This is a genomic window from Shewanella canadensis, from assembly GCF_003966225.1.
Classification (GTDB): Bacteria; Pseudomonadota; Gammaproteobacteria; order Enterobacterales; family Shewanellaceae; genus Shewanella; species Shewanella canadensis.
On record NZ_RXNU01000003.1, the window covers coordinates 115,344 to 173,014 of the forward strand.

The following is a 57,671-nucleotide window of genomic DNA, read 5'->3' on the forward strand; positions in this document are numbered from 1 at the left end:
AATATTTATTACACTTGGAATCGCAGCTTGTTGCAGTTGTGGTGTTAATGAGTGCATCGCCACTTGGCGTGAATGCGTACTTGATTGCGACTCAACTGAAACAGCAGCAATCGACGCTGGGCAGCGCGGTTGTCTTGTCTACAGTGCTTAGCGTGTTTAGTTTTAGCTTTTGGTTATGGGTGCTTTTATGAGGACTGGATCATAGAGGTTGAAACCGCGATAGGCTTTACCTAATGATAGTTAATTCAAATTTCAGACACAAAAAAACCAGCCATACGCTGGTTTTTAATTCTAAATCCTAAATCTTAAGGTCCTAAGTCCTGAACCATTAGTTCGATGACACAGACTAAGACTTAAAGTCTGGTATCAGGTGTCGCCGTGATCGCACTCATCATTAGTGCAAACGCCATAGAGGTATAAGCTATGGTTGGTCAGCTTAATATTGTGTTTCATGGCAATCTCATCTTGACGAGATTCGATGACATCGTCTGAAAACTCGATAACTTTACCACAAGACAGACAAACCAAATGATCATGGTGATGCTGTGATGCCAATTCAAATACGGCCTTACCACTCTCAAAATGGTGACGCGTCACGATACCTGCATCATCAAACTGGTTCAGCACGCGGTATACGGTTGCAAGACCGATCTCTTCACCTATATCGAGTAAGGTCTTATACAGATCTTCTGCGCTGATGTGTTGATTTTCTGGTCCTTGCATCAGTTCTAGGATCTTGACTCGTGGTAAGGTAACTTTCAAACCCGCCTTCTTTAGCGCTAGATTTCCATCTGTCATTACTAATCTCTTGATTGCAGAACCATTAGCCAAGCCAATATCGGTTCATTTGTGAATACTGGAATCTATTATATGTGTACAAATTGAAAACATAAACCTTTGATCTTGCATTCTGATGGCTTAAATAAATAAATTGTATAAAACACCCTCATAATGGCGATTAAAACTGTTTTTTAAGCTTACATTTTGTATTGTTATTCTTAGCTTTATACCCAAACCACTTCAAAATGCAGAATTCAGCATGTCGAGAAGTGACAGAGTTCAAGACATGAAATAGTAGGACTAGTTATTCTCATTCAATATTTCATAACGTAGAAAAATGTTGCTTCTCGCCTTGCCCTGCGGGAGCTCTGAAACGAGCATCTTGAGGTAGCTTGGGTATATACTAATGACCAATATCCCGGAGAGACAATTTTAGGCAAAATTGTTCCTATCTACCTAAGCGATTTCGTCATATCGGGTTAAGAGTTCTCTGGGATAGATCAACAATTGTGCTTAACGGGTCTAATCTGTTTTTGACCTGAGTGTTGGTAGGCTTGATGAGAGTGAGCCATTTGATGTGACAATAATTATAAGGACTGAAGATGTATCGGCAGATAGTGGTATTAACCGGAGCTGGAATTTCAGCTGAATCGGGCTTGAGAACATTCAGGGATCAAGATGGGCTATGGGAAGAGCATAAAATTGAAGATGTCGCTACGCCGGAAGGCTATGCCGCAGATCCCGAGTTGGTCGAAGGTTTTTACAATAATCGCTGGAAGCAACTCCACGGTGGTGATGTTGAACCCAATAAAGCTCACACAGCCCTTGCCCGTCTCGAGCAAGAATTTGATGGCGACCTGTTAGTTGTAACCCAGAATATTGATGATCTCCATGAGCGGGCAGGCTCCCGCCGCTTGCTGCATATGCATGGTGAACTCTCCAAGGGACGTTGTCCGCGCTCCAGACAAACGTTTCTGCTGCGTGACCCTTTTGGCCCTGAGCATACCTGTACCTGTTGTATTCCGGCCCAGAGGCTGCGTCCACATGTCGTGTGGTTTGGAGAGATGCCGATAGGGCTAGATAGAATCCAGCATGCTTTAGATACCTGCGACCTCTTTATTGCTATCGGTACCTCTGGTTCAGTCTATCCGGCGGCTGGTTTTGTAGACACGGCCAACCATCATGGCGCACAAACCGTTGAGGTAAACTTAGTGGAAGCGGATCGTCATAGTCAGTTTCAATATCATCTTCAGGGTAAGGCCAGCGCCATCTTGCCTGAATTAGTCGAAAAAATATTGTCGGGTAATATTATTAGTAACAAGGAAATTAGTAACCAGGAAGATAAGCCTACTCCTGCTTTCTTAAATAATACCAACTAATGGAACCCACTTTCAGTAATGCACAAGCAATAGCGCCGAGTGAGCCTTTAAAGCTTGTCATCATCATGCGAGGGCTCCCCGGAAGCGGTAAGTCCCATTGGGTTGATGAGTTTATCTCCGGCCAAACACTTGAGGTGGCGGACAAGGTTCGGCGCTCGGGGCTTTTTTCAACCGATAGTCAGTTTTACCGGGATGGAAAGTACCGGTTTGATAGCAAGCGACTCTCTGAGTATCACCAGCGAAATCTTACCGGATTTATTCATGCCCTGTCGGTCTCTGTGCCGATAGTTATCTGTGACAATACCAACTTAGCCCGGTGGGAGTCGATGGCTTACGACGCGTCGGCAGAAGCTCTGGGTTATCGGGTTCGCTATGTGTTGATAGGCGATCCTCTCGATGAAGCCCATCAAGTCATCTGCGCCGAGCGTAATGGCCATGGTGTGCCGTTAGCGCAGATAAAGCGAATGGCGAGGCAGTTCGAAGCGTTTTAAGTTATTTAAGTCTTGTCGCTCAGCGTCGCTTTCGTTTTGTCCTGCAGATGTTGGAGGATCTGAGCCTTTAATTCATCGATTAACGTTCTACATTTATCTTGTTGAATATCTAATTCAACCCATCCATCCGTGCTCATCATATCGAGATTGACTATTCTCAACCTGTTTTCATCCTTATCATCGCAGGCCTGAGCCCACTCTCCGGAGATCCTGAAAATGCCTTGAGTCGTATGGATTCTGGTGATGCTAAATCGCTGCATATTTTTCTCTCCTATTTGCTTTTTATCTTAAGCACAAGCACTCGAAACTGTAAATCACAACAAACTTAAAATACTTGATTAAAGTTTGACCAGAATCAAGGGTTGTCCATTTTGCATATTCACATACCACTATATCTTGTGTATGTTTTTGGTTTAGGCACTATATATAGGTGTGAGTATGTTTAACTCTCTGCCCGCTCAAGTTGTCATGCAAGAGGTTCCCGGTGAGATTTCATTGCTGTTTAGCATTACCGGTTGTGATGTTGGCTGTAAAGGGTGCCACTCGACAGAGCTTTGGAATGAAGAGTACGGCGAGCCACTGAGTGAGGAGCGTTACAGGGCCTATCTCAATCAATATCGCGGCTTTGTCAGCTGTATATTGTTCTTTGGTGGAGAGTGGCAGCCCAAGCAGTTAAGCGAGTATCTGGCACTCGCTAAGACGATGGGATTTAAAACCTGTCTGTACACAGGACGAGAGCGGGTCGCACGGGAGATCCACGCTCAACTGGATTACCTCAAAACCGGTGAGTTCGATCATCAAGTTGGCGGGCTCGATAGTCCTGATACAAACCAGAAGTTTTACGATTTAGCTCAAAATAAAATAATAAATTATAAATTCATTAACGATTAAGGATATCAAATAATGGAAAACATACCCTCGGCCCTCATCGAAGAGAAAGTGCAATTTATACAAGATTACATCGATGCCGCTAATGCCGCAGATGGGTCTAAGTATGATGCCAACGCCAATGTCAGCAGTAAAAATTTGGCGACACTCGAGACCGAGCTGAATAAGGATATCAATATTGCGGTAAATCGGCGTTTGATGAAACGCCAGATCGCAACCTTATTCGATTCATCTCTGGCCGAGGAGTATGAGGCTAGCATCAATGAGCACTTGATCTATGCTCACGACGAAAGTTCTTTAAAGCCCTATTGTGTGAGCCTGTCTCTCTATCCCATGTTGCTCGATGGACTGACTAAACTCGGTGGTGAGTCTTTAGCTCCCTTGCACTTAGAATCTTTTTGCGGTTGCTTTGTTAACTTAGTATTTGCCGTCAGCGCACAATTTGCCGGTGCGGTCGCGACGGTTGAGTTTTTAACCTACTTCGACCATTTTGCCCGTAAGGATTATGGTGATGATTACACCGTCATCGCCAAAGACAAGATTGAGGCGCACCTGCAACACGTGGTCTATAGTCTGAATCAACCTGCAGCGGCACGTGGCTATCAGTCTGTTTTCTGGAACATTACTCTGTTCTCGGAAAATTTTCTCAATGCCATGTTTGAGAATTTTGTGTTCCCGGATGGCGATGCGCCCAATTGGAAATCGATCAACAAACTGCAGCACTTCTTTATGGACTGGTTTGGCAGAGAGCGAGAGAAGGCCTTGCTGACTTACCCCGTTGTCACCGCCGCGATGTTAACCAATCAAGGCCGGGTGGCGGATGTGGAATTTGCCGAGTTCTGCAGTGACCAGATGTCGAAAGGTAATAGCTTCTTTGTCTATATGTCTGACAGTGCAGACTCCCTGGCGTCCTGTTGCCGCCTGCGTAACGAAATCGCCGATAACAGCTTCTCCTATACCTTAGGAGCGGGCGGGGTTGCGACGGGCTCTATCAATGTTATTACGCTGAATTTGAGTCGAATTATCCAGCAAGGTAAAGATCTTCGGGTTGAAATTGAAAAGATTCAAAAGTACCAGGTGGCCTACCGCAAACTGATGGAGCACTATCAGGCGTGCGGCATGCTCCCTGTGTATGATGCCGGCTTTATTCATCTCGATAAGCAGTTCTTAACCATAGGCATCAACGGTATGGTCGAGGCCGCAGAGTCTCAAGGCATAGTGGCGGGCAATAACAGCGACTATAAGGCATTCGTAGAGCGCCAGCTTAAGATCATCTACCAGGCCAATAAAGATGCGACTAAACGCTGGGGCTATAAGTTTAATACCGAGTTTGTCCCGGCCGAAAACTTAGGCGTCAAGAATGCTAAATGGGACAGAAAAGCCGGCCTCAAGGTCAACCGGGATTGCTACAACTCCTACTTCTATCCGGTAGAGGATGAATCGATAAATCTGGTGGATAAGTTTGTGCTTCATGGTAAAGAGCTGACACAGTTTCTTGATGGTGGCTCGGCGCTGCACCTGAATCTGGATGAAAACCCCGATCCCGAGCAGTACTTCAAGATTTATCAGATAGCGGCAAGGACGGGGTGTAACTACTGGACGACCAATGTGAAGGTAACCATCTGTAACGCCTGCAATCACATAGATAAACGAACCTTACACGCCTGTAGCGTCTGCAACAGTCAGGATATCGACTGGGCTACGCGGGTGATTGGCTACCTCAAGAAGGTCACAAGTTTCAGTGAGCCAAGACAGAAAGAGCACGCGTTGAGGCACTATCATCGTGAAGAAACCAGATTGCAGAAAGTGAGCTAATAGCACTCGTTACGGGCTATTCGCAACTGCCTACTTATCACTGCTTCTGGTTAGGGGAGGTGCGATAACCGTTTGTTGAGAAATGTTATCGAAGCAAACTCAAAATATAAAGGACAAGGCCGATATCGATAATATCGCGCCTTGTCCTTTTTTATGGCTTTGCCATCGACACTTGTTGCCGGTTAACGACGAAAGGTAACCTCTTCGGTTTCTGTCAGATGTATCTGTGTGGTCGCGATCTGTGTCTGAGCCAAGACTCTGCCGTGACGTATCGAGAAGTGCACCGGCACCTGACGGCGAACGGCATCGAAACCATTGTCTGCGGGGAGAACGAGCAGGCTACCGGGTTTGCCCGGCTCGATACCATATTGATTCTGAATATTGAGCGTGCGCGCCGACTTGCTGCTGATAAGGGCCAGGGAGTCGTTTATCTGCTCGTACCCCATGATCTGACACACATGCAGGCCCATATGTAGTACCTGTAGCATGTTAGCCGTGCCAAGAGGGTACCAGGGATCGAAGATATCATCATGGCCGAAGCAGACATTAATATCTGCGGCTAACATCTCTTTCACCCGGGTGATGCCACGGCGTTTAGGGTAGTCGTCGAAACGTCCCTGAAGATGAATGTTAACCAGAGGATTGGCCACAAAGTTTATCCCTGACATCTTAAGCAGACGGAACAGGCGAGACGCATAGGCACCGTTATAGGAGTGCATGGCCGTGGTGTGGCTCGCCGTGACACGTTCACCCATATCAAATTTATGGGCCAGGGCGGCGACAGTCTCGACGAAACGTGACTGCTCATCATCTATCTCGTCACAGTGGACATCGATAAGCCTGTCATATTTACGGGCCAGTTCGAACACATAGTGCAGGGACTCGACACCATATTCACGGGTGAACTCGAAATGGGGGATAGCGCCAATGACATCGGCCCCTAATCTCACCGCCTCTTCGAGCAGCTCCTTACCATTGGGATAAGATAAGATCCCCTCCTGTGGGAAGGCGACAATCTGAATATCGACCCACGCCTTCATCTCCTCCTTCACCTCTAACATGGCCTTCAGGGCGATAAGGGTTGGATCGGATACATCGACATGGGTTCTAACATGCTGAATACCGTTGGCTATCTGCCATTTAAGCGTCTGCTTCGCACGGGATTTCACATCTTCGATAGAGAGCAGTGATTTACGTTCGCTCCAACGCTCGATACCTTCAAATAGGGTGCCTGAAATGTTCCAACTTGGCTCACCTGCGGTTTGGGTGGTATCTAAGTGAACATGAGGCTCACAGAAAGGGGCGATAGCTAAGCCGCCTTCACCATCCAAAATTTCTGTGGTGGCCGATTCGCTGAGAGTTAAGGTTTCAGTCATCACAGCTATGCGTTGGAATTTTCCCTCTTCAATCAAGATCTGATGCAGACCATCCTTGTCTTGAAGCCTAACGTTTTTGATCAGCATATTTGAAGCTGGCATCGTATTTTCCTTATGCATTTGGCGCAGTGTTATCAGTTGATTTTATTGATCTGTTGTTTGTCTTATGTTTAAGCACAGAGTCTAAAAACAGGTAGCTTACCGCCCCTGCGACGACGGCATTGATAGGGACGATGCCCGGTAACAGGTGGCCGGCCATAACCCCGATTACGACACCCGAAATAGCGGCCCAATTAACCGTTTCGAATTGAGCGTTGGCAAAGTCTTTGTACTTATCGCGGTTTCTCAGGAAATCCGCAATGATAATGCCACCGATTGGCGGTATGGCGGCGGACAGGAAGGTGAGCCAACCGACGAAGTTATTATATAACCAAAGCGCGCAAAGTGTGCCAATTATGCCGTTGGCGACAGAGAGGTATCGGCTTGGTAATCCGGTGATGTTGGAAAATCCTAATCCCGATGCATACAGGGCATTGTCATTGGTGGTCCAGATATTCAATCCCAGTATGATAATGGCGGGGATCAATAACCCCTGGGCTATCATCACCTCAGATATATCGGACTGTCCTGTTGCCGCGGCGCCTGCTGCGCCGAAGATAAACATCAAAGAGTTACCGATGAAAAAGGCGAACATGGTGACAAACACCGCATTCATGGGCTTCTTACCGAAGCGCACAAAATCGGCGGTCAGTGTGCCTGCGGAGATAAAAGAGCCAACCACTAACACCAGCGCCGTGGAAAATGCCATGGGTTTGTCGGGTGTGAATGCCATGAGCCCATCGATTCCTCCCATAGTGTCAACGGCTTGCAGTACCGAGAAACCGCCGAACAGGGTGATAGCGGGGACGGCAATGGCGGAGAGGATCATGATGGCGGCAATGCCGAAGTAAACGGTGGCGGTCATAAGCAGACCTGAGATAAGGATGAGGAGGTTAGTGTCTATGCCTGTCGCCTTATGAACCGGGATGGCAAACATGGCGACCCCAACACCGAACCAACCAACTTGTGTGCCGCCAAGAATAAGAGAGGGAAGCCAGGAGCCTTTTAAACCGAAGGAGTAACGAGCGAGGAGGTGGGTTGAGAGACCAGTTTGAGCGCCGATGTAACCAAGAAATGAAGTATAAATGCCGAGAATTAAATTACCGATGAGAACCGCGAGAATAAAATCATTGAAGGAGAGTCCGGTTCCCAGTGTCCCTCCCGTCCACATACTTGCCGAAAAGAAGGTCAATCCCAGCATCACCATGGTGAGAGAGAGAATACCTTTACGTGCCGATTGCGGAACCGACCCTAAACTATAATTGTTGTCGCCTGCCATCTGTTATCCTCAGTGGTTTGTTGGATAAATATTGTGGCTTACCTGAACGTTTCTCGTTTATAAATAAATCATATGGATCTTGTTTTATAGAGTCTCAGACAAACGGCGCGTATTCTAGTGGTAATAGAATATTTGTCAATCATGTTTTTAATATTAATTCAGGTTTATACTTTGTATTGTATGTGGGGGTTTTTAAGTTTGGTTTTTAATTACGTATCCTGTTAAATACGGTAGGGTGATATTTGTAATTATCGTTACTAATGGGCTGTGGTGGTTGTTTTTGTTGGGGTAGAGTTGTTAGTCCTTGCGTATGGAGTGTCGATTGTTAACTGCTTGGTAGGGGGGTAAATGTTAGGCACTAATATTGAGTGAAATTAGTCGAGCGCTAACCTTGAGTGACTAATCGGCAACGCTAACGATGAGTTATCGGACTATACCAATTGCTAATTTCCCAGCGTTAATTAGCCATCTGCAATCAGCCACTAGCTATCGTTTATCAACAATTGGCCAGCGGCATGATGCCGAATTCAATGCCGTACAGGCATCACTTTTTATTATTGCTTGCTTAAGTGACACTCTACCTTCAACTCACTGCAGATCCTGAATATGCCTTGTTTCATAGGCTCTATGTGGGAGGCAGTGTCAGTACTGGCATCGGATGCAAGGATTAGCTGAGAATGCTCGGCGTCCAGTTTTGATATTTTAATGCTGACAGCATATGAGTCTTTAGTTGTCTCCTTAACTAGCTCAATCACTCTTTCTCGCTCATCTTTCGAGGTGATCTCAAGTTCAGTGTTGTTCTCTATCGTATCTACCGCAACGCGATAAACATTATCGGCTTTCGCCTTTATATTGACCGTGGCGACCTTATGTTGTGAGCTCGTATAATAGATGATTGAGCCAACGGCTAAAGTGCCTAAGCCGGCGCAGCCGGAAAGTTGTGATGCGAACAGGATAATTAAAAGTAGACGTTTCATGATAATAAAATAATATGCTGGTAAGTTTGTGGAAAATACATTGTCATCAAGTGAGTGGCCAGAAAAATATTTTGTAGAGGTTGTTTGTAACGCTGGGTAAGTGCTATTTGTTACATTTGTGGGTGTTGCGTGTATTTTGTTTTGTTAGGTTTTAATATTTATCACGTTGTTCAAAGCCAAGATGTTATCTTGGCTTTGATTATTTAATGGCGTTAATTGATCATTAAAGCTAAAGGGGGAAATCATGCTCGTTGAGCGTTAACTATTGTCAGCCACAGCTGATTTTGAATAATTGAATTGGCTCTCAACTTTCCATACGCGGTATCTCAGCTCGCTCCCTTTGGGCAGATAGAAGACCTTAGCCAGGCGGCTATCGTAGTTAAGCTTTAGCTCGTCTCTGATCTGAACAAACGCCTCTTTGTCTTCACTTTTACGTAGGCAGGCCATACGTGTGCTCGGTCCCTCACTGATGCTATCTACCTGATAGTAGGTGTAGCCCCAACCTTTAACCGAGTGCTGCTTAAGCTCACCCGTTAGCATCTGCTGGTTACAATCGACCATCTTGGTTTGTCCGATCTGTATCTCAACCATGTAGTTCGACTCATCACTCAGTTCCGGCAGGGTCAAGATGTGCTGCTCCATACCTTCATCCGGCGTTGGGAACATCTTTGTCGCTTCCTGGCGTTGATAATCTGTCGATGAGAAGGCTTGGGTGGTGATCATATTCTGATTATGTCCACTTGGATGTGCCGGGCTGGTTGCCAATGCGTTAAATGAAAGAAGTGAAAGTGCCAAGGCGGTTGTTGAGAATGCGTGCTTAGCGGCTTTTAATGTCAATGAGTTCATGAATGCTCCAAAAAATAGATAGATGTGCTTGTTTAGATAACCTTATAAACGGCACAAAAAAGAAAAGGGGTTAATTATTTTAAAAAAAATCTTTATTAGCAAGATTTTAAAATCAGTTGATTCATTATTGGTTTGCACCAGTTTAAGGCGAAGGCACTGGTTTTGAGCAGGTTTTCGGATGTGATTTTTCTTATCTTATTGTTTTTAAAGGAATGAAATTCCATGGCATGAGTGCTGCATTTGGTTCGCTAGAGTAACTTATTGGATCCGGGGCAGAAATTATGTTGTTTGGTCGCAAGAATAGAAAGCCGATTGCTATACCCGCCAAGAAGGTGAAAGAGTGGAAATACACCACCTGTAATTATTGCTCTACGGGTTGCTCAATCGAGATAGGTTTAGATGAACAGCAAAAGATAGTGACGACACGAGGTCATGCCGGCGCTGATGTCAATCGTGGCAAGTTATGTATTAAAGGCATTCTTGAGCATGAGCTGTTTGATAGTCCCGGTAGGGGAACCGAGCCGCTTATTAGGGATAAGCATTTTAACCCCTTCGAGCCCACCTCCTGGGATCATGCGCTGGATACCACGGCCGAACAGATAAAACATATTCAGCAAAAATATGGCAGGGATGCCTTCGCAATTGTTTCATCGGGTCAGCTGCTGACCGAGGAGTTTTATACTTTAGGCAAGTTAGCCCGTGGCGTCATCGGCACCAATAACTATGACGGTAACACCACCTTATGTATGGCATCGGCGGTGAGCGGTTATAAACGTTCATTCGGCGCCGACGGACCGCCGGGTTGCTATGATGATTTTGAGCATACCCACTGTTTAATCGCTTTTGGATCCAACCTTCCCGAGCAGCATCCCATCATCTATTGGCGTCTTAAAGAGGCGTTGGAGAAGCGTCACTTCCCCTTAATTGTGGTTGACCCCCGCGTGACCATGCTGGCGCAATTTGCCGATATTCACCTGCCCATCACACCGGGCACGGATTGCGTGCTGATCAACGCCATGATGCATGTGATCATCAACGAAGGCCTGCAAGACCAGAGCTATATCGATGCCCATACTCAAGGTTTCGATGAGGTTAAGGCGCTGGTTCAGGACTACAACCCTAAGCAGGCGCAGCATGTGTGCGGTATCGATGAAGACACCATACGTAATGTGGCCCGCATCTACGCAAAGGCGCCGGCGGCCATGAGCATCTGGACCATGGGCATTAACCAATCGACCCATGGCTCAGATGGCGTTGTCAACATTAATAACCTGAATATGGTGACCGGTAATATAGGTAAGCCGGGGGGGACCAGCCTGTCGATAACGGGCCAGTGTAATGCCATGGGGACGCGTGAATGGTCATCTTGCTCCGGGCTGCCCGGCTATCGTTACCTTGAAAATGAGGCTGACAGGAATGAGATCGCCGAATTTTGGGGCATAGATCCAGAGTTCTTTCCCAAGCAACGGGGTCTCTCACAAACCGACATTTTTGCTGCCATCGAAACCGGCGAGATAAAGGGATTGTGGATCGTCGCGACCAACCCCATGACCTCTATGCCCAATACCGCGCGCATTAGAAAGGCGCTGGAGAAACTGGATTTTCTGGTGATCCAGGATGTCTATCAAGATGTGGAAACCAACCAATATTCTCACGTCTATCTTCCCGCTTCGGTCTGGGCCGAAAAGGAGGGGGTGCACACCAATACTGAGCGCCGGGTCAATCTTATTAACAATGTGATGCCCCCCTATAAAAACGCCAAGCCGGATTTTTGGATCTTCAATCAGATGGCTAAGCGGTTCGATAATGGTCAGATGGTCCATTTTCCCGAGACGCCGGAAGGGGCGTTCGAAGAGATGAAATACCTCTCAAAGGGCAGATTAGGCAATGGTCAGCCGAGGCTGTTAGATATTTCAGGCATGAGCTACGCCAAATTGGAGGCAGCCAAAGGGATCCAGTGGCCCTATCGAGAGTATGAGGTCGGCCTGAAGGGGAGCGCGAGACTCTACAGCGACGGTATTTTTCCGACTCCCAGCGGTAAAGCCAACCTGCTGCCCATCGCCTTTTATAACAATAACGAGCAGCCCTGTCAGGCATACCCATTCTGGCTCAACAGTGGCCGTGTGGTAGAGCATTTTCATACCCGCACCCGCACCGGAAAAATAGGCAACTGCAATAAGTTCAGTCCAACCGCTTACATGGAGATGAACCCCGATGCAGCGCAGGCCTTGGGCATCGAGCACCAAACCTATGTTCGTCTCACCAGCCGCCGTGGCGACGCCGTTGTACTGGTGCAGCTGACCCAGCGAGTACCGCGCAACATGGTGTTTATCCCGTTTCATTTTCATGACTGCGTGAACCGCTTAACCCTCGGACTGCTCGATCCTCATTCGAGGCAGCCGGCATTTAAGCAGTGCACTACCCGCATCGAGCCTATCTGTCAGGCCGAGGCCGCACGTATCAATGCAGAGCGACGCACGTTTTAACGTGATAAAAACCGGGCGAATTTAAGGAACGACATATGAGCAGAACGACCATTGAAGGCGCAACAGAGCTGGTATCTCCAAAGGATGGAGATGTGGGTGTATATATGCCCGAGAAAACGACCAAAGCTGCATCAAATCAACCCGAAGTCGAACAGGAGCAGAAGGGGCGCTCCAACCATTGGGAAGTGCGCACCCAGGAGCAGGCCTATGCCTATCTGCCAGAGCCCGATCCCGGGAATAAGAGCGAAATCGAAAACCGTTATGGCAAACGAATCGATCTGGTGGAGTTGACCGATAACCCGGCGGGGCGATCCTTGTTTATTAACGGTAATCCTGAGGTCGGTACGAATCGGGATCGTAACAAGCAACATGGCTTCTTCTTTACCGCCGATAACTGCATCGGCTGTCACGCCTGTGAGTCGGCCTGCTCGGAGAAAAATGATAATCCCGCTCATCTGGCATTTCGCTCCGTGGGTTACGTCGAAGGCGGTTCCTACCCCGATTATAAGCGGATGAATATCTCTATGGCCTGTAACCACTGTGACGACCCGGTCTGTCTGAAAGGGTGTCCAACGCGGGCCTACACTAAACACGCCGAGTATGGGGCCGTCTTGCAAGACCCTGAAACCTGTTTCGGTTGCGGATACTGCACTTGGGTGTGTCCTTACAATGCCCCGCAGCTGGATCCGGTTCAGGGACGGGTCTCTAAGTGCAACATGTGTGTCGACCGCCTCGAGGTGGGGTTAAAGCCCGCCTGTGTGTCGGCCTGTGTGGGTAATGCGCTGGATTTCGGTGTGATAGAAAATACACCCGAAAATCGTGAGCAGTGCAAAACCAGTATTCCGGGTTTTCCATCGCCCGAGATCACTCAGCCAAATATTCGTTTTCAGCAAACCAAATCGTTGCCGGAGGAGATGAGCCGCACCGATGATATGCCGGTTAAATACCGCAAAGGGAGCGATGGTCAGTATAAGCCAGTGGTAGACCAAAAAAACGGTAAGAAAATGCATTGGAACCTACCTAAGCTAAACAGCCGCGAGAACCCGCTGGTCCTGTTTACTCTGCTGGTGCAGGCGGCGCTGGGCACCTTTATCATCCCTTTTTCAGGTGCTTTATTGGGCGTAGAAAGCTTTAAGCAGTTTATGGCATCGAACCTCTTTCTGCCCTTGGTGCTCTTGTCGTTAGGGATGACATCGATGGGCCTGTTTATGAGCGTGACACATCTGGGTAGGCCCTTTCGTTTCTATCGCGGCTTCAATAACCTGCGTTACTCGCCCATGAGTCGTGAAGGGCTTGGCTTAGCGCTGTTTTCGGCCTTTCTGGGGCTTACCGCATTGCTTCTCGCACCATCCAATATCGGGGTAAATACAATGCTGGCCAGCTTAGGTTTAGGACTAGAATCAGAGTTATCTTCGCTGGTGGCAACTCTGCCCCTTGAGAGTGTCGTCGTTATCACCGGGCTATTGGCTAGCGCTTCGGGATTAGCGGGCCTGTATTACATGAACCAGTGTTACCAAATTAAGGCGAGGCCATTCTGGAACCATTGGCAGACGGCGACCAGCTTTGTGGGCAACAGTTTATCTCTGGGAGCCATGGTGAGCGGTGTGGTGATGCTTATCTCACTCGGTGTTGAGTCGCTTCCTCTGCAAGGTGCGATGGAGTCATATGGCGCGGTGTTTTTGGTTGGACTGGTTATCGAAGCCGTGGGGCTCTGGGGGCACAACCGGACACTTAACCGCAGTGAAGATGAAGGCGGCGCCGCGCATTACATCCAGTGCACCACTTTCGGTAAAACCTACCAGCTACGCAACGCGTTACTGGCGGTTAATATTCTCGCCGCGAGCGGCCTGCTGATATTCGGGGGCTTCTTTGAAGTGAGTGAGTCTCTGGCGAATCAATCGATAGTAGATGAATCGGTTTATCTCATTGTGTGGGCAAGCTTAAGCCTGATTAATCTGGTTACGGTGGTGATAGGCAGGGCGCTGTTTTATAACTTAGTGATCCCAACGACCATGCCCGGAGCCTTTTTCTGGAAAAACAAAGGTTTTGAGCAACATGCCAGAGACATAGGTTTAGCCGATAATCCCGCTACCGGGGTTGCACCACTGGCCCATTAAGCCTGAGCTTGCCTGAATAAGCGGATATAAAACCGTTGCCTAGTTATTGAGTTGAACTAGATGGCAGGCTTCTTATTCAATGAGCGAATGCATGCAGCTCATAGTGAAATGGATAATAAAGAATCATGTAAAGTTATCTGGACGAAATGAAGTAACCGTTTGAGAACCAAAGGAAAGCCAGTGCACGCTTTTTACTGGTCGGAGATGATAAACGCGCATTATACTTATCTATGTATAGATTTATCAGGCTTAGGAGCGAATATGAAACCTCATGGAGAATATAAAATTGAACTTATGAATAATATTGTTCATGTTTTCCCTTCAGGAGGGTTCAATGAACAAGGAATTATTCAGTTACATAAGAAAATAGCTTCGATTGCTCCGCATGATAAACCGTGGGCTTTACTAGAGCATCCTAAAAATATTGCCGGTTTAACTCCGGAAGCTGTTGAGGAGTTAATTAACTCTTATCAAAACCTAGGTAAGCTTAATTGTGTAGCGGCTGGCTTAGAAGTTTCTTCGACCTGGCGAAGGGTGTTTGAGACATTAATAGTGGGTAAAGTGGACATTCCAGTATACCTAAATAGTGATTCAGAAAAACTCGAACAGTTAATTAAACAGAAACTGGATTGTGCATAAACACATATGAGCCTACCGCAAGTCAACAGGCGAGTCTTACTATTTGTCTATTTTTGCTGCCAAATTTAAATCAATAAGCAAACTCATCTATTTCGTCGGTTATTTCGCAAACACAACTAACAGGGCACTGTTCTATAACCTAGCCATTCCAACGACCATGCCCGGCGCTTTTTTGGAAAAACAAAGGTTTCGAGCAGCACGCCAGAGAGATAGGCTTGGCCGTAAGCAGTAACTAAAACCAAGTAAAAGTAACAAAGAAAGTAACAAAGACACCCAAAATTGTCAGAGACAGATCCCTTGACTAAGCTTTAGTGAGAGTTGTTGAGGAGGGTTTGTTATGCCGACACCAAGGAAAGCATTAGTTAGTTTGGAAGACACTCCATATTATCACTGTATATCTCGTTGTGTTCGAAAGGCTTTTTTGTGTGGAGTCGATCGTTACACGGGTCAATCTTATGAGCATAGGCGCGATTGGGTTGAAAGTCGGCTGTTAGAATTGGCTTCTGTATTCGCTATTGATATCTGTGCTTATGCCGTAATGAGTAATCATCTACATTTAGTGCTAAGGGTCGATGATGAGTTGGTTCGACACTGGTCAGATAGGGATGTGGTGACTCAATGGCAAAAGCTTTTCAAAGGCGATAGCCTTAATTATGACTTTGTTAAAGGCGAAATACTTGAATCATATCAACAGATTATCATCAATAAACGGGTAAAAGAGTACCGTCTAAGGCTAATGGACATCTCGTGGTTTATGCGAGCATTGAACGAGCCTATCGCGCGTAAAGCCAATGCTGAGGACAAGTGTAAAGGCAGATTTTGGGAGGGAAGGTTCAAGTCCCAAGCGCTGCTAGATGAAACTGCTGTATTGGCCTGTATGGCTTACGTTGACCTTAATCCTATTCGAGTAAAAATAGCCAAGACACCAGATACTTCAGACTTTACCAGTATTCAAAAACGCATCAAAGCAGCCATGAAAGGTGAACAGCCCACATCACTGCTGCCCTTTGTTGGGAACGAGCGTAAAGAGTTGCCTAAAGGCCTGATGTTTAATGCCAAAGATTACCTGCAACTTGTTGATGATACAGGACGCATCATCAGAGATGATAAGCGTGGAGCGATTAGCCAAAGCTCACAACAACTACTGAACAGACTCAATATTCCTCAAGAAAACTGGCTGAAAATGACCAGTGAGTTTACCAAACTATTTAAAGGCCCCGTAGGGACCCTTCAAGAACTTGATGCGTATTGCGAACATTTAGAGCGCAAGCGAAGGCAAGGGGCAGCCAACTGTCACCGATGGCTTGATAGCGCATAACAACAGCAACAAAAAACGATAGCGATACCATTAACCAGACAGCAGTTTGGCTTTTTGAGTGTTTGCATTTCAACTAAATAGCCGATATTTTACAGATAGTTGGATATTTAGTTGAGAAAACAGTTTTCCATTGCAACGAATGCTGAAAGTCATCCAATAAGTCCTATCTAATGATGAGAAGCTACGAGATTAACAATGGATGTCTTAGTTGTTGCCTTAGTTGTTGTTAGTGCAGCGTTAGGCTCAATTCAGAACTATTAAGGAATGACCCATGAATCCATCTCCTATCAAGGAACTGATAGCTTTCGAAGATTTTGCAAAATTGGATATACGAGTCGGTACTATTACTTCGGTTTTAGAAGTCACCAAGTCAGATAAATTAATGAAGCTCATGGTCGATTTTGGGGACCATACTCGTTCCATTCTTGCCGGTATTAAACAAGAACGGGAAAACCCTCAAGAAATCGAGGGTAAGCAAGCTTTATTTGTGGTGAACCTTCCGGAAAGAAAAATGGCGGGAGATCTATCTCAAGGTATGTTATTTGATATTGGTTATGAAGATAAGCTCAATCCTTGCTTAGCTATGCCGGAAAGTGTAATGCTAAATGGAAGTCGAGCAGGGTAAGCCTAATTTGTGTGAAAGAGCCTATTGAACTGCTCAAACAGCTAGCAAGGCGTTTAAGGAACATAAAGGTCAATAAATGAAGCTTTTAACATATAGCTCAAGTCATATTGCAGAAATTAAGCAGCTGTTCACTCAGGTATTTTCAGACTCAGAAGGTGAGTCAGAAGGCTTGCTGATAGGAAACTTAGCCTATGAGTTATTGATGGAAACCGATCCTCAAGACCTTTATGGCTTCATTGCTATCGAAGATGAGCAGATCGTTGGTAGTATTGTCTTTACCAGGTTGGTATTTGAAAGTGGGGCCAATGCTTTTCTGCTCTCACCGGTAGCCATACACACCAGCTATCAAGGAAAGGGGGTTGGCCAGAAACTGATTCGATTTGGCATTAACCACCTAAAAGACCGTGGAGTTGGAGTCGTCTTTACCTATGGAGACCCTAATTTCTACTCCAAAGTCGGTTTTAACCCCATCACCGAGAAATTAGCTAAGGCCCCTTTAAAGATGACTTACCCGGAAGGATGGCTGGGTCAATCATTGGTGGGTGAAGCGTTTGAACCCATAATCGGCAACTCCTATTGCGTAGAGGCATTGAATAACCCTGAATATTGGTAAGTGCTCGAAAAACAAAATTGGGTATTCAACGTCTTGCTGTCGAGACGGATGGAGCGACTCGCTGTTTGTTTTGACGGCGTGAGTATGCCTCGTCCCTGAGGCTGTTAGTTTACAGCTTTCTTATCGCGGCTATCTCTTCATCATTAATACCCAGTGATTCCAGGAATTTTTGGTGTTCTTCAGGCTCCATATTTTCAAAGTTTTGATGCCAGGTGCGCATCGCCAGCTCATCAAATCCGGATGCTTTCATTATCTCTACCCAACGCTCTTTAGTTACCATGTATTCCTCCAGTAATTTTGGCTCTTGCAGTAAAGCAACAATGGCTTTCTGCTGATCTCTTAGAAGGGCTATCTCTTTTTCCAACTCATTGAAGTGATCTCTTAAAATCTGAGCCTGAGACAGACCTTGATTACGATCCAGCAAGGTGCCGATATTGGCTACAGGTATCCCATAGGAACGATAAGAGACGATGGTCTTCAATCGCTCAATCTCACTATCGCCATACCATCGATATCCATTATCCGAGCGGAGTGTAGGCGTTAGCAGATTTTCTCTCTCGTAATAGAGGATAGTTGCCCTGGAAATACCACATTTCCGGGCAAGCTGAGTTACTGTAAGCATAAAGTCACCAGTTGCCTGTCGAAGAGCTATCATCAACCCTGAACCTATAGACGGGTCAAATGAAAATCAATATAGTGCTTTAAATTTTATCATCAACTAGCTATACGTACTTATGTAATAACAAGGTATGGCTGTCTCGGTCGGCTCGATAGTTCAAAAAGATAGGTAAGTTGAACCATTTTTTTGAGAGCGCTTTCGTCGGTAGAACATTTATATCAGGTATTGATGAGGACGTAGCGGCATTTTCACCAAACAGGGCATTAGGTTAAGGGAGAGGGGATGATAGCGGAAACAGAGCGATTAGTGCTTAGAGAGTTTTCTTTGGATGATGTTGCCGGTTTTTTTGACCTGAACCTTGACCCGCAAGTACTTAAATATACGGGTGATAAGCCGTTTAAAAGCCACAGTGAAGTATCTAGGTTTATTCGGAACTATGAACAGTATGAAAAGAATGGCTTTGGTCGTTGGTCTGTTTATCTGAAAAATTCGAATGAATATATGGGATTTTGTGGGCTGAGGCGGTCAGCAGAAACCGGTGAGGTGGATATCGGATTTCGATTGATGCAAAGATTCTGGCATCGGGGCTATGCGTTCGAGTCAGCCAAAGCTGCTTTGGAGTTAGCATTTAATCGCTATGGCGTCGACAGGGTCACCGCCAGAGCCATGAAGGATAACCAGGCGTCCCATCTGTTGATTCAAAAGCTAGGCATGCAATTTGATTCGAGTTTCACTGAGTCGGGTGAGGAGTGGCTGAAATATGAACTTCATAAAGATGTTTGGTTGCGAAATAACAGTTTAAAGTGATTCAACAGCTTGATTCAGGACGCTTCTTGGTTCTGGCTTTTTTCGAACAAAGTGCCGCTAACAGGTAAAATGCCGCTGCGCAGAGCATAATGGCGGGGATGCCGGAATGCAGGGCGAGTCCGGCCGCAGCAATGGAGGTGAGGACCGAGGCGCATCCGTTCATCGCCCAGGCATAGGCTCGCTGCAGAGGTGTTGTAAGGAGACTGCGCATCCCCAGGGCGAACGGCACTCCCATCAAAATGCCCGGCACAAGCAGTAAAAGCAGGGCAGAAAGATAGCGAAGGAGTTCGGGTAAGCCCAGAAGGTAATCGAGAATCAGATCCATAAAGATAACAATCCCAAGGAGCACCGGGCAGAGGCTCGTAAGAGAGTAGATAACGGCATCTCTCCCCATTTTCTGAGACCACCACCCGCCGATTCCGGAAGAGAGCAGAATACCGGCCAGGACGAGGGTAAAGCTTATCACCGGGTTGGAGAAGAGCAGGATATAGGCCTTGATAAAATAGATCTCCACGAACATAAAGCCCGCCCCGATGGAGAAAAAATAGATCTTCTGCGCTACAGGAACCTTCTCTTTTCTCCCTCTGGTCAGGAGTCTGGGCAGAAGTAATAACAGGGCTGCGACGGCCAATGCCTCGAAAAAGACCACGGCAACGACAACCTCGCCTGAAAGAAGCATAGAATAGGGTCGGCTTCCCATGCTCCGGTATAGATCCCCCAGCCTGTCCCACTTGATATAGCGGCCGGGAAACGGCCGGTCGTCATCCTGCGGTGCCGTATCCAGCAGATAATCCTCGAAGAATTGTTTTTCTCTTTTTTCACTGTAATGCCGGATCAGCTGATCGATAGCAAGGTAATGATGGGGGAGCTCGGAAATATTGAAGCGATTGGCAAGAGAAGCCTGCATATCCCGGATATAGACGATGTCGAAATTTAGCTTTTCAGCAAACTCCATTGGAATATCCCTGTTTTGAATAGGATTTTTGCTGATGATCAGCGTGAAGATCCCCCAGTTTCTTAATAGAACAAGGTGATGCTGTGGATTTTTTTCACCGCGATCCCGCAGAACCTGCATTGCCGTGGAAAAAAGACGGATCGAATCGGAAGGAGGAAGAAGGAGTTTGCGCGAAATAATGATCAGCCCCTTGTCGGAAAGGTGATCCAGGTATTCGTTGAAGGCCTGTGTGGTGAAAAGATACTCCTGGCTGAGCGCCGCCGAGCCGGGAAGTGATGTTCCCCAGTTTTCCAGATGGATGATGTCGTATCTTCTCTGGGACTGTTTGAGAAATATTCGAGGATTTTCGGCTGTGGCGGGCAGGTTGTAATGTTCCCCTATGGCTCGGGCTATATTTGGACTCTCATGAATAACAGACAGCTGTGGGACTCTTGCTGCAAGGGCTGCGGGTATGCTGGTTCCTCCGCCCTTGAGGATAAGAAGTGCACTTTTGGGGGAAGTTACAAGCTTGTAGCCTACCGCCGGCAGGACGAAATCCGCAAACCCGAACGGCTCTGGTTTGCCCTCTTCTCCATAGAGAACCAGCTGCTCGTCTCCGTCCCGGAAAATAGATTTCTGCACGGGCAGGTCGCCGCTGTATTTGAGGCTGAGTCCCGGTGCGTAACGGATATAGGGGCTGGTTGCGGTTTCTATTCTGCCGGTTATGCTGCTCACCGAATCCGTTACTGTCGAGTGGGGAAACTGCAGGAGCTGGCTCAGTGATTTATAGGGTGAAGGGGTGACAGTCACCAGCGCGCCGCCCCATGGGGTGAGAAGCAGAGCCGCAGCCAGTCCAATAGCACAGACACTGATCAGGGGGGAAATCAGACTCCGGACTCGAGAACGGCGCCCGATAATTTTTTTACTCTTTATAAAAGCGGCAGCAGCTAGATAACACAAAGGGAGTAGCGCAAGGGATATCACGAGTTTTCCCTCTCCGATAAAAGGCAGAAACAGGGAGGGGATAACTGCTCCCAGAGCCGAGCCAGCCATGCTGGCAAAGTAGGTTATACCTGTTTTTTCCGGCTGCTGCAGATAAGCTGCCAGCACAATAAAACCTGCGAAAAAAAATGGAATGGCCAGAAGCGTATAGCTGATAAAAAGGTAAAAGGCCTGAATCGACTCCAGTGAAAGCCTGAAGTAGTCAAGGGGAAGTTTGTTTAGAATAATAAAGGAGATAAGTGTTGAGCAGCTGTAGAGAAGCACTAAAGTCGATGTCGATTCCTCTGAGGCAAAGTGATTTATCCACTCCTTCTTCCTTGAATCGAGAATGCTCAACAATGTGCCGCTGGCGGCAAAGCCGAAAAGCGCTATGCTGATCACCATAAAAGAGAGGTGATTCCACTGGCTGATCGAGAAGATCCTTGCCAGAAGTACCTCGAAGGCGAGAGAGGAGAGGGATACAAGGAAGACGGCCGCGAGAACCATTACTTTTCCCCGATGTCCTTCAATGCATGTCCGGTCATGGGAACAAAAAGAACACCGGAGATCTGCCAAACCCTATAGTCATCCCCCTTTCTGGTGACCAGCACCAGGTTCTGATAGCTGAAGGGATTTCCCAGAGGAAGCACCAGCCGCCCTCCGTCTTTGAGCTGCGCCAGAAGGGGGGGAGGGACGTGATCCACGGCGGCGGTGATCATAATCGCATCGAAGGGCGCCTCCTTTTTCCAGCCGAAGTAGCCGTCACCGCAGCGGGCCTGAATATTGGCATAACCCAGAGAGTTCAGAAGCTTGCCGGCCTTAGTGCAGAGTTTTTCCTTGATCTCAATGGTGAACACCTCTTTTGCGACCTGGGAAAGCACCGCCGCCTGGTATCCGGAGCCGGTTCCAATCTCGAGCACTCTTTCACTGCCAGTGAGTTCGAGTAGCTCTGTCATCAGGGCAACAATATAGGGCTGTGAAATGGTCTGTCCTTCACCGATCGGCAGGGGAGAGTCTGTATAGGCTTTGAAAACCAGTAGGTCCGGTACAAAGAGGTGTCTGGGAATTGCTTTCATTGCCGCCAGCACTCTCTTGTCTGTAATGTCGCGTGTGCTGAGCTGATTTTGCACCATCTTCTCCCTGGCGCGGAGATATTTTTCGGAGTCACCCGCGGGTAATGCCGCAATGCTCTGTTGTCCGAATATGAGAAGGGTAATAAACAGAAACAGTAATTTACCCATGGCGCACTCCCTACAGGGTTATGACATAACCCAATCACTATTGAGTATAGGAAGAATAAACGTTTAATAGAAAGGTTCGCCGCTTGTTACTCTTTTGATGGTTCAAAGCAGGAGTTTTATCCGCCGATATAGGACTCGAGTCTCAGGGGGCTTGAGACATTAGGTTTTGTTACATATAGATAAAGGTGTAATACATAAATAAGTGTTAGCTTAGATAGGTTTTCAAATCATAAGGAAATTGAGTGATGAATAGCCTACAGAAGATAGGGGGCGTTGCAGCACTTTTCGAGGCTGTTATTTATATATCGGCTTTTGTGTTTTTTGGTGCGATATGGGAATTTCCCGCGGATGCGAATGCAGTACAACAGTTTACTTTCCTGGCTGACAACCAACTAATCCTATCTCTGTTTAATTTGGCTATGTACGTCCTATTTGGAATTTTTCTGGCGGTACTGGTCTTGGCTCTTTATCAAAGAGTTAAAGACAAGGCCCCGGCTCTTTCACAGCTAGCTTCGATATTTGGCATCGTTTGGGTGGGTTTAGTCATTGCCAGTGGAATGATCGCAAATATCGGCTTAGGAGTGGCGATTGAGATCTCTGCTGATGATCCAAAGCAAGCTATGACTATCTGGTTGGTCATTAACACACTAGTCGAAGCTCTGGGCGGAGGAAATGAAATTGTTGGCGGGCTCTGGGTACTCCTGTTGAGTCTTGCTGCCTTAAGAGCCAATGAGTTTCATAAACTACTTAACTACCTTGGCGTGTTTATCGGTCTGGCCGGAATTTTTACTATCTATCCAGCCGAGATACTGACAGAGGTTTTTGGCTTAGGCCAGATCCTGTGGTTCGCTTGGCTGGGAGTGGTTATGTTAGTCAAGTCACCGGAGCTCGCAGGGGCCAGTGTCGTTGAGCCGGCCCGGTAAGTGCCAGGCTAAATTGGGTATTAGTCTTTTGCTACATTTTCAGCTACTCACTTTTACTATTTTCAAACCCTACTGACACTATGCTGTCAGTAGGGCGGGCGTATTCTTGTTGGTGAGTTATTCATTCAACAAGGAGAGTATTATGTTACAACAAGCACCTTTGGTTTGGGGCGAGATAGCCGTCGACAATATGGACCGAGCCGTCAATTTCTACGAGACAAATTTTAATGTGAGTTTTACCCGCGAGACCATGGATGGCATGGAGATGGCCATACTGGAAACCGAAGAGAGCGAAGCGGCCAGTATTGGCTTGGTTAAGCATGAGATGATGAAGCCCGGCACCGACGGAAGCCTACTATATCTGCATCTCAGCGATAAGCTAACGTCACTGGTTGAGAAGCTGCATCTGGCTGAGGTTAAGGTGCTGCTGCCCGTAACCCCGATTAAAGGGGGGGAGTGTGGATTCATGAGTATCTTTATCGACAGCGAAGGCAATAAAGTGGGATTGTGGTCTAAGCTTGGCTAACGCTGACTTACATGAAAATGTAAGCGTCTAAGTCACAACAAACAGGGAAACATAATCGATGGAACGTATTCACAAAAGCGCCCTGGGGCTCTCAGGGCTCATCACCCGGACCAATAATGCCGCGGAAAGAGAGGCTGAAACCGCCAGAATTGGCCCGTTATGGCAGCAGTACTTTGCCGAGAATGACGGCCATTTAGCTCAAGGTAAGCCTATGTACGGTGTCTACCATGATTATCAGTCAGATATGAATGGAGATTATTCTGTGCTGGTTGGAACCCAGGCGGAATCGGATGATATATGTGATATCCGCTTAGCCGAAGGGGATTACCTGAAGTTCAGCGGCAGTGGGAAAATGCCGGATTGTGTGGTTGAGCAATGGACAGAGATCTGGCGATACTTCACCTCACCCGAGTGTCGGCATCAACGTAGTTATCTGACCGATTATGAAGTTTACCCGGATACCACTGGAGTGGATATTTACATCGGTATTAAAGGCTAGACATATTTTTCTATAAATAACCAAAGCTATGAGCCGGGTTTAATCTCAGATTGAACTTGGCTCTCTTGTTTGGGAAGATGAGAGCGTTTTAAGTGCCCCTAAAGGATGACAATGCGCCGCGCCGATAGATTATTTCAAATCGTACAGATCTTAAGACATCGAAGGCTCACGACCGCCAAGGAGTTGGCTGAACGATTAGAGGTATCGACACGAACCATTTACCGTGATGTACAAGACTTGTGTCTGAACGGGATCCCCATCGAAGGGGAGGCGGGCGTGGGGTATCTATTGCGCCAAGAGGTGAGTGTTCCTCCTCTGATGTTTAATGAGGTCGAGCTCGAAGCGATACAAGTCGGAATGCGTATGGTGCAGGCGCGGGGCGGAAAAGAGTTAGCCAGCGCAGCCAGACAGGCGATGATTAAAGTGGAGGCCGTGTTGCCGACCCGGCTGCAGGAATACCAATCTTTGATGTTTGCCCCCGACTTCTATATCGACAGTGATGAGTTTAAGTTTCTGGATCTGCTCCGCAAAACCTCCAGAGAGCGGGAGTACCTGCAGATGGATTATAAAGATGCTAAGGAGGCGGTGACCCGGCGTGAATTACGCCCTCTGGCTATCTATTTTTGGAAAGGATTATGGACCCTGCTTGCCTGGTGTGAACTGAGAAACGATTTTCGCAACTTCAGGGTAGACAGGATAGTCAGCTTGACTCCTCTGGGACGCCATTTCAGCCTGACACCCGGTCAGGAGATGCAAGACTACATCGAGCTGATGGAAGCCGAGTATGGCAGTCGAAGCTGAGGTGTATGTTAACTTCGTGGAGTTATCTCATCGATTTATCGGGTAACAGAGCCCTTTGTGCGTTCTTCGTTTCGCTTTTGATAAGTATTGAGTTGGCTAATGTTGAACCAGCTCGATTGAGACATTACGAGAAAGGAGATGGGTTTATGCCATTGATAAAGTTAATACAGCGCCTGTCGCCCTTGCTGGTGTGTGCCTCACTCCTCGGGTGTTCCCTCGCTTCACACGAAACTCGTTCAGATAGCAAGCTTACTGCGACTATGACAATGACAATGGTGCAGGTATTGATTGATAACGAAGCGGGCGTCGATGGCTTAGATAATCCCAGAGCTGTAAAAATCTCCCCCGATGGCACTCATGCTGCCGTTGTCAGTGGTGACGATAATTCAATGGCTATTTTCGATATAGATGATGACTTTACCCTGACATTTAATCGAGTATTTAAAAACAATATCTATGGTGTCACGGGGTTGGAAGGGGCTTCGCAGCTAGCTTTTCTTCCAAGTGGTAATAAGATGTTTACCGTGAGCTTTTATGACAGTGCGCTGGTGGTCTTTGATCGCGGTGAAGAACATCAATATAGGTTCAAGCGCAGGCTGAGTGACGGGCTGAGTATTGAACGCATCTTTAAGGATACTGAGCCGCTTGGGGCTTTAGACACCCTCGGGTTATTAGGGGCCTGGGATCTCGTCGCTTCCGGCGATGGCCAACAGCTATATATTGCCAGCTATAAGAGTAATGCCCTCTCGGTGTTTGACGTATCTGGTGACGATTTGGTTTTTAATCGTTTCGAAGGAGAGGAGCCGGGATTAGGTGGCGCCGTTGGGCTGGACTTATCCGGTGATAACACTTTGCTTGCGGTCACAGGTTTTGATGAGCATATGCTGACACTGTATAACCGCACAATGGATGGTGAGCTGGAGTTAAGTCAGATTTTGAGAGGAGGGGATACGGGGATCCCTTATCTGGTTAACCCACAAGTCGTTAAATTTTCGCCCGATGGTCATTTTATCTATGTCGCCTGTTCGGGAAGTGACGCTATTGTGGTACTTAATCGAATTGAAGCAGTGTCCGGTTCTGGGACCAGGAAAGGGGAAGATGCGGCAAAGTATGCCCTGTTTCAGACCTTGACCAATGATGAACTCGGCGGTGGCTTGAAAGGTGCCGGTAGCTTGGCTATCTCATCGGATGGTTCAAGGCTCTATGCCGCCGGAGAGGCCGATAGCGGTGTACTCGTGTTGAGAAAAGAAAATGACGGCCGGTTGAGCCTTGAATCAAAACTCTTTGATACTGAGTTGGTAAATAAAGGCCTACCCGCCGGTGACAACAAAGACATTAATGTCCTGGTAGGAGTCTCGTCACTTCAGCTCTCAAAAGATGGTCAATACCTGCTGGTGACGTCGGCAAAGCAAGATTCACTGTATGTACTTAAGCTAAAGGCCAGCGTATCAAAATAGCGGATATTTAAAGAAGAGAGGAGGTAATAAAAAAGGAAGAGGCGTAAACCTCTTCCTTTGTCTTTGTTTTAGAATTTATTATCAACGAGCGAACCTCTGATGGCTGTGCAACAGGGGCTTTAGCAACCTTACGACAGTTTAAACTTACTCACGAGCGCGGTGAGTTGCTCGTTAGCCGCAGCTAGGTTATGAGTGCTCTCGGCGGCTTCAACGCCGTTTTGCGTGAGCTCTTGTACCGTTGCCTGAATCGTACACATGTTGCGGTTGATCTCTTCGGTGACCGAACTCTGCTCTTCGGATGCAGTCGCTATCTGCGAACTGAGATCGTTAATCAGAACTACAGAGTCAGACATGATATCTAAGCTTTCGGTGACTCTGGAGGTCTTCTCTGCCGCTTGTTGGCAACTCTTTTTCGTTACATCCATCACTTCGACGGCACTAGCCGCATCTTGAGTTAAACGGGATAATATTGCGTCAATCTCTGCGGTGCTGTCTTGAGTTCGCGCAGCCAAGGTGCGCACTTCATCGGCAACTACGGCGAAGCCGCGTCCCTGCTCCCCGGCTCGGGCAGCCTCGATCGCCGCATTGAGTGCCAGCAAGTTAGTTTGATCGGCAATGCCACCAATCACCCCAAGAACCGACACGATCTGCTGAGTATTGGTATTCATGGTGTGGATGCGAGCCGATGCCTCATCGACCTCATTAACTAACGCCATTACACTGCTGGAAGCATCGGAGACGATCTCTTTCGCAGCCATCGCCTCTTCGTTAGCACTTTGTGTGTTCGATGCCGTTTCAACCGCGCTCTGCGCCACGGTATCGGCGGTTGAACTCATCTCTGTGATGGCGGTAACAGCAAGCTCGGTTTCAGAGGAGTGGGTGGTCAGTGCAACGCTGTTACGCTCAGATTGTGCGTTAAGTTGCATGATATCATCGGTGATCTGAACCGTTGCCTGAGAGATCTCCAACATCATAGATTGCAGGTAGCCGATGAAGTTGTTTACCGATTGGCTGATATCGCCCACCTCATCATGAGAGTGAATATCCAGGCGAGAGGTCAGGTCGGCTTCACCGGTGGAGAGGGTATCTATCCTATCTTTGAGTATCACCAGCTCTTTGATTATATGGCTGACGACCCATACCGACATCACCAGTGCAATGATAAATAGCGCGGCGGCAAAGATTATGCTTTCAATGACCTTCTCGGTAAAAATCTCTTCGGTAGCATTGGTCAGGCTTTCCTGGATCACCGTCACATCACTCAGGTAAGCCCCCGTACCGATAATCCAGCCCCATTCGGGCAGGATGCGGCGCACATAACCTATCTTCTGTTCCGTCTTACCTGTTTGCGGGTTTTCAAACTCCATACGTACAAAGGCATCATCTTTATCCCTGAGGCTGACTACAGACTGCTTGGTGCTCTTTAGCGTTTTGCCGACGACCTCTTGCTTAGGATGCGCTAGAATCTTCCCTCGGTTGTCCTGGATCCAGAAGTAACCATTCTTGCCGTACTTAGAGGCGGTAATATTTTTAAGTACTTCGTCAATCATGTCCTGCTTCAAGGTGCTGACATATTCACCCGTGGCGATGACCAGGTTCATTGGCTTGAAATAGAAGGAGGCTGAGATCTTCTCCTCAACCTTGCCCGATGTCTCGTTGAGGAAGTAGTAGCTGGTAAAACCAACCTCCTGGCGTTTCGCTGCACTGACAATATCACGGCCGTAATAATTGCCCTTCTTGTCGGTCGAATCCTTCTCATTTTTGCCTATGTAGCTTTTATGAGCACCATTGGCCACATTCACTATTGAGTCGGCATCATAGGCGAAGATATAACGTCCATTATCCCAACGGTATCCATTGATGAAGGCAAAAACAGCTATTTCGGCTTCTTCATGTGAGGCGCTAGTGTCGTAGATGCTTTTTATGGTGTCGGTGAACGTTGTCAGTTCATCTTGCAAAGCCGATTTTATGTTCGAGACTTTAGATTGTTCATACAGACCTGATATCGAAAGGGTAATACTGTCTACCTGACCCTTTAACTTGTCGTTGATGAGTTCTTCGACCTTATCTGTGACATTTATTTCCTGCTCTTCGAGTACCGCAACTTCGGTATTTATCATGTTGACGATAAAAAAAGCACTGATGGCTAGTAATGCAACGCAAACCGTTGTAATGAGTTTTACCTTTATGGTCATTTTCATTGTATCTTCCGTTCCACATTTATGACTGGAGAAAATAAAAAAAAGCAGTGGATTCTATCGATCTGTTTCTGGTTGCACAATTGTCAGCTTCTGTATCTGTGATGTGTGAACTTGTTATTTGCATGCTAGCTGGTTGTAATTCGAAACTTAATCATTTAAACCTAATATTATCTGGATGTTAGCCGGTGACTTTTTAGTGATACATTGAGTTTTTAACCATCAAACATGTCATTTGTTTGCTTGTTTCGTGGTACAGAGAGTGAAAAGAGAGAATATTGATTCAAGCGCCTAGATTCGTAATGGCGTAAATATTGTCATTTTGGGAACCGAGGGTTCTACTGCAAAGTTATTGTATTTAAGCATTTGCTGTAACACTCGTTTTTGCTCTATTCGAGATGTTTGTCACTACCATGTCGATTTTAAGGTGATATATTTTTGCTGGTTAAAAAAACAACATGGCAGGAGTGCTTGTTAATATCATAAGCCCTGTTTTCAGCACGGTTACAAAGACTGCCGATCGTGAACATTCATTTGGAGATAAATCATGGAAATAATCAAGGGTTCAATACCTCTTGGTTTGATTGCTGCTTTTGCCGGTGCAGTCATACCTGTCTACGTTCTGGCAACAGGTTTACAGACCGAGTTACAGACAGAGATACACAAAGAGTTACCTGCGCGTGGGCCTATCCCCTTCACCGCTTTTGACCATGACGCTAATGGCTTCATTACCGCCGAGGAGTTCGACGCCACCCGCAATGCACGAATGGCGATGAAAGCCAGTGAGAATCGCCCCATGCACGGAAAGGGGAGCATGTGCTCATTTACGGATATAGATAAAGATGGCGATGGCAAACTTACGAAGGAAGAGCTCTCGAGTGGCCAGCATGCACATATGCAGGCGCGCCGTGAGATGATGAGGCAAGGCAAAGGCATGGGCCATGGGATGGGGATGAGTAAAAATATGCCCGCTTTCGCTGACTTTGACACCGATGGTGATGGAAAAATAGTAGAAGTAGAGTTCTCAGAAGCGCGTCAACAACGGATCAATGAGATGGAGCAACAGGGGAGGAAGATGAAGAATATGAATCACGCTCCCTCTTTCACCGATATAGACCTCAACCACGATGGTGAGATAAGTCGGAATGAGTTTGCGAGCCACCAGTCTGAGCGGCGTCAGAATATGATGTCAAAACAGTAATTTTAATATGTATAGGGCTGAAAGACGTCCTTCATGTCAGCACTAAATTCAGTCGTTTAACCAGTTGTTCAACCAGATGTTTAACTAAATTTAGTGCCCATGTTTCTCTTACGTGATCCAGCGCGTGCCAGACTTATTTACGACGCGTATCATTGAGCGGCAAGCTCCAGCAACTGGGGCAAGAATTTCTTATCTGTCGAGGCGATCTGCGTCTGCTCGACGAGTACCTGTTGTAGAATTTCATTGGTCGTCAACGGGTTTGCCAGAACGACGCGAAATACCACGGATTTCAGATCGATATCTATGTCATGACTATGTTCAGGATTAATACGGGTACGGGAGACGAAGGAGGTGCCTTGTTCACGTTGACGTTTCTGCACAAATTTAGTTAACCCATCGAGCAAGCGATTAAACTGCAATAATCGCTCAATATCGCCATCGGTCCTCGCTTGTTGCATGGCCGCCTGTACCGATTCTGGAACATATCGGTAGGTGAGCAGACACAATTCAGGTTCTGACACCAGTTCAAAATTGTCTGTTTTCTTGATTAGCTCGGCAAAGTAACGGGCTTTTTCAAGGCTGTTATTGATCAGTATCTCATAGCCGTCCCGTCCGATTATCTGCAAACAGGCGTGGACTAACATCGCCATGCCGGGACGAGATCCCTCCAGGGTCTGACTACCTAAGTCTTTTGAGCCTTTACGCAGAATGTATTCGGCGTGATGCTTGATGGCATTGGCGAAGGTGGGATCTTTGAAGATCACCATGCCTGCCCCCATGGGCACATACATCTGTTTATGGGCATCTATGGTCACTGAGTCGGCGCGATCTATCCCTTTAAGCAGGTGTCGGTATTTATTGGATAACAAGGATGCACCGCCCCAAGCCGCATCGACATGGAAGTGACAGTCCAGCTCCTCTGCCAAGGTGGCCAACTTATCTAACGGATCGATATTACCCGTCTCTGTGGTACCGGCAACGCCCACTATTGCCATGACCTTAATATTGTCACGCTCCAGCGCCTTGGCTGTAACACGCATCTTATCCACATCCACCCGGTTGTCGTTGGATGTGGGAATTTGAATGATGTTTTCCCGGCCAATGCCGAGTAGATCGGCGGTTTTACTCAAAGAGTAGTGGCCACGCTCGGAAACCAGGATAGCTAAATCGTTGTAACCATAATGACGTAACCCCTTAATCAGCCCCTGAGCCGCGATGCCTTTAAAGTCACCATCGGCTTTTAATAGCTGGTTGCGGGCGGTCCATAATGCCGTGATGTTGGCCACGGTTCCGCCGGAGCAAAAGGCACCGAGGGAGACGTTCGCACTGTGCATCCAACTTTGATAAAACGCTTCACTCTCATCATAGATGAGGTGATGCATCATACCCAAAACCTGCCGCTCGAGTGGCGTAAAGGCCTTCGAGGTTTCAATTTTAACCAGGTTCTGATTGAGTCCCACCATCATCTTGGATAGAGGTAATACAAAATAGGGCAGCGCCGAGGTCATATGGCCGATGAAGCTGGGAGCCGAGGTGTGCACCGAGTGCGCCACTAAGGTTTTCATCATCTCATCGGCATAATCAGAGACAAACTTTGGCGCCATGGGAATTTTGTGTTCCTGAAAGTCGCGCTCTATCTCGGTTAATGGCTTTTCGACCGCAACGACGCTCTCTTGCAAGAATCCCATTAAGTTTTGAGAGATGTTTTGTTCAATGACGCTCAGGGTTGAACCTGGGGCTTCGGGGATGGTGAAAATACGTAGTAACGCCTCTTCTGAAGCTTTTGCTTGTCTCGCTGTCATTGGGGGTGCCGTCTCTTACCTAGCGTGCCTTTTCTATAGACGTATCTATCGAATGCCGAATGCCAAAATGGGAAGTCACTTTACTTTATGATTTATAGCGCATCAAGGGGAAAAGTGAAATCCATTTCATCTTCTGCTAGGGGACGTACTATGGGTGGTTAATTCCACTTAATTAAGGAGGTGGTGTTATCCAGGGTTAATCTGACAAGTTCATGGCATACAGGGCCGCAATATTTTGAGAGCTTGTGTACAGATTATGTTTTGCATTGGCCAGCACATCTTCTAGGGGCATCGCCCTTGGCGTGATAGAGAAAATTGCCTTCATTCCATGCTCCAGAAGGACATTGGCATCATCACTGACACAGCCTGCGATGGCGATGACAGGGATCTGTTGTGCATTGGCGAGACGCGTGACTCCCATCGGAGTTTTACCGTGCAGGGTTTGGCTGTCGAGTCGTCCTTCACCAGTGATCACTAAGTCGGCGCCATTGAGTTTCTCGGCCAGGTTGACGGTTTGCATGACAATGTCGATGCCGGGTCTGAGTGACGCATTAAGGAAGGCCATCACGCCGAGTCCCATACCGCCTGCAGCGCCAGCCCCCGGGCTATGTCGCTTGTCTGTTATGCCCGACTGAGCAATAACATCGGCATATTGTGATAGCGCCTTATCCAGAGTGACGATCATCTCTGGCGTGGCACCTTTTTGTGGCCCGAAAACACTGGAGGCTCCCGTGTCTCCACACAGCGGATTATTGACATCGCAAGCGACCTCAAACTCACACTGTTCAATCAAGGGGTGGCGATCGGTTAGATCTATGCTGTGAAGTTGACTCAGCGCCGCACCGCCCACACTTAACACCTTATCATTACGGTCCAGAAGATGAATGCCGAGGGCCTGAGCCATACCGGCACCCCCATCGTTAGTGGCGCTGCCACCTAGACCGATTAAAATTCGTTGAATGCCACGGTTGAGGGCATCACAGATAAGCTCTCCCGTGCCATAGCTGGTGGTTATCTCAGGATCTCTGTGTTCGGCGCCGACATGGTGCAGACCCGAGGCGGAGGCCATTTCGATAATGGCGGTTTTCTTACGATTTGAAAGGCTGTTATCTGAAATTTCATCTACAGGAATGCCATCTCCTAAAATACCATAGTGAGCGCGGACCCGGTTGCCCAAGGGACCCGTCACCTCAAGTTCAATAATTTCCCCCTGTGTCGCGTCCACCATCGACTGCACCGTGCCTTCGCCACCATCGGCAACGGGCACCTTGATGAATTCGGCGTCAGCCATGACCGATTTGAAGCCGCGTTCAATTTCATTGGCCACTTCCATCGCACTCAGGCTCTCTTTAAATGAATCGGGGGCGATAACTATTTTCATTGATGTTCCTATCACGAGCTTTTGTATTCGAAAAAGTGGGGGGTGTCATATAAGCTTCGTTTCTGAATACCGATAACCGGTATTCAGAAACTCAGCGTTAAGTTAAATAAACGAGTTAGAGGAGTACCAAGCTTAGAACATACACTAATGTCATGGCCGTCAGGCCCTGAATGAGTGTCGCCATGGTTTGTGCCTTGTACGCCTGTTTAACGCTCATGCGGCTGAACTGAGTCACGACCCAGAAGAAGCTGTCATTGGCATGCGATACTGTCATCGCACCCGCGCCGATAGCCATTACCGTCAGGACGCGTCCCATATCACTGGCAAGGCCGATATCACCTAACATAGGTGCGACGAGCGCAGAGGTCGCAACTAGCGCAACGGTTGACGAACCCTGAGCCGATTTAAGCGCCGCGGCCACGATAAACGGCATAAAGATACCGATACCCAGTGCCGACAGCGAAGTTCCCAGGAAGGTACCAATATCCGTAGCCTTAAGGACTGCGCCGAATGCGCCGCCTGCACCTGTGATCAACAAGATAGGCGCGGCAACCACAAGCCCCTGGCTGATACGCTCGCTGAACTCTTTGACTTTATTACTCTTCTTAAGCAATGAAAGTGACAGGAACAGACCAATCATCAGGGCATTAACGGGTTGGCCTAAGAAAGCCAGCACATCGAACAGTATGCCATCGCCTAGAGGTGAGGTGGGGAAGTTGGCGATCGATCCCAGACAGATGAGAAGAATTGGCACAAAGATTGGGGCAAAGGCGCGTTTAGCACTCGGTAGTACGCCGTATGTCTCCTTCAATTTTTCGAAATCTTCGACGTTATTCTTAAGTTCCTCTGCACCCTCACCATCGGGTTCGGTATTGGCGAAACGGTTAGCCCAAAGTGTTCCTGCCAAGGCGGCAATAGCCGCAACAAAGACACCGACGAAGATGACCAAACCTAAGTTTGACTCCAGGCCTAAGTTACCCGCTGCAGCAATAGGGCCGGGGGTCGGGGGCACGAAGGTGTGAGTGGCATATAGACCGGTTGCCAGTGCGACACTCATGGAGACGCTCGATACCTGCATCCGGTTTGCCATCGACTGTTTAAGTGAGTTGAGGATCACAAATCCCGAGTCACAAAATACCGGGATAGAGACTAGGTAGCCGATGATAGACATGGTGAGTGTCGGGAAACGTTTTCCCAGCACCTTAATCACAACATCAGCCATGGTGATGGCGGCACCGCTTTTTTCTAAAATCGTACCGATAATAGTACCGAGCACGATGACCAGACCGATATAGCCCAGAATGCCGCCAAAACCTGAGGTAATTGTTTTGGCGATACTCGCGCTGGGCAGACCGTAGGCGAAGGCGGTCATAAATGACGCGAGGATTAAGGTTAAAAACGGGTGTAGTTTGAATTTTGAAGTAGCGATGACAATGAAAAGAATCACTGCCAACAAGATGATAATTTGGCTCATAGGGTGTCCCTGTTATTGGGTATTATTAGTTATTAGCCATGATGCGGGGCAAGAGTGGAACATTGAATCAAGTTCAACACAGACGCTTTTCCCTAAGGTATTTCAGGCTTTGGCCATTATCCTGTGATATGTACAATCTGGCTTCGTGTCTGGTCACGGAATTACGGGGTTTATTGGGATTGTTTTTGTGCGTATGCACAAAAAAACTTTTAGATGCTCGTTTATTGTGATCCAGGTTGGGCTTTTTTACAGTTGGATAATTTTTATAAACTGGAGTTATTGCTCTATTCCGGAGGGGAGTGTTCTTTTAAAAAGCCAGGTAACGATAGTCACCCGGCTCTGCTGTTATCCATTAGCCATGGCTGATAAAGCCGGCCTCTTTGCTGCCCGCCGTTATCCCTTTGGCAACACTCTTCATTGCCGACGTCAGCTTAGTGAGCTGAGCGGAGGTGATAACGAAAGGTGGCATGATATAGATGAGGTTGGAAAAAGGTCTAATCCATACACCTAAGTCGACAAACTCCTGTTGAAGCTCTGCGGTGTTCACCGTAGAGTTCATCTCGATAACGCCGATGGCGCCCAACACCCGTACATCTTTGACTTCTGGATAATCGATGGCGTCCCTGAGCTCTATCTTCATCTGATGTTCGATGTGTCTGATTTGATCTTGCCAATCATCTTGGGCGAGGAGATCCAGGCTCGCACAGGCGGCGGCGCAGGCCAGAGGGTTACCCATAAAAGTTGGCCCATGCATGAATACGCCGGCGGGGGAGTCGCTTATTCCTTGTGCCACCTCATCACTGCACATGGTCACGGCGAGTGAGATATAGCCCCCCGTCAGGGCCTTACCCAGACAGAGAATATCCGCTTCTACGCTCTGTCCATCAATCGTGGCATGCTCGTAGGCAAACAGTTTTCCGGTGCGGCCAAAGCCGGTCGCTATCTCATCGAGGATCAGTAAGACATTGAACTCATCACAGAGTTGACGTAGCCCGACAAGATATTCCGGGCTATAAAAGCGCATACCGCCGGCGCCCTGAAGAATTGGCTCTATGATCACGGCGGCAATTTCACTGTGTTGATTAATGAGCTTAGCGCGCATCTCATCGAGGTCGTGGCTTAACAGAGGCTCGTCAAATCCGCTTTGGGGCGCTGCGACAAATTCATGTTGGGTGACGCTGTCACCAAACATAGTGTGCATGCCGCCCTCGGGATCGCACACACTCATAGCGGCGAAGGTATCACCATGGTAGCCACACTTGACGGTGAGGATGCGCTGCTTCTGACTCTGGTTTCGGCCTTGCCAATATTGCAACGCCATCTTGAGTGCCACTTCGACGGCAATAGAGCCCGAGTCGGCTAAGAAGACTTTTGTCAGATTGGGGCTAGTGATCCCGACCAGCTTCTTCGACAGCTCGACAGCTGGCTGGTGGGTGATCCCACCAAACATCACATGGCTTAAGGTGCTGAGTTGTTGCTGCATTCTATCGAGAATGGCTGGGTGGCTGTAGCCATGTACGCAGGCCCACCAGGAGCTGGTACCATCGACTAAGACGCTGCCATCGTCGAGTGTGAGCTCGCAGCCTTGAGCCGAGACAACGCCGAACGTGGGTAAGGCCTGAGTCATTGAGGTATAGGGGTGCCAGATATGTTGTTTATCAAATTCAAAGTCGATAGGTGAGCTTTTTGCGTGATTTTTCGATAAATTAGTCGTGTTCATATTTTAACCGTTAGTAAACCTGTTTATCTGGTTGGCGTTGACAGATTACGACCTACAGGTATCCTAGGCAACATAAAAAAGAGATATATTGAGTGAGAAGGGTAAGTTAAATGTCTGATATACAGCTGCGCCACGATTGGAATCGTGATGAAATTGAAGCACTCTTTGCTTTACCTATGAATGATCTCCTGTTTAAGGCGCATTCGTTGCATCGTCAGGTATACGATCCCAATGAAATTCAGATCAGCCGACTGCTATCGATTAAAACCGGTGCTTGCCCGGAAGATTGTAAATATTGCCCTCAAAGTGCCCGTTACGATACCGGCCTTGAGAAAGAGCGTTTAATCGAGATTGAAAAGGTCATCACCGAGGCACGCAGTGCCAAGGCGGCCGGCGCCTCACGCTTCTGTATGGGCGCGGCCTGGCGTAATCCTCACGCACGCGATATGCCGTATTTGAAAGATATGGTGAGCGAAGTGAAGGCGATGGGCATGGAAACCTGTATGACACTGGGTATGTTGTCCGTTGACCAAGCCGAAGAGTTGGCCGAGGCCGGGCTCGATTACTATAACCATAACTTAGATACCTCTCCTGAGTATTATGGCGACATCATCACGACTCGCACCTATCAGGACAGGTTGGATACCCTTTCCAATGTTCGTGCTTCGGGCATGAAGGTCTGCTCCGGTGGGATCGTCGGCATGGGTGAGCAGGCGAGCGATCGCGCGAGTCTGCTGCAGCAGCTGGCCAATATGGAGCAGCATCCGGATTCTGTTCCGATCAATATGTTAGTTAAAGTGGCGGGGACGCCATTTGAGAATTTAGACGATCTCGACCCTCTCGAATTTGTGCGCACCATCGCCGTGGCCCGAATTATTATGCCTTACTCCCGGGTACGCCTGTCGGCGGGTCGTGAGAAGATGACCGATGAGATGCAGGCGATGTGTTTCTTTGCCGGTGCTAACTCTATTTTCTATGGCTGTAAGCTACTCACGACCAATAACCCGGAAGAGAATGAAGATATGACCCTGTTTAAGCGTCTGGGTCTGCATCCTGAGCAGGGCAAGTATGCCACCGTCGAAGATGATAAAGAGGTGATGGCTAAGGCGAGTGCTAAGGCCAATGCCATTAAAGATAAGCAAAGCGGTGCATTTTACGATGCCGGCGCACTCTAGTTACTGTGGTTAAACAGGCAGTGACTAAAAAGGCTGGGGCTGAAACTGTATCTGATGTTAACGGTGAGTCTAAGCTCAAAAAACACTCGTTATCCGATAAGATAGCGAACCAACAGGCTCAGCTTAACAATGCCGGCCTGTTGAGACGCAGACAAGCCTTAACGCCAATAGAGGGAGAGTCGGTAGGCTTTTCCTTGAATGGCAGGGACTACCTCAATTTCAGCAGTAATGATTATCTTGGATTGTCTCAAGCGCCACAGCTGCTCGAGTCACTCAATACCAGTGCCAAGAAATATGGCGTCGGCAGTGGATCTTCGCCTTTAGTCACGGGCTACAGTGAGGCTCACGCGCACTTAGAGCAAGCGCTCTGCCAAATTACCGGACATGAAGCGGGACTTTTGTTCTGCTCCGGGTTCAGTGCTAACGCTGCATTGATGAAAACCCTGTTCGGCAGCGGTGATACCGTGATTGCCGATAAGTTGGTTCATGCCTCGATTATCGACGGGTTAAGGGGCAGCAAGGCGACATTTATACGTTTTTTGCATAACGATATTCAAAGTGCCAATCGATTGATCGCTAAATATTCTCCCCAAGCCGTTATCACCGAGAGCATATTCAGTATGGATGGTGATATGGCGCCCCTCGAGGCGCTATCATCATCTTGCAAACGAAATGACACCTGGTTGATTGTCGATGATGCCCATGGTTTCGGCATTCAGGCCGCCCTGAGCAGTTATGTTCCCGCCAGCGCCGAACTTGCCGATGTGCAGGTGGTGACCTTTGGTAAGGCTTTGGGTTGTCAGGGGGCAGCGATTCTGGGCAGTCAGGCATTAATCGACTTCTTAGTGTCTAACGCCAGGGATTATATCTACTCGACGGCGCTTTCGCCGGCGAATGCCAGTGTCGCATTGGCGGCGGTAGAGATGACTAAAGGAGCCAATACCCGCGCATTAACCTTGGCCGATAACATAGATTACTTTAAACGGGCGTGTGCGTTAGCCAACATCGGGCTGACAGAGTCAATTACGCCAATTCAACCGCTGATCATTGGTGATGTCGATAAAACGGTGTCGATTGCTCAGCAATTAAGAGCGTCTGGGATCTGGGTCGGTGCGATCCGCCCCCCGACGGTGCCTAAGGGCAGCGCCCGATTAAGGATCACCATCACAGCGTTACATACACATGATGAAATTGATAAGTTAGTCAGCGCCTTAACCCTGACGCTTGGTTAAGATAGAGAAAGTACAACAGTTAAATGAATCATTGTTGAATGAGAGTGAGCATAAAGATTGATGAAACCCGAAGTAGTGAGTGATGGGGTCAAACCGATAGTCGATGACAGCGTCGTCGCAGAGCGATTTTCTGCCGCGGCCAAAACCTATCATCAACATAACTGTTTGCAAAAACTCTCTTGTGATGCCTTATTCAATGGTATGAAGCCTAACGGAACCTTGCTCGATATCGGGGCGGGGCCGGGCACAGATTTCAGTCAGTTTTCACATATCTCCTCTGTGATCGCGTTAGATATAGCCGCAGGTATGCTCGAGCAGCTCAAGATAAACTACCCGAATTATGAGACGGTATGTGCCGACGCTAAAACCATTCCACTGCCTAAAAACAGTATCGACAGCGTTTATTCGAACTTAGCCCTGCAGTGGTGTGATGATTTGGCCCAGTCCTTTCGCAGTACGGCAAGGGTGCTTAAACCATCCGGAGAGTATCATTTAGCCGTGGTGGCACTGGGAAGCTTAGCTGAGTTGACTCAGTTAGGATTCAGGACCAATCAGTTCCGCCCCTTGTCTGAAATAACCTCACAATTTGACACTCAAGAGTGGCAAATTAAATCGGCTAAGCTTGAACCTATAACGGTATTTTTCGATGATCTTAAGGAGCTACTCTATTCCATTAAAGGGGTTGGGGCTTCAATTCATGCCGATGCTAAAGTTACCAGTCAGTCCAGATCTGTGGTCAATCATGGCATACGTGGACGAGGCGACTGGATGAAACTTCTCGGACGAGCAGAAAAGTTAAGAACGCCACAAGGCATCCCCTTGACCTACCAGATAGCACTCATTCGCGCAGTAAAGCGATAAAAGGTAAATCATGATCTACTTTGTTACGGGTACCGATACCGATTGCGGTAAAACATTTATCTCAGCGGCGCTACTTAATCGAGCCAAAAAGCAGGGGAGAGCAACCTTAGGATTAAAGCCTATCGCCTCTGGCTGTGAAAAGACGGAAAATGGGCTTAGAAACAGTGATGCGCTGAGTTTAATGTCGCAATCGACAATCGAGCTGGATTACGCCGCTGTTAATCCCGTTTCATTTGAACCGGCGATTGCCCCACACATTGCCGCCAGCCAGACTGGCATCGATATCAGTCCCGAGTCGATACTCAATCGGTTGAGTGGTGTACTGGAGGGGCGGGATGACAGTGAGCTGTGTATCATCGAGGGAGCGGGAGGCTGGCGCTTAACCTTAGGTGAGGGGCATTTTCTCTCTGAAGTGGTTCAGCAACTTTCGGTGCCTGTTATCTTAGTGGTCGGGGTTAAGCTTGGCTGCCTGAATCATGCCGTACTCACACAAGAAGCCATCGAAGCCGATGGATTGAAGATCGCCGGCTGGGTGGCCAATATCGTCGATGGTGATACCCGTTGCCTCGAGGAAAACTTAGCCAGCCTACAATCATTAATGAGTGGACCCTGTTTAGGTGTCGTGCCTCACCTGCAGGATTTGAGCATTGAGACGGCCGCAGCCTACCTGGATATCGACTCACTGATCTGAGCCCGTCATGGTGCTCTATGCCATATCAACCACCTCTATCTCAGTGACGGCTCCGGTACAACCTTTGCCGATCCAGAATTATATTCAAGAGTGGCTCCGCTACATAAGTTTGTTAATATTATTAACATGGCGGAGACAAAAAGTTGAATAGTTATAGTGTTATGGAGTTTGCTTGATAGGATCCGTTAACTATTTATCATTTTTGCGATATAGCTAGTGAATAATGAATAAATTAATTGTTATCAAATCGGCTGTTGAATTCCTTTATTAGAAAAACAAGAAAAACATTTATATGCCTTTTGAGTATAATTAAATTTGTTTTTATTTCTCTTTGATTTTAAAAAATCATTTCTTTGATACTAAATATTATATATGTTGCACAGGGTTAATCATTTGTGGTTTGACTTGTGCGTTTCTCGTTATCGGCATTGTGATTAAGTTGCTGGTTGTTAAGGTTTTTTGTTGTAGCCCACTCTTTTTTATTCTGATATTTTCATTTCGGGTCTTAATAAAGAAGAAATAATAATGAAACTACAGAAAACGATATTAGCTGTTGCTTTACTTACTGCACTATCTGCGTGTTCGAGTGATGACAATGATAATCAGGCGGCGTTTAGCCTCACTATTGCACATGTCAACGATACTCACTCTAACTTCGATCCGGTCAAATCCAGCTTTTCCATGGGAGAAGAGGGCGATGTCGTGTTTAACGAGTTTGGTGGCTACCCAAGAGTGCTCGAGGCAGCCAACGACATAAAGGAAGATGCGGCAGAAGCTAAGGAACCATTGCTATTCTTGCACGGTGGTGACGCTTGGCAGGGAACCGCCTATTTCAAGTTAAATGACGGTATGGCCAATGCCGATCTGCTATCACAGATGGGCATAGATGCGATGGCGCTGGGTAACCATGAGTTCGATCTGGACACCACTAAGCTGGCTTCCTTTATCGATGCTGTAAATTTCCCACTACTCGCCAATAACATGAATGCAGACAACGATCCTGCACTCAGTGGCTTGTCTAACCTTCTTCCCTATCAGTTATTTGCATTTGACGGTGCCGTTAAGCGTAAGATCGCGATGATCGGTGATGCAACGGCGAGTGAGCAAGTGGTTGCAGTTGTCGGTGTTGTGCTCGAAGATATGCCTACGATTGCTACAGGTACTGGTGAGGCGACATTCTCGAGTGAGATAGAAACTACTCAAAATACCGTCGATAAATTAAAAGAGAAAGGGGTTAACAAGGTCATTGTCTTGTCTCATATCGGCAATGCGCGAGATGTTGAGCTGGCGGCCGGGACAACGGGTATCGATGTGATCGTTGGCGGTCATTCCCATACCTTACTCGGTGACTTTACCGACCTTGGACATGGCGATAATGGTCAGTACGCTCAGCTTGTCACCCAAAAAGATACCGTGGGTAAGACCTGTATCGTTCAGGCCGGACAATACGCACAAGCCATCGGTCAGGCGACAGTGAGCTTCGATGATAAGGGAGAGCTCCTGACATGTAATGGACACAATACCTTACTGTCTAATGAAACCTATTACAGCGACGCTATGCGCGAGTCAGGTAGCTTGCTGACAGGTGATGCCCATCAAAAGGTTGAGAGCTTCATCGACTCGAGCAAACAGATCGATGATGTCGATGAAGATGTCGCTCTCAGAGAATATATTGACGCGATCTATAAGCCAGAGGTTGAAAAGGCTTATGGTGAAGTGGTTGCTACTGTGAGCGAAGATATCATTCATGAGCGCCGTCCGGGTGACAAGGGCACCGATATGCACGGCTCCGATGTCGCGCCGTTGATCGGTGAAGGCATGGTTTACTGGGCAAACCAGGAGGCCGTTAATTCGGTGATCGGTAAGACAGTTCAAATTGGCCTGGTTGGCGCCGGTGGTGTCAGAACCAATATCGATGCCGGTGAGTTCAGAGAAGGTAATGCAAGTCTTGAGATGCTACCGTTTTCTAATTACCTTTCGGTATTGACCATTAACGGTGTGGTGCTGAAAGATCTGTTAACCACGACCATAGATGCAACCCTTCCGGAAGGCAGTCATGCGGGTAAATTCCCTTATGTGGGCGGCATGCGTTATACCTTTACCGAAGATCTGAAACAGCAAAGTGGTCATATTAGCCAACTGGAGTTAAATGTCGGCACCGAAGTCGAACCTAGCTGGGAAGCGATTCAGGACTCAGGTGAATATGTCGTTATCGTTAATAACTACAATGCCAGCGGTAACGATGGCTGGAATGCCTTGGGTGAGGCACAGCTTACGTCAACCGATCGCGTCGATATCGTGATAAGTGGCGATAACTACAAGGCCTACGCGGTCGATCATCTGACCTTCGATGAGGCCAGTGGCAAATTCGGTGTTATCTATGAGGGCGGTGAGCCGAGCTGTGATGATGGCGGTACTGATATCTGTAACACAGATGCACGCTCTTTCATCGATTATGCCGAGAATAAGAAAGTGTTAGAGACACTTCCATTCGAGTCAACGACTGTTATTTTCAAAGACTAAATAGGGTCTGGTTTACTCACTCAAAGCGCATTCATTCGAATGCGCTTTTTTATTTCCGATGTATTTATCCTCAGTATTTATGAGGCGCCAACAGATGCGATAGTTCGCTGCCGACTGGTATCGATATCTCCTGCTGCAGACCGCAAAACAGGAAGGCTTGCTTGTCGCCGATAAGTGATAACTTATCCCCCTGTCTCCATAATGCGGTTCCTTCCTGAATGGCGACGATGGGAGTGACAGGATCGACACAGGTAAATTCGAGTAATCGCTGTGCACGGGTTTCACCGTTGTGACCCGGGGGCCGGTAGTTGGTGTAATGTGGATTGAGTTGGAAGGGGAGTATCCCCAGACTATGAAAGGAGCTGGGTTCAACAATCGGCATATCATTGGTGGTTCGAATGCTGAGTCCGGCAATATTGGAGCCTGCACTCCAACCTATGTAGGGTTTGCCTTCACACACCTGATTGGTCAGGAGTTTAACCAAGTCGTGCCTCTGCAGCTGATGCAGCAGGTTGAAAGTATTGCCCCCACCAACCAATATTCCATCGGCTTGTTGGACCGCCAGCCTGGGATCTTCGTGTTGATGGATCCCGCTAATTTCGATATTGAGTTCGGCTAAGCTAGATATGACCCTTGTCAGATAAGTGTCATGGCTGATACTGACGCCGGCATAGGGGATAAACAGCCACTTCTGATGTTGTGGTTCGATTCGGGTCGCCAGCTCAGCGACCAAAGGTTTAATAAAGGGAATAGCATGGGCGAGGTACGGCGTGTCTCCTACACGTGAACTGGAAATAAGTAAGGCGTTTATAGTCATATTCAGTCCCTTCATTTTAAACCAGATTAACCCGAGTTAAGGTTAAATTATATTAAGCTCATCCATAATTCTCTAAGCCATATTAACAAAGATTAATGCCTATCCATGTATACAGCCTGTCGAGAGCTCGCACTTTTAAGATTAGCTTAATGTAAGCCTCCTAGACTGCACATTCTTTAAATTTAGTGGTTTTGTCGTGAGTCCGAATTGAGTTGAATTTGTTCAGTTATACATATTCTTACTCTTCTCCCCTTGAATTCTCGCTTTTTGGACATATTATGTCTTTAAGAACGCAAAATCTGGTACTCAGGTACTCTACAGGAGCTTAAATGAAGCGTATTTTTTTATTGATTGCGACGAACATGGCAATCTTACTTGTGGCCTCTATCGTAATGTCGATTCTAGGGGTTAATACATCGACCATGGGTGGCTTACTCGTGTTTGCTGCTATTTTTGGTTTTGGCGGCGCATTTATCAGTTTAGCTATCTCTAAATGGATGGCGAAGAAAACCATGGGCTGTGAAGTTATTACCACACCTCGTGATAACACCGAGCGTTGGTTAGTTGAAACGGTTGCCCGTCAAGCGGAGCAAGCCGGCATCAAGATGCCTGAAGTGGCTATCTATCAATCTCCCGAGCTCAATGCTTTTGCTACCGGTCCGAGTAAAGATAACTCGCTGGTCGCTGTGAGTAGTGGTCTGCTTTATGGCATGAGTCAGGATGAAATTGAAGGTGTCCTGGCCCACGAAGTCAGTCATGTCGCTAACGGTGATATGGTGACCCTGACCTTGATTCAGGGTGTGGTTAACACCTTCGTTATCTTCGCTGCACGTGTTGTTGCCGGTATCATCAACAACTTCGTTTCCAGTAATGATGAAGAGGGTGAAGGTCTGGGTATGTTTGCTTACATGGGCGTTGTGTTCGTGTTGGATATGCTATTTGGTATTCTCGCGTCGATGATCGTGGCCTACTTCTCCCGTATTCGTGAATTTAAAGCGGATGAGGGCGGTGCTCGCCTGGCGAGTAAAGAGAAGATGATTGCTGCACTCGATCGCCTGCGTCAGGGGCCGGAAACCGGTGCTATGCCGGCTCAAATGGCCGCATTTGGTATCAACGGCAAAAAATCGATGGCTGAAATGATGATGAGCCACCCACCTCTTGAAAAGCGCATAGCAGCGTTAAGAGCGAGCTAATCCTGAGTCAATAGGACCGGGATAAAAGCTGTCCAATAAAGAATAAACGGGAGCCTTGGCTCCCGTTTTTGTTTTTAGAGTAGGCGAGTAGTTATACCAATCGTTATAATACAGAGGTGATGCACTTACCCTATGTTCTCCGGTAATAACTGCATAATTATTGAATAGTCGTTGAATTGGTATAGAGAAGGTTAACCTAGTTGAAAGTATTCAATATTGCATAGGCTCAGCGTGATCTGTGTCACTTTAAATGGGTTGAAGTTCGATTAAACAAAGAGTTATTTGATAGAGCGCACGTTTTCTTCTGTCACCACTTGCTAAAGTAATATAAGCAGAAAAGTTGCGGTTTTGCAGTTCCTTAGCTATTTTATGCAAGGTCGTGCTAAGACTTTTGATAGCAAGATGGGGTTAGATCAAGAATAAAACTCCACTATGTTGTCTCTTAAAGAGGATATTTATAGTGAGCAAGAAAATTTTAAGTGCGTTATTTGGTGCAGGTTTAGCCGCATTGGCTTTATCTCCAGCGGCTATGGCTGAATCACAAGAGCTTGCAGAAATGCATGCTGAGATGGATGGTTGTGAAGCATGTCATGCCGATGGCGAGCCGTCTGCAGATGGTGCATATGAGTTTGAACAGTGTCAAAGCTGTCACGGTACTCTAGATGAGATGGACGAGGTTCATCAGCCACACGAAGGCAACCTTATGTGTGCCGATTGTCATGCTCCACATGACATGAATGTGGGTGACCAGCCAGCTTGTGATAGTTGTCACGATGATGGCCGTACTCCGGAATCTGTACTTAAGTAATACACTTAAGTCGTTTTCTACGGAAAATCATTTAAAACGCCAGCCTAGAGCTGGCGTTTTTGTCTCTGGGATCCGGTAAACATTCTTCTGCCTTAAATTGTTTTAGCTGATATTACAAATTCATACTTTCTTTAAATTTCCCCTGTACTGTTTTGGTGCAAAGGCATGCACTTTTGTTGTTCAACCTATTTATCCCTCTTACTCCTTCGATTGTTTAATCCTTATAAAACAGCGCTTTAACTATTGGCTCGTTGGTTGCAATACTCCTTTCATCGAAATAAAGCTCTCATCGACTGAATGGCTAGGCAAACCATTCAGCGAATAGGGGAGCATGAGTGGAGGCCTATTGTGAAAACTGCTGAAATCCTTGAACTGACCAATGTTTTGAAAGCTGAACCCCGGCAGAAGCCCGCCTATAAGCTGGCTATCGTCGGTGCGGGTTGTGGTGACATTGAGTTGCTGACACTTAAAGCGGCACGGTTAATTTCATCGGCCGAGGTCATCGTCTATGACGCACTGGTGAGTGATGACATTCTGAGCTTGGCACCCAAAACGTGTGAATTATATTTTGTAGGCAAGCGCTGTGGTCTGCCAAGTAGCACACAGGATTATATCAATGAACTCCTGTTAGGATGCGCGGTTCGAGGCTTGAATGCGGTGCGATTAAAAGGGGGCGATCCAAATGTCTTTGGCCGAGGCTGTGAAGAAGCCCTGTTTCTAGCCAGAAATGGCATTGCCAGTGAATTCATCCCAGGTGTGACCGCGGCGCTTGGGTGCGCCGCCAGTGCGGGGATCCCGTTGACACACAGAGGAGTGGCCAGATCTGTGACCTTGGTGACCGGTACTGTTTTTGATACCAGTGCACTTGGCTGGCAATCTTTGCTGTCGGCTCAAACCAGCTTAGTCTTTTATATGGGCAAGGAGCAGGCGGCAAACATAGCCCATGGTTTGTTGGATGCCGGCGCAAATGTTCAACTACCCGTGGCGTTTGTCAGTAATGGCGCACGAGCCAAACAAGTAATAACCTATGCCAACTTAGGCAATATGGCTGAAACTGCACGAAAAATAGAGGTTGCCGGGCCCACGTTAATTATTGTGGGTGAAGTGGTTTCTGTGGGTAAAGAGTTATCCGGTTTAATGGATAGCATTAGCAATACAAGAGCAGAAGCTGCTCTTGAACGCTTAGCGGAAGTTGGGAAACCGGTATGAAGCAAGCGTATCAGGCATTGATAAAAGCCTTAGGCCGTGGAGCTAAAGGTGCCAGAGCGCTAACCTTAAAAGAATCAACCTTTCTGATCTCAGGTTTTCATGAGGGCATCGGGAGCCAGGTTCAGCTGGCTGCGGCGTTAATGTTAATGCGGGTTCGGGGTGAGAGTGCGGCTGAGATAGCCGGCGTCGCAATAGGCATCAAGTCGACAATCAATGAACAGTGGCGCGAAGTTAAACCGACGATAGATTGGCCCTGTTATGCCGGTAAACGTGAGTTGTTGCCCTGGCTATTGTTGGCGGCCAAAGTGTTGGCGACCCAAGGTGAACGAATACTGCTTCATGGCGATCCTAAATCACTGAGTCATCGCAAACATATCGCCGCCTTTGTCTCTGCTTTGGATATCCCAAGCGTATCGACACCGGATGATGCCAAATCTGCACTGGATCATGGGGGGATCTGCTATGTCGATGCAGATAATATCTCGCCCCTGGTGGCTAAGTTTCGACATCGGCATCAAGAACTCGGCTTGCGGAGTCTTTTCCAAACGGCGATACGCTGCATAAATCCGGGTAACGCTCCCGTTAGCGTAAGAAGCTACTTTCATCCGGGAATGGATGAACTCCATGCCGAAATAGCCGAGATGATGGCTGGATACTCGGCTAATCAAGACAGTGACGATGGTCTAAGTCCTCTGTATGAAAGCACGACTCAGGAGCGAGTCGGAATTTTTAAAGGGGTGCAGGGTGAAAGTGAAGTCAACCCAAGGATCGCGACTGAGTTGACGATTGTCTCTAAAGAGGGGCGGGAGAAATGCTCAATTCCAACCCTGTTAGAGGGGGTGGTCGGGCTCAATACCTTAACTTCACATATTCAGTTGGAGGCAGAGCAAGCGCCCGCACTACTCGGTAATGTGTGGTTATCGAACCCAGGAAGTGATGAAGTTTGCCTATTTGGGTTTCAGCAACAAGAGAGCGCAGAAAAGCTGATGAAGATAGCCAATGCGAGTGTGATCGGGACCTTAGCTATGGTGTATCTGCTGAAGGGACGATGTGAGCACTTCAGTGATGCCGAAGAACTAGCAAGGACGAGCTGGTCCAGCCGTCATGGCGTTTTGACTAAACCTGCACTCACCTGATAAGGAAAGCGAGATGCGAATTTTCACCTGGTTCGATTCTAATTTTTGCCAACTGCTTGAATCGCGTGGGCTGACACCGGGTAACTCTCAACACCCTCAGCACTCTTTGCAATCGGTACTGGAGATGAGTGTAAACGGTGAGCATGATGAAATAATCTCACTGCCCTCATTGCGAGCCTTGGAAAGTATCTCTCTTTCACCTACAGGCGATCAATTGCTGTTTTTCACCGCGAGTCTGACAGAGAAAGATATCCGTTTCTTACTCAGGTTACTGCGTTTCTCCGCGATCCCTATGATAGTGAACGCCGCCGACTGGGAGGATGAGGGACTGGCGAGATTGCTCGAGTGCGGACGTGTCACCTTTGTTCCCGGCGAGCTCGACCACCAGAGAATTTTGAGCATCATTCAACTCTCCCGCCTGAGGTTTACGCTTGCATCTATGCAGGTAAAAAAAGTACTGGCGCTGGAGTCATCTCTGGAAGCGCAAAAGTTGCTCTCAAAGGCGAAATCTGAGCTACAGCGTCACGGCTTAAGCGAATCAGAGGCCCATAAAAGCTTGCAGAAGCGAGCCATGGAGAGAGGCATCTCCATAGAAAAGCTCGTTCATCAGTTATCTTAATCTCGACTCGCTTTATCAACTGTATCCCTTAATTTAAGTCATAGGAGTGCCAGCACCAAAATGGTGCTCCGGGGCTTTTTCAGTGCGCCACATATTCTGGTGTTGTATGTGGCTGTATGTTTAGTTGTTTTTAATCAGTTTCTTATGTAGTTTTGTTTTCTGGCATAGTCACTGCAAGTCTCTATACAGGCTACGACAGTGTCTTTAGTTGCAATGCATCTTTAGCTGCAATGTAGCTTGGTGGCATAGTACCTTTAGCTGTAATGCAAGTAGCGGCTGCAACCAACAACAATTCAGATCTTACCGGCAATGGCGCCATGTTCTCATAGAGGAGCATGGCGCCTTATTGTTTTTAAAGATCATGACTGAACAATGGAGAGTGCTTTATGGGGTGTATAAAAACCGGGCTGGATCTGAAACCAAAATTACTCGTTATAGGTAATGGCATGGTCGGTCATCACTTTATCGAGCAACTGTGCGATCAAGGGATGAATGAGCAGTTTGAGGTGGAGGTGTTTGGCTGTGAGAAGCTTCCGGCCTATGACAGGGTTCAACTCTCAAAGTACTTTGAGACAGGCAGTCCTGATGCGTTGATGTTGGCCAGTGTAGATGAATATGCGAAGCGGGGGATCAGGCTGCATTTAGGCAAAGAGATCGTTCGTCTGGACACTGAAAATCGAACTGTCTACAGCTCTGATGATGAGATTTGGAGTTATGACAAACTTGTACTTGCCACAGGATCCTACCCTTTCGTTCCGCCAATCCAAGGTAAAGATCGCCCTCAATGCCTGGTTTATCGCACTATCGATGATCTCGAGCAGATAAGCCGGGCAGCGCTGAGTGCCAACTCCGGCGTGGTTATCGGCGGAGGTTTATTGGGTCTGGAGGCTGCAAACGCGCTGTTAACCTTGGGGTTAGATACTCATGTCGTGGAGTTTGCGCCACAACTGATGCCCGTTCAACTCAATGATAAAGCGGGTGAGCTGTTATGTGAAAAAATTCAGGCCCTGGGTGTATCGGTGCACACCAGCAGGGCGACGACCGCCATCGTTGCCGGTGAACATGCCCGCCATCGAATGATGTTTAACGACAATACTTTTCTTGAAACGGATCTCATCGTCTTCTCTGCAGGCATTCGTCCGCAAGATACCTTAGCGCGTCAAAACTGTATCGAAGTGGGTGAACGGGGTGGCATTGCCGTGGACGACCACAGTTTAACCTCCGCGCCGGATGTGTATGCCATAGGTGAATGTGCACTCTGGGAGCAACGCATTTTCGGCTTAGTGGCGCCGGGTTACCAGATGGCGAGAGTCGCACTGTCCCATATTGCAGCGGGAGTCTCAGGTTCAGCGGCAACTCAGTTTAAAGGCGCCGACATGAGCACTAAGCTTAAACTTCTGGGCGTCGATGTGGCTTCAATCGGTGAGAGTCGAGGGTTTGAAAATGCACAATATGTGGAAGTCAGTGACAACCAAAGCGGTACCTATAAGAAGCTCTGGCTGGATGAAACCGGACAATATCTCAAAGGAGCCGTGCTCGTCGGCGATGCCAGTGATTATAGTCTGCTGTTAAACCAATACCTGTCCGGTGAAAAAATTGAAACGCCTGCGATCTCACTACTGCAGCAAGATAGTGATGCCCCGATGGCATTTAATGATGATGCCATCATCTGCTCCTGTCATCAGGTGACGAAGGCCGACATCGTTGAACGAGTCGTTGCAGGCGATCACAGTTTAGCGGCCATCAAGGACTGTACAAAGGCCGCATCGGGTTGTGGGGGCTGTGGTGCTTTGGTTCAAGAGATCATCAGCCAGACTATGGAGGCGCAGGGTTTAGAGACGCAGAAGGGCATATGCAGCCATTTCGAACATGACAGGCAGGCACTGTTTCACCTGTGTCAGGTCGACAACATCTCAAATTTCACCAGTCTGATCGGCAAACACGGAACAGTTGATGCCGCCAAACGGGGCTTAGGCTGCGATATCTGTAAGCCGCTGGCGGCATCAATTTTTTCTTCATTAGAAAACGAGTACGTCCTCGCCGTTGAACATGCCAATCTTCAGGACAGTAACGACGCCTATCTGGGTAACCTTCAAAAAGATGGCTCTTACTCTGTCGTGCCCAGAATTGCCGGTGGAGAGATCACTCCGGATAAGTTGATTGCCCTGGGGGAGATAGCCAAGCGCCATGACTTGTATACCAAGATCACCGGAGGACAGCGTATAGACCTGTTTGGCGCGGCCCTGTCAGAGCTGCCCACAATTTGGCAAGCATTGATAGAACAAGGCTTTGAGACGGGTCACGCCTACGGTAAATCACTCAGAACCGTTAAATCCTGTGTGGGGAGTACCTGGTGTCGTTACGGGGTGCAGGACTCTGTCGGTATGGCGATAGAACTTGAGAATAGATACAAGGGGCTGCGCGCGCCCCATAAGATTAAATTTGCCGTTTCCGGCTGCACTCGTGAGTGCGCCGAGGCGCAGAGTAAAGACATCGGAGTGATCGCAACGGACAAGGGCTGGAACCTTTATGTGGGCGGCAATGGCGGAATGCGTCCACGCCATGGCGATCTGTTTGCAACCGATCTCTCAACCTCTGTGTTGATGCAATACATAGACAGGATATTGATTTTTTATACAAGAACGGCTTCGAGATTGCAACGAACCTCCGTTTGGCTTGAGTCGCTAGAGGGGGGATTAGATTACCTTAAGTCGGTGATCATCGATGACAACCTGGGTTTAGCTGCAGAACTTGAGATTCAGATGCAAAAGGTCATCTCGACCTATCAATGCGAGTGGAAAACCAGTCTGGAAAGCCCCGAATTTCTGACCCGATTTAGCGAATTTGTTAACCCCGTGCAGGAACCCAATGCAGATGTAGAACAATACCGATATTCGAGAGGGCAACGATTTCCTGTCGATGCAAAAGGGGGAGCGGGAACTATTTCTGTGAAGAATATCGATCTCTGCACCGTCGATAACGATTTGGATGGTTTAGCTACTCGGGTCAGCTCGGCAGAGCTATTTGAAGTATCGGCCCAAAAGGAGTGTGAAGTATGAATTGGTTAGCTATTTGCGAAGAGAGTGCGCTGCCGGTGTTTGGCGGGATCGCAGCATGGGTAGAGGGTAAAGCCGTTGCCATTTTCAATCTGGGCGAGCAGGGCATATTTGCCATGGATAACACCGATCCTGCGACTGGCGTCGGCGTGCTGTCACGGGGCTTAATCTGCGATCTGCAGGGGGATATTTTTGTCGCTTCACCTCTGCATAAACAACATTACAGCTTAACAAACGGGCAGTGCATCGAAGATGAAAGCTTAAGTGTCGAGCTGTATCGGATCAAATGTGAGCAAGGCAAGGTGCTAATCAACACCGCAATTGTAGGGGGAATAAATGATGAGTAATGAAAAATTCAACCTGTTTTCTTTCTCCGGAAAGATGAAAATCATGCATCTCAGTTGGATGGCGTTTTTTATCTCGTTTGTAGTTTGGTTTAATGCCGCGCCCCTGATGGGGGTGATTGCCGAAAGCCTGGGATTAAGCAATGGACAGATAAAGACCTTGTTGATCCTCAATGTGGCTTTAACGATCCCGGCTCGGGTGATCATCGGTATGGTGACGGATAAATTTGGCCCCAGGCTGACCTATTCCGTCCTATTGGCTGTCTGTAGTCTGCCCTGCTTTATGTTTGCACTGGGCGATAGCTTCGAGCAGTTGGCGTTAGCCCGTTTTCTGCTGGGATTTATTGGTGCGGGCTTCGTGGTTGGGATCCGAATGGTCAGTGAGTGGTTCCCGGCAAACGAGTTGGGCACCGCGGAAGGGATTTATGGTGGTTGGGGCAACTTTGGTTCAGCGGCCGCGGCTTTCTCTCTACCGGTGATAGCCATCACTTTTGGAGGTGAAAATGGGTGGCGATTTGCCATAGGGCTCACGGGATTACTGAGCTTAATGTTTGCCTTCATCTATTATTTTAATGTCACCGATACTCCTAAAGGTTCAACCTACTTCAAACCCAAAAAAATCGGCGCCCTTGAGGTGACCAGTAAAGGTGACTTGCTTATGCTGGTTATTATGAAGCTTCCCATGTATGCCACTCTGGGTTTGCTGGGATGGAAGTTATCGCCTTCGGGCGTCAATATGCTTACTCAGGAGACCGTGAACCTGATTTACGCTGCTCTTGGTTTGATACTCTTGATAGACCTTTATCAAACTTACCAGATTAATAAGCACCTCTTCGATGGACCGGTACCCGAATTCGAGCGCTACGCGTTTAAGCAGGTGGCGGTGCTGAATGTGCTCTATTTTTCGACCTTCGGATCTGAACTCGCCGTGGTATCTATGTTACCCCTCTATTTTGCCGAGACCTTCGAGCTTGGTCTGGCGCAAGCTGGAATGCTGGCCTCTACCTATGCCTTTATGAATTTGGCCTCACGCCCGGGGGGCGGCTGGATTAGCGACCGTTTCGGCCGTAAACCTACCTTGATGATCTTAACGGCGGGCTTGGCCCTGGGCTATTTGGGCATGGCTCAGATCACCAGTGAATGGTCATTACCCTTAGCCGTGTTGATGGTGATGGGATGTTCCTTCTTTGTGCAGAGCGGCGAAGGTGCCGTGTTTGCTGCAGTTCCCCTGATAAAACGCCGTCTTACGGGGCAGATAGCGGGGATGACAGGGGCCTATGGCAACGTCGGCGCGGTATTTTTCTTAACGGTTTACTCTCTGGTATCGACTCAGGCATTCTTCTATGTCATCGCTGCGAGTGCCATCATGGGACTGATCAGTTTGCTGTTTTTGACTGAGCCCAAAGGGCATATTTCCGAGGTGAACGATAAGGGGGAAGTGACCCTGATCAGTGTGAACTAAGGTTAGTGTGAGCTCAAGTCAGGCTGAATTAGCGGGCAGTGTGAATTCAACAAAACAGTGGGAAAGTGATATGACAGCATCGGTACCTGTAAAATCTCACGATAGCCAAGCCCTCGATAGCCGAGCTATCCCCGCCTTATTATATGATGCCGCACTGCCACTTAATGGAGCATTAGTGATCGCCGTGGGTCAGTATTCATCAAGAGGTGTGAAGCCGGTAAATGAAGATGCCATCGGGATCCGTATTCCCGATGGTTTGATGCTGACCACCAAAGGCGCCGTGACGGTTATCTGTGATGGTGTGAGCGCTGCAGAGGCCGCAGAGCAAGCAAGCTCGATCAGTGTGAGTAACTTTATCACCGATTACTATTCCACACCTGACAGCTGGAGTGTAAAAAAGTCCAGCTCACAGGTGATCACCGCGTTGAATCGTTGGTTATTCGGTTTGGGACAAGATTATCGAGAGGCGCATCGGGGCTATGTCTGCACTTTTACCTCGCTCATCTTTAAGTCTTGCACCGCGCACTTGCTACATGTGGGGGATTCGAGAGCTTACCGGTACAGAGCTGGAAAGCTTGAGAGATTGAGTCGAGACCATGTCACTGTGCTGGGATCTGATAAGCGCTATTTGGCAAGAGCCCTGGGTTTAGATGTGAAACTTGATGTTGATTATAGAAAGCTGGATATGAAGGTGGGCGATCTCTACCTGCTAACCACGGATGGTATTCATGATGTGGTCAGTGATGTGGAAATGTGCTCCCGGATAACCGCTTTTAATCGACAATGGCAACGAGGGATTCAGCCAGTTGACCCTACGGACTCGAGTCACTTCGATGAGTTTTGTCGGCAACTTAGTCATGATGCAATCACACTGGGCAGCACGGATAATGTCAGCTGTCAGCTGCTCTTAATTGAACGTTTGCCGACTCAAAACATCGATGATCTTTATCAGCAACTCTCTATACTGCCTTTTCCACCGCCATTGAAAGAGGGGATGAAGTTAGACGGCTACCTTATCGAGAAAGTATTGCATCAGAGCCAGCGCAGTCAGGTCTATCAGGTGACTAACGAGCTGGGGGAACATCGCTGTATCAAAACCCCCTCGGTGAATTATGTTGATGACGCCGCATACATAGAACGTTTCATGCTGGAAAGCTGGATTGGACATAGGATCAATAGCCCAAACGTGGTCAAATTACTCGATAGGGACAGGCCTAAGTCTTCGCTCTACTATGTGAGTGAATACCTTAAAGGCATGCCATTGAGCCTCTGGATCGACCGAAACCCTAATTCATCGGTACAAGAGGTATTGGTGTTATTAAGGCAGATAGAGGCTGGTGTCAGGGCATTTCATCGCAAGGAGACGATACATCAAGACCTTAAGCCGGATAATATTTTATTGACCTATGAAGGCCAGATTAAAGTTATCGATTTTGGTTCCTGCCATATCAAGGGGATCGCCGAGATAGCTACCCCACTACAAAGAGATATCATTCTAGGGACGGCTGATTACTCTGCACCGGAAAGCGTTTTGGGTTACAGAGTCTCCAACAGCGCCGATCTTTTCTCTCTGGCGGTGATAGCCTTTGAGATGTTAACGGGACAACTGCCATTCAAAGGAAAATTAGCTCAGTGTCACAGCAAGCGTGATTACCAGAAATTACGTTACATTCCTTGTTATGAGCTCAACCCTATGATCCCGCTGTGGATGGACCCAGTGATAAAGCAAGCCTTGAGTATCGACCCCGACCAGAGACAAGGTGATACCAGTGAATTTTTATATGAGCTTAGTCAGCCCATCAATTCGATGAATAAAAAGGCGGCTAAATTTGATCTGTCTTTGTCTCTGCTCGATAGAAATCCGCTTCGTTTCTGGCAAGGGTTAACGGTCTTTTTTGGCTTAACCAGCTTACTGCTGTTATTAAGGTAATTAGCCGCGAAGCCTGTCAGCTGTCATCTTCAATTGGATGAGAGGGTGTCCTTAAGTCCTGCCAGTAGCGCCCCATAAATAGGGTTACAGAAATCGGCGACCTCATTTTCATTTTCAGACTCGTAGGTCGAGCTCCACTCAACCTGCGTGCCTTGTTCGGACTCGGTGAGTTTCACAACACCGACATAGTTATCCACCGCAGAGCTGGATACTGGGCCTGGTCCATCATCGATACTGTAAGAAAAAGTAAATGCATCGGCATCGAGACTGAGTAAAGTTTCATGAAACATATCATTCAGCACTCTTTTTGCGCCTACTTCATCTCCATTTTTATCGCCAACTTTAGCCACTGAGGTAATAACCTGTGGGGCCCAGGACATATCATGAAAATCGCAGATCGTTTTCCATACTGTTTTGATTGGAGATTTTATCTCTATCTTGTTGTAACAAGTACCCATCATCTTTTCCTTTGTGTGTTTCGAAACTGAAAGGGTACTTTTAAATATAGATGAGATTTTGTTGAAGCTAACGGCTTTAGGGATTGATAAGGGAATAATGGTTGGCTAAATTTGAATCAACCTTGTCTTTACTATACTGTAATAAAGACAATATAAGTCAATGCTTTATTATTGTGAGTTGATAAATGTATGAACCACACGATGGCGGCTATTTTAAAGTGAGCACTAATCTCTTTGTGAAAAAGTGCTGTGTGAAAAAGAAAATATAATAAGGAGTTGTATCATGAAACGGATTTTACAACGTGTCGTCCCGGTCATTGCCGCTTTGATGTTAATGACGGCATGTTCGAGTAACATTTCATCCGCTAGCTCACCCAAACCCGTTATGCCACAGATGAATGATGGCCTGTTTGTATCTAAAAGTGATGAGACTCCAGTTCCCACTCTCGAGCGTTTAATGGCGCTGACGTCGGAACAGAGAGAAGATCTTCACCAGTTTGTTCGCCGCGAGGATATTGCTCAGTTACCCAAAAACAAGCAAGTGCGTGAGTATTTGCTTACTAAGCTGGTCAACTTTAATTACGAGGGAATGAATCACCCTGCAAGTGTCGCGCTCGCAAAAGGGAGCGGCAACTGCATGACATTGGCGATCTTGACCTATGCAGTGGCCAGAGAGTTGGGTGTCAAAGCCGTGTTTCAGGTGATGCATACACAGCCTATGTTGCTGGAGGTTACCTCGGATCTAGCGGTAACTTCAGATCATGTCCGTACGTTTCTCTATGAAGATGATTCTGATAATAAGGGGTTTACTTTTTCGGGACGTAGTTATGTTGTTTTTGATTACTTTTCGGATAGATATGATAGAGGAGGAAAGAAGATTGGTGAGCAGCAATTTATCGGTATGCTCTATCGAAATCTTGCAGCCGATGCTCTGTTAGATGGAGAGCTTAATCGGGCCTTTGCTCTGTTAAAAGCAGGAGTTCAATATACCCAAGAGTATGCGCCACTGCTGAATATGTTGGCAATCGTTCATCGCCGCGCAGGGGATGATGAAACGGCTAAAGAGTTTTATCGATACGCGTTAAATGTCTCAGAGTCTAAGATCACTCTTTTGAATAACTATCACTACCTATTAACCATGAATGGGGAGGTAGAGGCTGCTGAACGAGTGAAGTCACAGCTATTGGCTCTCGAAGACACGAGCCCCTATGGTTGGTATTTAATGGGAAAGGAGGCCCTGGATGAGGGGGATAATCAGAGTGCTAAAATTTACCTGAAAAAGTTTCTACATAATACCCCTTATTACCACAGGGCATATTTTGATCTGGCCAAGGCACAATATGCCCTTGGCGAGTCGGCCGCCGCAAAAAGCTCATTATCTCAGGCACTCTCTTATGCCGAGTTGCCTGAAAGTCAAAGGCAGTATCAAGCTAAGCTCACTTGGTTAAATCAATAATGATTGAATAACTACGATGCTTTATATCTCCACTTTAAAGATGAGTAGGAAGAGAAGTGTAATGAGTCAAAGCTCTAAAGGTGAACACATAGTCTCTTCTTCTTGTCATGCGAATGGGTGATGACATGTGTGGTATTACATGAGCTAATTTTATCTTACCATTTGTATTAAATGGGTTTATCTGAAATTTACCTCTTTCTATGTAGCGCTTTAGTCTAGTTGAGTGGTCGAGAACGATCCTTTCGGTTACTTTGCTTTCATACTCCTGACGGATGCTCTCTCGATTAGATCAAGGGATACTTACTGACAATCAATGATATTGGACGGAGTGGGCTAGTTGAAAAGTGTTTGGATTAACGAATATGAATGAACTTGTTAAGTTCGCAAAAAATCCACTTTTATGTGAAAT

General features: G+C 47.5%; 50 protein-coding genes (1 of these 50 only partly in view). 33 read left to right on the forward strand and 17 right to left on the reverse strand.

The genetic code is table 11. The annotated features are described in order from the left end of the window. A protein-coding gene (locus EKG38_RS06635; RefSeq protein WP_126519505.1) for an AEC family transporter crosses the window boundary here: on the forward strand, window positions 1-191 show its final stretch. Its footprint begins 736 nt before the window's first position; the window shows 191 of its 927 coding nt (coding positions 737-927); its start codon lies off the left edge, out of view; its stop codon occupies window positions 189-191. 175 nt (window positions 192-366) lie between these two features. Here the strand turns inward: EKG38_RS06635 and fur are convergent, their stop codons facing one another. Continuing rightward, on the reverse strand, window positions 367-798 hold the full coding sequence (fur, locus tag EKG38_RS06640) for a ferric iron uptake transcriptional regulator (protein WP_126519506.1): 432 nt from the start codon (window positions 796-798) through the stop codon (window positions 367-369). A gap of 584 nt (window positions 799-1,382) precedes the next feature. Between fur and cobB the strand changes: the two genes are divergently transcribed. Beyond that, window positions 1,383-2,159, forward strand: a complete 777-nt coding sequence (cobB, locus tag EKG38_RS06645) for a Sir2 family NAD+-dependent deacetylase (protein WP_126519507.1) — start codon at window positions 1,383-1,385, stop codon at window positions 2,157-2,159. Beyond that, window positions 2,159-2,650, forward strand: a complete 492-nt coding sequence (locus EKG38_RS06650; RefSeq protein ID WP_126519508.1) for an ATP-binding protein — start codon at window positions 2,159-2,161, stop codon at window positions 2,648-2,650. Before cobB ends, EKG38_RS06650 begins: the two co-directional genes overlap by 1 nt. A 5-nt stretch (window positions 2,651-2,655) precedes the next feature. Here the strand turns inward: EKG38_RS06650 and EKG38_RS06655 are convergent, their stop codons facing one another. Beyond that, complete coding sequence (locus tag EKG38_RS06655) at window positions 2,656-2,910, reverse strand: hypothetical protein (protein WP_126519509.1); 255 nt, start codon at window positions 2,908-2,910, stop codon at window positions 2,656-2,658. A gap of 178 nt (window positions 2,911-3,088) precedes the next feature. Here EKG38_RS06655 and nrdG point away from each other — a divergent pair, with 178 nt between their 5' ends. Together nrdG and nrdD are read left to right on the forward strand one after the other, a co-directional pair. Beyond that, entirely contained in the window at window positions 3,089-3,541 is a 453-nt protein-coding gene (nrdG, locus tag EKG38_RS06660) for an anaerobic ribonucleoside-triphosphate reductase activating protein (RefSeq protein WP_126519510.1), read from the forward strand. Between the two features lie 12 nt (window positions 3,542-3,553). Continuing rightward, window positions 3,554-5,353 (forward strand): anaerobic ribonucleoside-triphosphate reductase, encoded by a 1,800-nt coding sequence (gene nrdD / locus EKG38_RS06665; protein WP_126519511.1) that lies wholly within the window; start codon window positions 3,554-3,556, stop codon window positions 5,351-5,353. A 182-nt stretch (window positions 5,354-5,535) separates the two neighbouring features. Here nrdD and EKG38_RS06670 read toward each other — a convergent pair whose 3' ends face one another. The 4 genes from EKG38_RS06670 to eco form a co-directional block, all read right to left on the reverse strand. After that, on the reverse strand, window positions 5,536-6,831 hold the full coding sequence (locus EKG38_RS06670) for a cytosine deaminase (RefSeq protein ID WP_126519512.1): 1,296 nt from the start codon (window positions 6,829-6,831) through the stop codon (window positions 5,536-5,538). Between the two features lie 10 nt (window positions 6,832-6,841). Continuing rightward, window positions 6,842-8,107 carry a cytosine permease gene (gene codB / locus EKG38_RS06675; RefSeq protein ID WP_126519513.1) on the reverse strand — a complete coding sequence of 422 codons (1,266 nt, stop codon included), beginning with the start codon at window positions 8,105-8,107 and terminating at the stop codon, window positions 6,842-6,844. 554 nt (window positions 8,108-8,661) lie between these two features. Beyond that, window positions 8,662-9,084 carry a DUF3568 domain-containing protein gene (locus EKG38_RS06680; RefSeq protein WP_126519514.1) on the reverse strand — a complete coding sequence of 141 codons (423 nt, stop codon included), beginning with the start codon at window positions 9,082-9,084 and terminating at the stop codon, window positions 8,662-8,664. 258 nt (window positions 9,085-9,342) lie between these two features. Next, window positions 9,343-9,930, reverse strand: a complete 588-nt coding sequence (gene eco / locus EKG38_RS06685; RefSeq protein ID WP_126519515.1) for a serine protease inhibitor ecotin — start codon at window positions 9,928-9,930, stop codon at window positions 9,343-9,345. 281 nt (window positions 9,931-10,211) lie between these two features. Between eco and EKG38_RS06690 the strand changes: the two genes are divergently transcribed. The 6 genes from EKG38_RS06690 (at window position 10,212) to EKG38_RS06715 (ending at window position 17,728) form a co-directional block, all read left to right on the forward strand. Beyond that, entirely contained in the window at window positions 10,212-12,416 is a 2,205-nt protein-coding gene (locus tag EKG38_RS06690; protein WP_126519516.1) for a molybdopterin oxidoreductase family protein, read from the forward strand. Between the two features lie 35 nt (window positions 12,417-12,451). Further along, entirely contained in the window at window positions 12,452-14,533 is a 2,082-nt protein-coding gene (locus tag EKG38_RS06695; protein WP_126519517.1) for a DmsC/YnfH family molybdoenzyme membrane anchor subunit, read from the forward strand. A 261-nt stretch (window positions 14,534-14,794) separates the two neighbouring features. Further along, window positions 14,795-15,172 carry a hypothetical protein gene (locus EKG38_RS06700; RefSeq protein ID WP_126519518.1) on the forward strand — a complete coding sequence of 126 codons (378 nt, stop codon included), beginning with the start codon at window positions 14,795-14,797 and terminating at the stop codon, window positions 15,170-15,172. Window positions 15,173-15,509: 337 nt separating this feature from the next. Then, entirely contained in the window at window positions 15,510-16,490 is a 981-nt protein-coding gene (locus EKG38_RS06705) for a transposase (protein ID WP_126519519.1), read from the forward strand. A gap of 271 nt (window positions 16,491-16,761) precedes the next feature. Next, window positions 16,762-17,115 carry a tRNA-binding protein gene (locus EKG38_RS06710; RefSeq protein ID WP_126519520.1) on the forward strand — a complete coding sequence of 118 codons (354 nt, stop codon included), beginning with the start codon at window positions 16,762-16,764 and terminating at the stop codon, window positions 17,113-17,115. Window positions 17,116-17,191: 76 nt separating this feature from the next. Further along, the gene (locus tag EKG38_RS06715; RefSeq protein ID WP_126519521.1) at window positions 17,192-17,728 is read left to right on the forward strand and encodes a GNAT family N-acetyltransferase; all 537 of its coding nucleotides are present in this window, start codon (window positions 17,192-17,194) and stop codon (window positions 17,726-17,728) included. A 109-nt stretch (window positions 17,729-17,837) separates the two neighbouring features. On the opposite strand, the gene EKG38_RS06720 is transcribed toward EKG38_RS06715, so the two are convergent. Next, window positions 17,838-18,350, reverse strand: coding sequence for a MerR family transcriptional regulator (locus EKG38_RS06720; protein ID WP_126519522.1), 513 nt, complete (start codon window positions 18,348-18,350; stop codon window positions 17,838-17,840). 279 nt (window positions 18,351-18,629) lie between these two features. Between EKG38_RS06720 and EKG38_RS06725 the strand changes: the two genes are divergently transcribed. Beyond that, the gene (locus tag EKG38_RS06725) at window positions 18,630-19,154 is read left to right on the forward strand and encodes a GNAT family N-acetyltransferase (protein WP_126519523.1); all 525 of its coding nucleotides are present in this window, start codon (window positions 18,630-18,632) and stop codon (window positions 19,152-19,154) included. A 1-nt stretch (window position 19,155) separates the two neighbouring features. On the opposite strand, the gene EKG38_RS06730 is transcribed toward EKG38_RS06725, so the two are convergent. Together EKG38_RS06730 and EKG38_RS06735 are read right to left on the reverse strand one after the other, a co-directional pair. Continuing rightward, on the reverse strand, window positions 19,156-21,576 hold the full coding sequence (locus EKG38_RS06730; RefSeq protein WP_126519524.1) for a spermidine synthase family protein: 2,421 nt from the start codon (window positions 21,574-21,576) through the stop codon (window positions 19,156-19,158). Next, the gene (locus tag EKG38_RS06735; RefSeq protein ID WP_126519525.1) at window positions 21,576-22,310 is read right to left on the reverse strand and encodes a protein-L-isoaspartate(D-aspartate) O-methyltransferase; all 735 of its coding nucleotides are present in this window, start codon (window positions 22,308-22,310) and stop codon (window positions 21,576-21,578) included. The genes EKG38_RS06730 and EKG38_RS06735 overlap by 1 nt, the downstream gene beginning before the upstream one ends. A 245-nt stretch (window positions 22,311-22,555) precedes the next feature. Between EKG38_RS06735 and EKG38_RS06740 the strand changes: the two genes are divergently transcribed. From EKG38_RS06740 to EKG38_RS06760, 5 genes are all read left to right on the forward strand, one after another. Next, complete coding sequence (locus tag EKG38_RS06740) at window positions 22,556-23,233, forward strand: DUF4386 family protein (protein ID WP_126519828.1); 678 nt, start codon at window positions 22,556-22,558, stop codon at window positions 23,231-23,233. Between the two features lie 142 nt (window positions 23,234-23,375). Further along, complete coding sequence (locus EKG38_RS06745; RefSeq protein WP_126519526.1) at window positions 23,376-23,759, forward strand: VOC family protein; 384 nt, start codon at window positions 23,376-23,378, stop codon at window positions 23,757-23,759. A gap of 58 nt (window positions 23,760-23,817) precedes the next feature. Then, a complete protein-coding gene (locus EKG38_RS06750) occupies window positions 23,818-24,258 on the forward strand; it encodes a GyrI-like domain-containing protein (RefSeq protein ID WP_126519527.1) in 441 nt (146 codons plus the stop codon). Between the two features lie 111 nt (window positions 24,259-24,369). Next, window positions 24,370-25,059, forward strand: a complete 690-nt coding sequence (locus EKG38_RS06755) for a helix-turn-helix transcriptional regulator (protein ID WP_126519528.1) — start codon at window positions 24,370-24,372, stop codon at window positions 25,057-25,059. Between the two features lie 146 nt (window positions 25,060-25,205). Further along, window positions 25,206-26,516 carry a beta-propeller fold lactonase family protein gene (locus tag EKG38_RS06760; RefSeq protein WP_185826799.1) on the forward strand — a complete coding sequence of 437 codons (1,311 nt, stop codon included), beginning with the start codon at window positions 25,206-25,208 and terminating at the stop codon, window positions 26,514-26,516. Between the two features lie 128 nt (window positions 26,517-26,644). Here EKG38_RS06760 and EKG38_RS06765 read toward each other — a convergent pair whose 3' ends face one another. Then, a complete protein-coding gene (locus tag EKG38_RS06765) occupies window positions 26,645-28,717 on the reverse strand; it encodes a methyl-accepting chemotaxis protein (RefSeq protein WP_126519530.1) in 2,073 nt (690 codons plus the stop codon). Between the two features lie 544 nt (window positions 28,718-29,261). On the opposite strand from EKG38_RS06765, the gene EKG38_RS06770 reads away from it, so the two are divergent. Further along, window positions 29,262-29,915 carry an EF-hand domain-containing protein gene (locus EKG38_RS06770; RefSeq protein ID WP_126519531.1) on the forward strand — a complete coding sequence of 218 codons (654 nt, stop codon included), beginning with the start codon at window positions 29,262-29,264 and terminating at the stop codon, window positions 29,913-29,915. A gap of 149 nt (window positions 29,916-30,064) precedes the next feature. Here EKG38_RS06770 and panP read toward each other — a convergent pair whose 3' ends face one another. The 4 genes from panP to bioA form a co-directional block, all read right to left on the reverse strand. Then, window positions 30,065-31,717 carry a pyridoxal-dependent aspartate 1-decarboxylase PanP gene (gene panP / locus EKG38_RS06775; RefSeq protein ID WP_126519532.1) on the reverse strand — a complete coding sequence of 551 codons (1,653 nt, stop codon included), beginning with the start codon at window positions 31,715-31,717 and terminating at the stop codon, window positions 30,065-30,067. Between the two features lie 196 nt (window positions 31,718-31,913). After that, the gene (locus EKG38_RS06780) at window positions 31,914-33,098 is read right to left on the reverse strand and encodes a glycerate kinase (RefSeq protein WP_126519533.1); all 1,185 of its coding nucleotides are present in this window, start codon (window positions 33,096-33,098) and stop codon (window positions 31,914-31,916) included. A gap of 115 nt (window positions 33,099-33,213) precedes the next feature. Beyond that, window positions 33,214-34,572 (reverse strand): GntP family permease, encoded by a 1,359-nt coding sequence (locus EKG38_RS06785; protein ID WP_126519534.1) that lies wholly within the window; start codon window positions 34,570-34,572, stop codon window positions 33,214-33,216. A gap of 352 nt (window positions 34,573-34,924) precedes the next feature. Then, complete coding sequence (gene bioA / locus EKG38_RS06790; protein WP_126519535.1) at window positions 34,925-36,292, reverse strand: adenosylmethionine--8-amino-7-oxononanoate transaminase; 1,368 nt, start codon at window positions 36,290-36,292, stop codon at window positions 34,925-34,927. Between the two features lie 110 nt (window positions 36,293-36,402). Between bioA and bioB the strand changes: the two genes are divergently transcribed. The 5 genes from bioB to EKG38_RS06815 all read left to right on the forward strand — a co-directional run bounded on the left by bioB (window position 36,403) and on the right by EKG38_RS06815 (window position 42,774). Next, window positions 36,403-37,467, forward strand: coding sequence for a biotin synthase BioB (gene bioB / locus EKG38_RS06795; RefSeq protein ID WP_126519536.1), 1,065 nt, complete (start codon window positions 36,403-36,405; stop codon window positions 37,465-37,467). Between the two features lie 101 nt (window positions 37,468-37,568). Beyond that, window positions 37,569-38,699, forward strand: a complete 1,131-nt coding sequence (locus tag EKG38_RS06800; protein ID WP_185826812.1) for an 8-amino-7-oxononanoate synthase — start codon at window positions 37,569-37,571, stop codon at window positions 38,697-38,699. A 60-nt stretch (window positions 38,700-38,759) separates the two neighbouring features. Next, entirely contained in the window at window positions 38,760-39,560 is an 801-nt protein-coding gene (locus EKG38_RS06805) for a malonyl-ACP O-methyltransferase (RefSeq protein ID WP_126519538.1), read from the forward strand. A gap of 13 nt (window positions 39,561-39,573) precedes the next feature. Continuing rightward, the gene (gene bioD, locus EKG38_RS06810; protein ID WP_185826813.1) at window positions 39,574-40,251 is read left to right on the forward strand and encodes a dethiobiotin synthase; all 678 of its coding nucleotides are present in this window, start codon (window positions 39,574-39,576) and stop codon (window positions 40,249-40,251) included. Between the two features lie 525 nt (window positions 40,252-40,776). Further along, the gene (locus EKG38_RS06815) at window positions 40,777-42,774 is read left to right on the forward strand and encodes a bifunctional metallophosphatase/5'-nucleotidase (protein WP_126519540.1); all 1,998 of its coding nucleotides are present in this window, start codon (window positions 40,777-40,779) and stop codon (window positions 42,772-42,774) included. Between the two features lie 70 nt (window positions 42,775-42,844). On the opposite strand, the gene pepE is transcribed toward EKG38_RS06815, so the two are convergent. After that, a complete protein-coding gene (pepE, locus tag EKG38_RS06820; RefSeq protein ID WP_126519541.1) occupies window positions 42,845-43,591 on the reverse strand; it encodes a dipeptidase PepE in 747 nt (248 codons plus the stop codon). A gap of 329 nt (window positions 43,592-43,920) precedes the next feature. Between pepE and htpX the strand changes: the two genes are divergently transcribed. From htpX to EKG38_RS06845, 5 genes are all read left to right on the forward strand, one after another. Beyond that, entirely contained in the window at window positions 43,921-44,784 is an 864-nt protein-coding gene (gene htpX, locus EKG38_RS06825) for a protease HtpX (protein ID WP_012143107.1), read from the forward strand. A gap of 460 nt (window positions 44,785-45,244) precedes the next feature. Next, window positions 45,245-45,592: a tetraheme c-type cytochrome CctA gene (gene cctA, locus EKG38_RS06830; RefSeq protein WP_126519542.1), complete on the forward strand. Its 348-nt coding sequence runs from the start codon at window positions 45,245-45,247 to the stop codon at window positions 45,590-45,592. Window positions 45,593-45,940: 348 nt separating this feature from the next. Continuing rightward, window positions 45,941-46,801: a uroporphyrinogen-III C-methyltransferase gene (gene cobA, locus EKG38_RS06835; RefSeq protein ID WP_126519543.1), complete on the forward strand. Its 861-nt coding sequence runs from the start codon at window positions 45,941-45,943 to the stop codon at window positions 46,799-46,801. Beyond that, window positions 46,798-47,937, forward strand: a complete 1,140-nt coding sequence (locus tag EKG38_RS06840; RefSeq protein WP_126519544.1) for a glycosyl transferase — start codon at window positions 46,798-46,800, stop codon at window positions 47,935-47,937. Before cobA ends, EKG38_RS06840 begins: the two co-directional genes overlap by 4 nt. A 13-nt stretch (window positions 47,938-47,950) precedes the next feature. Further along, window positions 47,951-48,556, forward strand: a complete 606-nt coding sequence (locus EKG38_RS06845) for an ANTAR domain-containing response regulator (RefSeq protein WP_126519545.1) — start codon at window positions 47,951-47,953, stop codon at window positions 48,554-48,556. A gap of 190 nt (window positions 48,557-48,746) precedes the next feature. Here EKG38_RS06845 and EKG38_RS24895 read toward each other — a convergent pair whose 3' ends face one another. Then, window positions 48,747-48,893 carry a hypothetical protein gene (locus EKG38_RS24895; RefSeq protein WP_185826801.1) on the reverse strand — a complete coding sequence of 49 codons (147 nt, stop codon included), beginning with the start codon at window positions 48,891-48,893 and terminating at the stop codon, window positions 48,747-48,749. Window positions 48,894-48,942: 49 nt separating this feature from the next. Here EKG38_RS24895 and nirB point away from each other — a divergent pair, with 49 nt between their 5' ends. From nirB to EKG38_RS06865, 4 genes are all read left to right on the forward strand, one after another. Then, complete coding sequence (gene nirB / locus EKG38_RS06850) at window positions 48,943-51,615, forward strand: nitrite reductase large subunit NirB (RefSeq protein WP_126519546.1); 2,673 nt, start codon at window positions 48,943-48,945, stop codon at window positions 51,613-51,615. Continuing rightward, a complete protein-coding gene (gene nirD, locus EKG38_RS06855) occupies window positions 51,612-51,959 on the forward strand; it encodes a nitrite reductase small subunit NirD (protein ID WP_126519547.1) in 348 nt (115 codons plus the stop codon). The genes nirB and nirD overlap by 4 nt, the downstream gene beginning before the upstream one ends. Next, window positions 51,952-53,418 (forward strand): NarK family nitrate/nitrite MFS transporter, encoded by a 1,467-nt coding sequence (locus EKG38_RS06860; protein WP_126519829.1) that lies wholly within the window; start codon window positions 51,952-51,954, stop codon window positions 53,416-53,418. The genes nirD and EKG38_RS06860 overlap by 8 nt, the downstream gene beginning before the upstream one ends. A 70-nt stretch (window positions 53,419-53,488) precedes the next feature. Next, window positions 53,489-55,348 (forward strand): bifunctional protein-serine/threonine kinase/phosphatase, encoded by a 1,860-nt coding sequence (locus EKG38_RS06865; protein WP_246033109.1) that lies wholly within the window; start codon window positions 53,489-53,491, stop codon window positions 55,346-55,348. 29 nt (window positions 55,349-55,377) lie between these two features. On the opposite strand, the gene EKG38_RS06870 is transcribed toward EKG38_RS06865, so the two are convergent. Next, window positions 55,378-55,809: an SRPBCC family protein gene (locus tag EKG38_RS06870; RefSeq protein ID WP_342775822.1), complete on the reverse strand. Its 432-nt coding sequence runs from the start codon at window positions 55,807-55,809 to the stop codon at window positions 55,378-55,380. A gap of 280 nt (window positions 55,810-56,089) precedes the next feature. Here EKG38_RS06870 and EKG38_RS06875 point away from each other — a divergent pair, with 280 nt between their 5' ends. After that, window positions 56,090-57,262 carry a tetratricopeptide repeat protein gene (locus tag EKG38_RS06875; RefSeq protein ID WP_126519548.1) on the forward strand — a complete coding sequence of 391 codons (1,173 nt, stop codon included), beginning with the start codon at window positions 56,090-56,092 and terminating at the stop codon, window positions 57,260-57,262. Window positions 57,263-57,671 lie beyond the last annotated feature (409 nt).

Excerpts from the sequence above, each read along its gene's own strand:
- fur (WP_126519506.1), bottom strand. The coding sequence starts at position 798 with ATGACAGATGGAAATCTAGCGCTAAAGAAGGCGGGTTTGAAAGTTACC.
- cobB (WP_126519507.1), top strand. The coding sequence starts at position 1,383 with ATGTATCGGCAGATAGTGGTATTAACCGGAGCTGGAATTTCAGCTGAA.
- EKG38_RS06650 (WP_126519508.1), top strand. The coding sequence starts at position 2,159 with ATGGAACCCACTTTCAGTAATGCACAAGCAATAGCGCCGAGTGAGCCT.
- EKG38_RS06655 (WP_126519509.1), bottom strand. The coding sequence starts at position 2,910 with ATGCAGCGATTTAGCATCACCAGAATCCATACGACTCAAGGCATTTTC.
- nrdG (WP_126519510.1), top strand. The coding sequence starts at position 3,089 with ATGTTTAACTCTCTGCCCGCTCAAGTTGTCATGCAAGAGGTTCCCGGT.
- nrdD (WP_126519511.1), top strand. The coding sequence starts at position 3,554 with ATGGAAAACATACCCTCGGCCCTCATCGAAGAGAAAGTGCAATTTATA.
- EKG38_RS06670 (WP_126519512.1), bottom strand. The coding sequence starts at position 6,831 with ATGCCAGCTTCAAATATGCTGATCAAAAACGTTAGGCTTCAAGACAAG.
- codB (WP_126519513.1), bottom strand. The coding sequence starts at position 8,107 with ATGGCAGGCGACAACAATTATAGTTTAGGGTCGGTTCCGCAATCGGCA.
- EKG38_RS06680 (WP_126519514.1), bottom strand. The coding sequence starts at position 9,084 with ATGAAACGTCTACTTTTAATTATCCTGTTCGCATCACAACTTTCCGGC.
- eco (WP_126519515.1), bottom strand. The coding sequence starts at position 9,930 with ATGAACTCATTGACATTAAAAGCCGCTAAGCACGCATTCTCAACAACC.
- EKG38_RS06690 (WP_126519516.1), top strand. The coding sequence starts at position 10,212 with ATGTTGTTTGGTCGCAAGAATAGAAAGCCGATTGCTATACCCGCCAAG.
- EKG38_RS06695 (WP_126519517.1), top strand. The coding sequence starts at position 12,452 with ATGAGCAGAACGACCATTGAAGGCGCAACAGAGCTGGTATCTCCAAAG.
- EKG38_RS06700 (WP_126519518.1), top strand. The coding sequence starts at position 14,795 with ATGAAACCTCATGGAGAATATAAAATTGAACTTATGAATAATATTGTT.
- EKG38_RS06705 (WP_126519519.1), top strand. The coding sequence starts at position 15,510 with ATGCCGACACCAAGGAAAGCATTAGTTAGTTTGGAAGACACTCCATAT.
- EKG38_RS06710 (WP_126519520.1), top strand. The coding sequence starts at position 16,762 with ATGAATCCATCTCCTATCAAGGAACTGATAGCTTTCGAAGATTTTGCA.
- EKG38_RS06715 (WP_126519521.1), top strand. The coding sequence starts at position 17,192 with ATGAAGCTTTTAACATATAGCTCAAGTCATATTGCAGAAATTAAGCAG.
- EKG38_RS06720 (WP_126519522.1), bottom strand. The coding sequence starts at position 18,350 with ATGCTTACAGTAACTCAGCTTGCCCGGAAATGTGGTATTTCCAGGGCA.
- EKG38_RS06725 (WP_126519523.1), top strand. The coding sequence starts at position 18,630 with ATGATAGCGGAAACAGAGCGATTAGTGCTTAGAGAGTTTTCTTTGGAT.
- EKG38_RS06730 (WP_126519524.1), bottom strand. The coding sequence starts at position 21,576 with ATGGTTCTCGCGGCCGTCTTCCTTGTATCCCTCTCCTCTCTCGCCTTC.
- EKG38_RS06735 (WP_126519525.1), bottom strand. The coding sequence starts at position 22,310 with ATGGGTAAATTACTGTTTCTGTTTATTACCCTTCTCATATTCGGACAA.
- EKG38_RS06740 (WP_126519828.1), top strand. The coding sequence starts at position 22,556 with ATGAATAGCCTACAGAAGATAGGGGGCGTTGCAGCACTTTTCGAGGCT.
- EKG38_RS06745 (WP_126519526.1), top strand. The coding sequence starts at position 23,376 with ATGTTACAACAAGCACCTTTGGTTTGGGGCGAGATAGCCGTCGACAAT.
- EKG38_RS06750 (WP_126519527.1), top strand. The coding sequence starts at position 23,818 with ATGGAACGTATTCACAAAAGCGCCCTGGGGCTCTCAGGGCTCATCACC.
- EKG38_RS06755 (WP_126519528.1), top strand. The coding sequence starts at position 24,370 with ATGCGCCGCGCCGATAGATTATTTCAAATCGTACAGATCTTAAGACAT.
- EKG38_RS06760 (WP_185826799.1), top strand. The coding sequence starts at position 25,206 with ATGCCATTGATAAAGTTAATACAGCGCCTGTCGCCCTTGCTGGTGTGT.
- EKG38_RS06765 (WP_126519530.1), bottom strand. The coding sequence starts at position 28,717 with ATGAAAATGACCATAAAGGTAAAACTCATTACAACGGTTTGCGTTGCA.
- EKG38_RS06770 (WP_126519531.1), top strand. The coding sequence starts at position 29,262 with ATGGAAATAATCAAGGGTTCAATACCTCTTGGTTTGATTGCTGCTTTT.
- panP (WP_126519532.1), bottom strand. The coding sequence starts at position 31,717 with ATGACAGCGAGACAAGCAAAAGCTTCAGAAGAGGCGTTACTACGTATT.
- EKG38_RS06780 (WP_126519533.1), bottom strand. The coding sequence starts at position 33,098 with ATGAAAATAGTTATCGCCCCCGATTCATTTAAAGAGAGCCTGAGTGCG.
- EKG38_RS06785 (WP_126519534.1), bottom strand. The coding sequence starts at position 34,572 with ATGAGCCAAATTATCATCTTGTTGGCAGTGATTCTTTTCATTGTCATC.
- bioA (WP_126519535.1), bottom strand. The coding sequence starts at position 36,292 with ATGAACACGACTAATTTATCGAAAAATCACGCAAAAAGCTCACCTATC.
- bioB (WP_126519536.1), top strand. The coding sequence starts at position 36,403 with ATGTCTGATATACAGCTGCGCCACGATTGGAATCGTGATGAAATTGAA.
- EKG38_RS06805 (WP_126519538.1), top strand. The coding sequence starts at position 38,760 with ATGAAACCCGAAGTAGTGAGTGATGGGGTCAAACCGATAGTCGATGAC.
- EKG38_RS06815 (WP_126519540.1), top strand. The coding sequence starts at position 40,777 with ATGAAACTACAGAAAACGATATTAGCTGTTGCTTTACTTACTGCACTA.
- pepE (WP_126519541.1), bottom strand. The coding sequence starts at position 43,591 with ATGACTATAAACGCCTTACTTATTTCCAGTTCACGTGTAGGAGACACG.
- htpX (WP_012143107.1), top strand. The coding sequence starts at position 43,921 with ATGAAGCGTATTTTTTTATTGATTGCGACGAACATGGCAATCTTACTT.
- EKG38_RS06840 (WP_126519544.1), top strand. The coding sequence starts at position 46,798 with ATGAAGCAAGCGTATCAGGCATTGATAAAAGCCTTAGGCCGTGGAGCT.
- EKG38_RS06845 (WP_126519545.1), top strand. The coding sequence starts at position 47,951 with ATGCGAATTTTCACCTGGTTCGATTCTAATTTTTGCCAACTGCTTGAA.
- EKG38_RS24895 (WP_185826801.1), bottom strand. The coding sequence starts at position 48,893 with ATGCTCCTCTATGAGAACATGGCGCCATTGCCGGTAAGATCTGAATTG.
- nirB (WP_126519546.1), top strand. The coding sequence starts at position 48,943 with ATGGGGTGTATAAAAACCGGGCTGGATCTGAAACCAAAATTACTCGTT.
- nirD (WP_126519547.1), top strand. The coding sequence starts at position 51,612 with ATGAATTGGTTAGCTATTTGCGAAGAGAGTGCGCTGCCGGTGTTTGGC.
- EKG38_RS06860 (WP_126519829.1), top strand. The coding sequence starts at position 51,952 with ATGAGTAATGAAAAATTCAACCTGTTTTCTTTCTCCGGAAAGATGAAA.
- EKG38_RS06865 (WP_246033109.1), top strand. The coding sequence starts at position 53,489 with ATGACAGCATCGGTACCTGTAAAATCTCACGATAGCCAAGCCCTCGAT.
- EKG38_RS06870 (WP_342775822.1), bottom strand. The coding sequence starts at position 55,809 with ATGATGGGTACTTGTTACAACAAGATAGAGATAAAATCTCCAATCAAA.
- EKG38_RS06875 (WP_126519548.1), top strand. The coding sequence starts at position 56,090 with ATGAAACGGATTTTACAACGTGTCGTCCCGGTCATTGCCGCTTTGATG.